Source organism: Streptomyces sp. NEAU-174, from assembly GCF_052665095.1.
This window is the reverse complement of sequence record NZ_JBQTCE010000002.1, coordinates 115,344-173,014: the sequence shown is the minus strand read 5'-3', so window position 1 is coordinate 173,014 and position 57,671 is coordinate 115,344. Positions and strand designations below refer to the sequence as shown.

The window sequence follows — 57,671 nt, the reverse complement described above, 5'->3', positions numbered from 1 at the left end:
GCCCCGTAGATGTTGAGCACGGAGCCGAGCCTGCCCCTGCGGGCCGCCTTCTCCGCGGCGGCGGTCTGCCCGCCACCGGGCCCGGTGGCGCCGGTCCAGGCGAACTGCTGGAGCTGGCCGAGCTTCTCGTCGACGGACATCCGCGCCATCAGCGCCCGGATCCTGGTCTCGTACGGACCGGGCTCCCGCCCCGGCCGGGCCTCGTCGGCGGAGGGGGCGGGCGGGGCCTGGGCACGGGCGGCCGCGGCCTTGCCCGCGACGGCCGTACCCCCGGCCGCGGCGAGCACCGTACGTCTGCGCACATCGTTCATGGTCTGCGTCCTGGCCTTCGGCGATCGGTTCTCCCCGAGCCCGGTTTCCTCAAGACCATGCCGGTCGCGACCCGCGCGGGATGTGGGCCGCCACCTGGGTCTTCTGCCAACGTACGACAGGATCGCCGTCCGGGCCCCCGGTAGGTCCGGGGCCGCGTGTGCTCATCGTGTCCGGACGGCTGCGCTCCGGCACCTACCCCGCCGAGCGGTACGTCAGGCCCGGCGCTCGTCCATGCCCGCCATCAGGGCCTGGTGGCTCATCCGCACATGCTCCCGCATCACCCGCTCCGCACCGTCGCCGTCCTTGGCCTGGATCAGATTGAGGACACGGTGGTGCTCGTCGTCGGACTCGTCCAGCCGGCCGGGCCGGGACAGCGAGGTGCGCACCAGCCGGGCGTAGGCCAGCTGGTTCATCAGGGTGCGGTAGTGCGCCTCCAGCTTGCTGTTGTCCGCGCCCACCACGATCAGATCGTGGAACTCGTGGACCAGCGCCGCGTACTGCTCGGCGTCGCCGTCCCGGACGGCCGCGTCGGCCGCCTTCATATTGGCCTCGAGCCGCTCCACTTCCGGTACGTTCCCGCGGAAGGCGAGCAGCCGGGCGGCGGCGCCCTCCAACAGCTCCTTCATCTGGAACAGCTCGGTGAGCTCGCGCCGGGACGGTACGGCGACGAACGTGCCGACCCGTGGCCGCACCTCGACCAAGCCCTCGATCTGGAGCTGTTTGAGGGCCTCGCGGATGGGAGTCCGGCTGACGCCGAAGGTCTCGGACAGCGCCATCTCGGAGAGGCTGGAGCGGGGCGGCAGCTCACCACTGATGATCATCTGCCGCAGCTCTTCGGCGACCCTCGCCTGCATGCTGGTCTGCTGAAGCCGCTTCCCGGTGGGTCGTTGCATGGCACGTGACCCTAGGTGTGGCCATTGCCTTCCGTCAACTGTGGGAACGCAGGTGTGTTGTGCCATACAACAACCCTTCCTCGGTCCAGGGAGCCCAGGGAGCCCAGGGAGCCCAGGGAGCTCAGGACCTCAGGATGAAGGGATCCCCGGCGGGCTCCTCGCTGGTGTTGATCCAGACGCTCTTCAGCCGGGTGTACTCCCGGATCACCTCCGTGCCGTGCTCGGTCCCCATCCCGCTGGTCTTGAACCCGGCCCGGGGCGACATCGGCGACATCGAGCGATAGGTGTTGGCCCACACCGTCCCGGCCTCCAGCCGGGCGGCCATCCGGTGCACCCGGTTCACATCCCGGGTCCACACGCCCGCCGCCAGGCCGTACGCGGAGTCGTTGGCGATCGCCAGGGCCTCCTCCTCGGAGCCGAAGGGCATGACGGTCGCGACCGGCCCGAAGATCTCCTCCTGGCAGATCCGCATCCCGTTGTCGGTGCCGGTGAAGACGGTGGGGGAGTAGAAGTACCCGTCGAGACCGGTCTCCGGCCGCCTGCCGCCGCAGACCACCTTTCCGCCCTCGGCCTGTCCCAGCTCGACGTACGACTCGACCTTCTCCAGCTGCTCGGCGATGGCGAGCGGGCCGAGCTCTGTGGTCTCCGCCAACGGATCGCCGATGCGGATCGTGGCCGCCCGCGCCGTCACCCGCTCCAGGATCTCGTCGTACACCTCCCGGTGCACCAGCACCCGGCTGCCCGCCACACAGGTCTGGCCCGCCGCCGCGAAGACGCCCGCGATCACGCCCATGGCGGCCGAGCCCAGGTTGGCGTCCGGGAAGATGATGTTGGGCGACTTCCCGCCCAGCTCCAGGGTGCAGCCGATCAGCCGGTCGGCGCAGGTGCGGGCGATCCGGCGGCCGGTCGCGCTGGAGCCGGTGAAGGTCACCTTGGACACGCCGTCGTGCTCGGTCAGCGGCCCGCCCGCCTCCGGGCCGTACCCGGTGACCACATTGACCACCCCCGGCGGGAACCCCGCCTCCTCGAAGAGCGGTGCGAGCGCCAGCAGCGAGGCCGAGGTGTGCTCCGAGGGCTTGACCACCACCGTGTTCCCCGCGGCCAGGGCCGGGGCGAGCTTGGTGGTGGTGAGCAGCAGCGGGGAGTTCCAGGGGGTGATGGCGCCGACCACGCCCACCGGTTCGCGCAGGGTGTAGTTGAGCAGCTCGCGGCTCGCCCCGGGGATCACCTCGCCCTGGATCTTGTCGGCGAGTCCCGCGTAGTAGTGGAAGTACTCGGGCAGCCCGGCGAGTTGGGCCCGCATCTCGCGCAGCAGCTTGCCGTTGTCGAGGCTCTCGGTGCGGGCCAGCCGCTCCGCGTGCTCACCGATCAGATCGCCCAGGTTGCGCAGCAGCCGACCGCGCCGGGTCTGGCTCAGATCGCGCCAGCGCGGATCCTCGAAGGCGGCGCGGGCGGCGCCCACCGCACGGTCCACATCGGCGGCGGTGCCGCGCGCCGCCTCGTACCAGGGCTCGGCGGTGGCCGGGTTGACGCTCGCGAAGTAGCCGCCCTCGGCGGGGGCGGTCCACTCGCCCGCGATGTAGTGGTCATGGCGCGGCAGGGGGTTCATGAGCGGTGGGACTCCTGTCCGGTGGGGGCTCCGGGGTGGGTTCCGGTATGGCTTCCGTGGCTTCGGGTGCGGCTTCCGGTCCGGTTTCCGGCGTCGGTTCCGGTGTCGGTGTCGGTGTCGGTGTCGGCGTCGGCGTCGGTCCCGGCATGGGCTCCGGTCCGGGTGAGGATCACGTCGGTGAGTTCCCGGGGGCATTCCAGCGGCAGCAGATGGCGGGCGCCGGGCACGATCACCGCCCGGGCGCCGGGGATCCGGTCGGCCAGCCGGTGCGACATGGCCGGGGTCGAGCCGGGGTCCCGCTCGCCGGTCACCGCCACGGTGGGCGCGGCGATCCGGGGCAGCCACCGCCACAGCCCGGTGTCGGCGGTCGCGAACACCCGGTAACACGCCAGGTAGGAGGCCCGGTCGTTGGCCAGCAGGGTATCGAGCACCTGCCGCGCCAGCTCGGGGTCCTGGGCCCGCCAGGCGGGCGAGAACCAGCGGTCGACCGCCGCCCACGCGGACGCCCCGAAGTCCTGGGCGGCCAGCTCCTGGCGGCGGGCCACCGCCGCCCGCTCCTCCTCCGACCGGCCCGCGACCGAGCTGACCAGGGTGAGCGAGGCGGTGAGCTCAGGCCGGTCGAGACCCAGCCGCTGGGCGACCAGGGCGCCGAGCGAGAAGCCGACCACATGCGTGGGGCCGGTCAGCAGCGCCCCGACATCGGCGGCCAGCTCGGCGAGCGACACCCCGGCCGCCGCGGCCGGGGAGGCGCCGTGGCCGCGCAGATCGACCAGCGTCACCCGGTGCCGGGCCGCGAGGGCCGGCAGGCACCGGTCCCACATACGGCGGTCGAGGCCGACGCCGTGCAGCAGCACCAGCTCCGGGCCGTCGCCGTGCGTTTCGTGGCTCAGCGCCACCGGGACACCGGCCGGGGAGGCCGGGACGCGTACCCGGGCACCCGCCTCGGACCTGCCCATGTCACTCACCGCCCGCTCACCGCTCCGTCGACAGCGGCGCCAGCCGGGCCTGGGGGCGGCCCTGGGCGGCCGCCGCCAGCCCGACGACGATCTCGTCGGCGCGCGGCCCGTCCGCCACCCGCACCTCGATGCTCTGGTGGTGCGAGCGGATGGTGGCGTCGGTGATGTGCTTGAGCGGGATGTCGAAGACCGTGCCCGCGGCGGCCCGCTTCTCCACGGCCGGGAGCAGCGTGGTGGCGTTCGCCGCGCGGCGGAAGTGGTCGCCGAACTTGAGGGTGTGGATCAGCGCGGAGCCGTGCTCGACCTCCCCGTCGAGCCCCACGATCGCGGCCTTCCCGTACGCCTCCACCGGCGCGCCCAGGGCCTCGACCACGCGTGGCGCCAGCAGCTCGCCCAGCTTCGGCGCCACCTCGTCGATCCCCGGCAGCAGATCCGCCACGAAGCCCTGTCCGGCCCAGGGGTTCTCGATGACGGCGAGCACCACGGCCGTACGGGCGGGCGGGTCCACCGGGCGGCCGCCCTCGCTGTGGACGTCCTCGGTGCAGGTGATGATCTTGCGGACGTTCATGTCACGGTCTCCAGGTCGTCGTCCAGATCGGCCAGGCGGATGAGCGGATCGGTGGCGCGGTCCCCGATCCGGGCGTTCGGGCGGGGGCCGGACGCCCCGGCCGCGATGACGACGATCTCGTCCGGGCGGGGCGCGTCGGGGATACGGATCTGGCAGGTCTGGTAGTGCGAGCGGGTCGCGGCCGCGGTCTTGTGCCACAGCGGCACGGTCAGCGGCTCACCGGCCGGCAGCCGGTCGTCGCTGAAGACGATGATCGAGGTGCCCTCGGTCAGCTCGCGGAAGACATTGCCGAAGAACGGGGTGTGGATCAGCGCGCCGCCGTGCTCGATCTCCCCGTCCAGGCCCACGATGGCGGCCTTGCCGAAGGACTCGATCCGGTCGACTCCGCCCAGCGCCTCGCTGATCCGGTCGGTGAGCAGCCGGGCCAGCCCCGGTGCGATCCGCTCGACCTCGGGCCCCAGGTCGGCGACGAAGCCGCCGCCGGCCCAGGGATTGCTGATCACCGCGGCCGCCGCCACCCGGCGCACCGGCGCCGCGACCGGGCGGCCGAGCTCCAGCAGCAGCTCGTCGGCGACGGTGACGACCTTGCGCAGCCGTGTCTCAGCCATGACCGCCACCGGTGGTGAACCGCGGCATGACCTTCTCGGCGAACAGCTCCAGGCTGCGCATCGCGTTGCGGTGCGGCAGACCGGGGTGGGTGGTCCACAGCAGCAGATGTTCCAGGCCCACCTCGTCGCGCAGCTCGGCGATCTTCTCCGAGACGTACTCCGGGGTGCCGACCAGGAGATTGCGCCCCTGGAGGAAGTCGAAGGACAGCTCATGGGCGTCGGTGAGCTCTTCGCCGGCCTCCATGAGGTTGGACAGCCCCCGCCAGTGCATGATCCACCGGTAGGTGGTCATCAGCGCCTCTTCGAACTCGGCGCGCGCCTGCTCCATGGTGTCGGCGACATACACATCGCGCACCAGGCCGATGCCCTCGCCCAGCGCGTACTCGCGCCCGGACGCCTGGCTCGCGGTGTCCCGGTAGAGCTCGAACCGCTCCTTGAGCGCCGAGACCGGCGGCAGCCAGAAGAGCCCCTGGACCCCGTCGGCCGCGGCGGACTTGATCGAGCGGGGGCTGTCGATGACCTGCCACAGCGGAGGGTGCGGCCGCTGCACCGGAAACGGCGTGACCTGCATCTTGGTGATGACACCGGCGTCGGTGTAGTCCGGGGTGGCGGGGGAGAGCGGGTGGTTCCACTTCACCCCGGGGGCGGGGAACTCGTAGAACCGGCCCCGGTGCGAGAAGAACTCTCCGCTCCACGCCTTGCGCAGGACCTCCACGGTCTCGTCGTACAGGGCGCGGTTCCGCTCCTGGTCGCGCGGATCGGCCAGGGCGTTGAGGTTGAGCGCCTCGCGGCCGTACAGCCCCCGGCCGAGACCGACCTCGACCCGGCCCCCCGAGAGCTGGTCGAGCATCGCGATGTCCTCGGCGAGCCGCAGCGGATGCCAGAAGGTGGCGATCGAGGCCGCCTGGCCGATCCGGATGCGTTCGGTACGGGCGGCGATGTCCGCCCCCATCAGCACCGGGTTCGGGGTGATCTCGATCGCCTCGTGCCCGAAGTGGTGTTCGGTGTACCAGGTGGACCAGAAGCCCGCCCGGTCCGCGGTGACCGCGAACTCCCGGGCCTCGTTCATGACTTCGGCGTACTCGCCGAGACGGCCCGGGGCACCGAGGTTGTGGAATATCGAAAAGCGCATGCAGCGTCCGTCCTGTTCTTCCGGCTCACGCTGTGCCATGGCAGGGAGGCTAGGAGTCCATGTCGGGCCCGTCAAGGGTCGACGTCAAGGAAACAACGTTGACCTGTGCCTTTGGTGAGCACCCGGAACTTTCTCGGCGCATCTGTCCCCAGGTGTTGACAGCTGTCGATGGCCTTTCTACGGTCCTCTGCCATACAAGAGCTGACTGAGGGAAGACGTCATGACGCACACTCTTGACCGCACCGCCCGCATCCGCTCCACCTGGCAGGCGGTCTGGGACCGGGGCGAGGTCGACGCGCTCGACCAGCTGCTCGGCCCCGGCTATGTACGCCGCCGCGGGCCCGCCGCGGCCCCCCAGGGCCGAGAGCAGTTCAAGGAGTCCATCCGCGCCATCCGCCGGGCGTTTCCCGATCTCCGTACCGAGATCGAGGAGATCGTCGAGGACGGCGCATCGCTGGCGATCCGCTGGCGCAGCACCGGCAGCCACACCGGCGACTTCCTCGGTGTCCCGGCCACCGGCAGGCCGGTCGAGGTCTCCGGCGCCACCTTCACCCGCTTCGACCACGGTGTGGTCAGCGAGGAGTGGGTGACCTGGGACCCGCGCCAGCTGCTGGAGGCGCTCGGGATCATCACCACCACTCAGCAGGCGGCCGTCGACGCCGATGTGGTCCGTGGTGTGCACCGCAAGTTCATCACCGGTGTCACCGTTGTGACCTGCGACGACGGCGGCAAGCCCCGAGGGCTCGCGGTGAACGCGTTCGCCAGCATCTCACTGGATCCACCGATGGTGCTGGTCTGCGTGCAGCGCTCCTCCACGACCCATCCCGCGCTGCACCGGGCGAGCCATCTGGGGATCAACATCCTCGCCGCCGGCCAGCTCGACGTGGCCAAGACCTTCGCCTCCAAGGCGGACGACAAGTTCGCCGGGCTGTCCTGGACCCCCGGTGAGTTCGGCGTCCCGCTGCTCGACCGGTCCTGCGCCCAGCTCGAGGTGGAGATCGGCGAGCGGCTGGAGGCCGGCAGCCACACCGTCTTCACCGGCCGGGTGGTGTCCGCCCGCCATGAGGAGCTGGCCCCGCTGGTCTACAGCGGCGGTGGCTTCTTCGACATCTCCCAGACCGCGCCGCTGCCGTGGTGAGACACCGCCACCCCGATCCGCGGCGCCACCGGCCCCCCGCCACCCCCTGACGCCCACTCCTCCCGTCCCAGGAGCACGCCCATGACCCACGATGACACGGCGCCGGTGTACGGCAGCGCGGTCACCAAGGTGGAGCCCTTCGGGGTCGACCACATCCCCGACAACGAGCGGCACGGCAAGCCCAGTTCGCAGTTCTTCGTCTGGTTCGCCGCCGGTCTCAACTTCCCCATCATCCTGCTCGGGTTCAGCGCGGTCGGGCTCGGCCTCAGCTTCGGCGCCGCCGTCGCCGCCATCGTGGTCGGCGCGGGGCTCGGCTCGCTGCTGATGGCCGTGATGTCCCGGATGGGCGTACGGCTGGGGGTGCCCCAGCAGATCCAGGCGCGGGGCCCGCTCGGCTTCTTCGGCAACTTCCTGCCGGTGGCGTACATCAATGTGTTCGCCGGGGTCGGCTGGGCCGCGGTGACCGTGATCCTCGGTGGCAAGGCCATCGCCGAGCTGACCCATCTGCCCTTCTGGCTCTGCGGGCTGGCGCTCACCCTGGTCGAGCTGGTGGTGTCCATCTACGGCTACAACATGATCAATTTCCTTCAGCGGGTGCTGACCTACGTCCTCACCCCGCTGTTCGTGATGATCACGGTGGTGGCCCTGGTGCGGGGCGCGGGCACCTTCGACGCCGATCCGAAGGCGGCGGACTACGTCGGTTCCACCGGCGGCTGGATCACCTTCGGCGGCTGGTTCCTCTCCTTCCTCGTCGCCTGGGCGCCGTTCGCCTCGGACTACTCGCGCTATCTGCCCGACTCGCCGAGCGTGGTGAAGCGCACCGCCTGGTACACCGGGCTCGGCAACTTCGTCACCATCTGCTGGCTCGGCATCCTCGGTGTGCTCCTCGGCTCCAACGCCACCAGCACCGACTCCATCACCGCCCTGCACCAGCTGACCGGGCCGTTCGCCATCCCCGCCCTGATCGCCATCGGGCTCTCCGCGCTCGCGCAGAACTTCCTCAATGTCTACGGCGGCGCGATCTCCGTCCAGACGCTGAAGGTGCCGGTCACCCGGACCCAGGCCGTCACCCTCATCTGCGCGCTGGCGTATGTGATCAGCCTGTGGGGACACTCCGGGACCGAGGACAAGTTCTCGGTGTTCCTCAACCTCACCGCGTACTTCATCGCGCCGTTCGCCACCGTGCTGCTGCTCGACTACCACCTGGGCGGCCGCTCCGACCCCAGCCGGATCGCCGAGCTGTACGACCGCGGACGGGTGCTCTCCTGGGGCTTCGCCGCCTGGGTCGGCGGGGTGCTGGCCTCGGTGCCGTTCTGGCAGTCCGACCTCTACACCGGGGCGTTCGCCTCCGCGTATCCGCACGCGGGCGATCTGAGCATGTTCGTCGCGGCCGGCGCCTCGGCGGTGCTCTATCTGCTGACCTACCGGCTGCGGCCGCTGTGGACGCGGGGCACCTCGGCCACGGACGAGCCCCGGCCGGAGAAGACGGCGGCGGTGGCGGGCTCCTGACGAAGCGTCACCCTCCGGGGCGGGCGGTTGTCGCCGCGAACGGCGATGCCGCCCGCCCTCCGGCGCGCCCCGGCCCTTTCCCGCTATCGCCTCCGGCGGGAGGGCGCGGGACGCTCGGCGGGGGCGGGGTCGATACAGCGCGACTGGGCGTGTTCGTACACCATCGTGCTCTGCACATCCGCCACCTCACGGCGCTCGGTGAGGCGGTCGATGACGAACGCGTACAGCCCATTGGTGTCCGGCACCGCCACATGGATGAGGAAGTCATGGGCGCCGGAGGTGACGAACAACCCGATGGTCTCCGGCAGCTGGGCGGCCCATTCCCGGAACCCCTCGATGACCGGCCGGGACGGCGGGCGGATCCGCACCGAGATCAGCGCCTGCACGGGGCGGCCGACCGCCTCCAGGTCGACGGCGGCGTGATAGCCGCTGATGATGCCGCGCTCCCGGAGCGCCCGGACCCGCTCCAGGGAGGTCGACGGCGAGACCCCCGTGCGCAGGGCCAGCTCGCGATTGGTCTGGCGTGCATCGTTCTGCAACTCCCGCAGAAGAGCACGGTCGAGTGCATCAAGTTCCACGAAAGCGCTCCCTTGCCTGAGGAAATTCGGCGAGCCGTGCCCCGGCTCGGATGGATGGGTACCGTCCACCACATTAGCCATCGACAAGGAGTAGCGCTCGTGTCCGTTCCCCAGCTGTCCGACGAGGATGTACGCACCGATCAGTCCACCCGGCAGGCCAAGCTCAAGTGGGTGATCGTCGTGGCCGAGGAGCTGCCCGCGGGCCGGGCGGTGAACGCCGCCGCCTGCATGGCCGCCGCCGTCGGCCGGGCGATGCCGGAGCTGCTGGGGCCGGACGGCAGGGACGGCTCCGGCTCCGGCCACCCGGGGCTGCCGTGGGCCGGCTGCTCGATCCTGGTGGCCGGCCCGGCGGCGCTGCGCGAGCTGCGGGCCAGGGCCGCCGAGAAGGACGATCTGTTCCTCGTCGACATGCCCGGGCAGGCCCAGACCTCACGGGTCTACGACGAGTACCTCGACAGCCTGGCCGGCACCAAGACCGAGGATCTCGATTACCTCGCGGTCAGCCTCGTCGGCCCGCGGAACAAGGTGAGCAGGCTCATCGGGAAGCTCCCCCTGCTGCGCTGAGCTACGCGCCGCCCGTCGCGGCCGGATCGCCCAGGGCGTAGGGGGCGAGGATGTCGGCGATGGCCCGGTTGCGCGGGGTGGCGACGGCCAGCTCGGCGCCGAGATCGGCCACGGCCCCGCTGAGCCAGCCCAGCTCCAGGCGGTTGCCGCGCAGGAGGTCGTTGTGCATCGAGGACGTCATCGTGGCGGGCAGCGTGTCGCAGAAGGCGAGCCGGTCGTCGGCGAAACCGGGGTCCAGGTCCACCCCCTTGGCCCGCCCCACGGCGACCACCTCGCGCATCACATCACGCAGCAGATCCCGTGACCCCGGATTCCCGCGGACCACCCCGATCGGCTGCCGCACCGCCGAGGTGGTCCCGGACAGGCCCACCAGGAAGACGAACTTTTCCCAGATGGTGCGCTCGATGTCCCCGCTGATCTCCGCGTCGACACCGGCCGCGAGACAGCGGTCGAGGAAGTGGCGGGCGCGCGGGGACTCCTTGCGGTCGTACTCCCCGAACACCAGCCGCTGAAGCGTGCCGTTGTGCACCACCACCCCCGGCTCCTCGATGTACGCCGAGATGTAGCCGACCCCGCCGAGGACCGACTCCGCGGGCAGATGGCGCCGCAGCTCGGTGTCCTTCTGCACTCCGTTCTGGAACGACACGACCGCGGCGCCGCTCTCGGCGAGGGGCGCGAGCTGCCGGGCGACGTCCTCGGTGTCCCACAGCTTCACCGCCACCATGACGAGGTCCGGAGCCTCGAGGTCGGAGACCGTCGGCACGACCGCCTCGGACGGCACCCGCAGATCCCCCAGCGGGCTGCGCACCGTCAGCCTCCGCTCCCGGATCGCCGCGAGATGGCGGCCCCGGGCCACGAAGGTGACCTCGTCCCCCGCCGCGGCGAGCCGCGCGCCGAAGTATCCGCCGACGCCACCCGCGCCGATGATCGCGATCCGCATGATGTCCCCTCGTTCTCAGCCGCTTGGTAACCCTTCAGGCGGTTACTATATTCGCATGGATCCCTCGACGGAGCAGGTCCCGCGGACGCGGGTCACCGCTGGGCTGCGGGCACTGCGCTTCGACGCCGGCAGCCTCGCCCTGAACCTCATCGCCTCCCTCGGGCGGCGCGGCAGCACCCCGATCGAGCGCCTCGGCACCCTCGACCGGCTGCGGGAGTGGTGCGACGGCGTCGGGTTGCGGCTCCATGACGAGGCCGTCACCGAGGAGCTCCACACCGAGCTGCGGACGCTGCGCGAGGCGGCGTACGACGTGGTGGCGGCGGTTGTCCACGACCGGGCCCCGGCCGCCGCGTCCATCGCGCTGCTCAACGACCGGGCGCGCCCCGCCCCGCCGCAGCCGCTGCTGAGGGCCACCGGCACCGGGGTCGAGGTGGACGGCGCCGATCGTCCGCTGACCGGGCGGGAGCTCCAGTCGACCGTCGTCCGCGACCTCATAGCGGTGCTCGGGGACCCGGAGCGGCGCGGGGCGCTGCGGGCGTGCGACTCCTCGCTGTGCACCATGATCTACCTCGACGCCACACCGGGCAGAAGGCGCCGGTGGTGCTCCATGCGGCTGTGCGGCAACAGCGCCAAGGCCGCGAAACACCGGCAGCGGCAGGCGTCCGCCGCACCGGCCGGGTCCTGACGCCCCGGCGCCCCCGGCCGGGTCCTGAAGCCCCGACGCCCCGTCCAGGTCGTGAAGCCCCCGGCGCTCCCCGGGCCGCTGTTTCCGGTGGGCCGCCCGGGGCACCCGAGGTGGCTGGAGGGTTGCCGATGGCCGAAGAGAGCGACACCGACCCCGCACCGAAAGCACGGCGCCCCGGCCGGGCCTGCGGCCCCGGGGGAGCGGTGGCCGCCGTCGCGCTGACCGTGGCGACCGGGGCGATGGACGCGATCAGCTTTCTGGCCCTGGGCGGCGTCTTCACCAGCGTCATGACCGCCAATCTCTCCCTGCTCGGCATGTCCACCGCGTCCATGGACGCGACGCTCGCCCGGGACTCCGCGGTCGCCATGAGCGGCTACATCGTGGGCGCGCTGGTCAGCGGCCGGATCGTCCGCGGCTCCCGGCCGGCCCTGCGGGCCCGGTGCGCGCTCACGGTGGAACTGCTCGTGCTCGGCGGGCTCTGGGCGGCGTGGGCGTCCGCCGGGGGCCATCCCACCGGTGACCTACAGCTCGTGCTGCTGGCGGTGGCCGCGCTCGCCATGGGAGGGCAGAGCGGTCTGGTGCGGGCCGTCGGGCCGCCCGGCTTCTCCACCACGTATCTCACTGGCACCCTGACCGGGGTGCTGGTCGACGCGGTGCGCAGCGGAACGGTGCGCGGGCTCAGCATCGCGCTGCTGGGTGGCCTGGTGGTGGGCGCCGCGGCCGGCGGGCTGCTGGTGGCCCATGCCGCGCGGGCCGCGCCCGCCCTGCCGACCGGGCTGGTCGGCCTCGTGCTGCTGGCGTCCCTGACCTCCCTGGCCCGGGATGCCCAGGGCCATCTCTGGCCCCACGCCGAGTAGCCCGCCCCAAGCCCGCACGCCCCGGGGCGGGTTGACCGGTGATTCACTCTTCCAGCGGAGCGTCATCCGATGTCAGACTCGGGCGGTGACCGACTTTGACATGCTTGTGATCGGGTCCGGGCCGGGCGGCCAGAAGGCTGCCATCGCCGCCGCGAAACTCGGTCGCCGGGTAGCCGTCGTCGACCGTAAGGAGATGGTGGGCGGGGTCTCCCTGCATACCGGAACCGTTCCGTCCAAGACCCTGCGCGAGGCGGTGCTCTATCTCACCGGACTGACCCAGCGGGATCTCTACGGCCAGAGCTACCGGCTCAAGGAGGAGATCACCGTCGCCGACCTGACGGCCCGCACCCAGCATGTGGTCGGCCGTGAGGTGGATGTCGTCCGCAACCAGCTGTCCCGCAACCGGGTCGCGATGTTCTCCGGCACCGGGCGGTTCGTGGACGACCACACCGTGGCCGTCACGGACGCCACCGGCCAGGAGCAGCTGCTCACCGCCCAGCACATCGTGATCGCCACCGGCACCCGCCCGGCCCGCCCCGCGAGCGTGGAGTTCGACGAGCGGACGATCATGGACTCCGACAGCGTCCTCAATATGGAGCGGGTGCCGCGCTCCATGGTCATCGTGGGCGCCGGGGTGATCGGCATCGAGTACGCCTCGATGTTCGCCGCCCTGGGCAGCAAGGTCACCGTGGTCGAGCAGCGCGAGGGGATGCTGGACTTCTGCGATGTCGAGATCGTCGAGGCGCTGAAGTACCGGCTGCGCGACCTGGCCGTCACCTTCCGCTTCGGCGAGACCGTGGCGGCCGTCGAGCGCCATCCGCGGGGCGCCCTGACCATCCTGGAGAGCGGTAAGAAGATTCCCGCCGACGCGGTGATGTACTCCGCGGGGCGCCAGGGGCTCACCGACGCGCTGGACCTGGCCAAGGCGGGGCTCACCGCCGACCGGCGGGGCCGGATCGCGGTGGACGAGCACTACCGCACCGCCGTGCCGCACATCTACGCGGTCGGCGATGTCATCGGCTTCCCGGCCCTGGCCGCGACCTCCATGGAGCAGGGGCGGAGCGCGGCGTACCACGCCTGCGAGGAACCGGTGAACCCGATCCACCACCTCCAGCCGATCGGGATCTACAGCATCCCCGAGATCAGCTTCATAGGCCGCACCGAGGACCAGCTCACGGACGAGAAGGTGCCCTTCGAGGTCGGGGTCTCGCGCTATCGCGAGCTGGCCAGGGGCCAGATCGTCGGCGACGGCCACGGCATGCTGAAGCTGCTGGTCTCCCCGGAGGACCGGACGCTCCTCGGCGTGCACTGCTTCGGCACCGGCGCCACCGAGCTGATCCACATCGGCCAGGCCGTGATGGGCTGCGGCGGTACCGTCGACTATCTGGTGGACGCGGTGTTCAACTATCCGACCTTCGCCGAGTCCTACAAGGTGGCCGCGCTCGACGCCACCAACAAGATGCGCGAGGTCGACCACCTGCGGGGCTGACCCCCGGCCTCCGGCCCTCCTCCGCACCGCGCCGTCCCGGATATCCCTTTTGGGATACTGGAGGCAGATCGGGAGGAGGGCTGAGATGACGCGCGCAGTCGGTATTGACCTGGGTACGACGAACTCGGTCGTATCGGTCCTGGAGGGCGGTGAGCCGACCGTCATCACCAACACCGAGGGCACCCGGACCACCCCCTCGGTGGTGGCCTTCGCCAAGAACGGCGAGGTGCTGGTGGGGGAGGTCGCCAAGCGCCAGGCGGTGACGAACGTGGAGCGCACCGCGCGATCGGTCAAGCGCCACATGGGCGAGGACCGGTGGCGGTTCCCGGCCACCGGCGATGTGGACGGCAAGCGCTACACCGCGCAGGAGATCTCCGCGCGGGTGCTCCAGAAGCTCAAGCGCGACGGCGAGGCGTACCTCGGTGAGGACGTCACCGACGCCGTGATCACCGTCCCCGCGTACTTCAACGACTCCCAGCGCACCGCCACCAAGGAGGCGGGCGAGATCGCCGGGCTGAAGGTGCTGCGGATCATCAACGAGCCGACGGCCGCCGCCCTGGCGTACGGGCTGGACAAGGAGAACGACCAGACCATCCTGGTCTTCGACCTCGGCGGCGGCACCTTCGACGTCTCGCTGCTGGAGATCGGCGAGGGGGTGGTGGAGGTCAAGGCCACCAACGGCGACACCCACCTCGGCGGCGACGACTGGGACCAGCGGATCGTGGACCATCTGGTCTCCCGCTTCGGACACGGCTACGGCGTGGATCTGGCCCAGGACAAGATGGCGGTCCAGCGGCTGCGCGAGGCATCCGAGAAGGCCAAGATCGAGCTCTCCGCGGCCAGCGAGACCACGATCAACCTGCCCTACATCACCGCCTCCGACCAGGGCCCGCTGCACCTGGACGAGAAGCTCACCCGCTCGCAGTTCCAGCAGCTGACCGAGGACCTCCTGGAGCGCTGCAAGGCCCCCTTCCACCAGGCGATCAAGGACGCCGGGATCAAGACAGCCGACATCGACCATGTGATCCTGGTCGGCGGCTCCACCCGGATGCCCGCCGTGACCGGTCTGGTCAAGGAGCTGACCGGCAAGGAGCCGCACAAGGGCGTCAACCCGGACGAGGTCGTGGCGATCGGCGCCTCCCTCCAGGCCGGTGTCCTCAAGGGCGAGGTCAAGGACGTGCTGCTGCTGGACGTCACCCCGCTGTCCCTCGGTATCGAGACCAAGGGCGGCATCATGACCAAGCTGATCGAGCGCAACACGACCATTCCGACCAAGCGCTCGGAGGTCTTCACCACGGCCGAGGACAACCAGCCGTCGGTGCAGATCCAGGTCTTCCAGGGTGAGCGCGAGATGGCCGCGTACAACAAGAAGCTCGGGATGTTCGAGCTGACCGGGCTGCCGCCCGCACCGCGCGGGGTCCCGCAGATCGAGGTGGCCTTCGACATCGACGCCAACGGGATCATGCATGTCTCCGCCAAGGACCTCGGCACCGGCCGGGAGCAGCGGATGACCGTCACCGGCGGCTCCGCGCTGCCGAAGGACGACATCGACCGCATGATGCGCGAGGCCGAGAGTTACGCGGAGGAGGACCACAGGCGCCGCGAGGCCGCCGAGACCCGCAACCAGGCCGAGTCGCTCGTCTACCAGACCGAGCGGCTGCTGCGGGACCAGGCCGACAAGGTGCCCGGGGACGTCCGGCAGGAGGCCGAGGCGGCGGTCGCGGATCTGAAGCGGACGCTCGAGGGCGAGGACACCAACGCGATCCGCGAGGCCACCGAGCGGACTGCCGCCGTCGGGCAGAAGATCGGCACCGCGATCTACGCCCAGGCCCAGCAGTCCGGCCCGTCCGACGGCGGCGGATCCAGCGGCTCCGCGGGCGGCCCCTCCGGCGACGGAGCGGGCCGGGCCCACGCGTCTGAGGAGGACGTCGTGGACGCGGAGATCGTCGACGACGAGAAGACCGGGGACGAGCCCAAGGGCGGCGCCGGCTGACGGTCACCGCCCTCCGGGGCGGCCGACCGTCCTTGCCTACCGGGGCGGCCCGACCGTCACTGCTTCCTGGCCGGCTCGCCCCGCCGCGCCGACACCTCCACGAGCTCCGAGCGCCCCTTCGCGTTGAGGTGCAGGATCGGAATGGCCTTGTTGCGCGGATTGCCGTTGTTCTGGAAGGAGATGAACCCACTCGCCCCCGGTACCTGCTGACGGCTGTTCATCTGGTGGAACATCCGCGCCACCGATTCCCCGGTCACCTCGCCCAGCGCCGCCATCTGGATGCCCTGAGCGGCGGTGAGCACCGCGTCATGCGCCATGATGGCCTGGCCGTCCTGGTGCTGGTCGTCGGGGAACCACTTGGCCATCAACCCGCCGGGCTGGAAGTACCGGGCCGACGGGCGGGAGACGGAGTCGGGGTCCTCCTGCCACATATCGGGGTGCGCCAGGCCCGTGTAGAGCACCCGCACCTTGCTCTCGGCGGCGTGGGCCAGGTCATCGGCGGTGAGGTTGGTGGTGTCGTCGCCGGTGATCACCATGAACTCCCGGTCCTGGCACGGCCGGTTGGCGATCGCGTCCAGGAACCGGGTGAGGTGCTTGCCGCGGCCCGCGAAGAAGACCGCCTCCGGCTTCTGGTCGCACAGCTGCCCCGGCATGTAGCGCAGCTCGTTCTCCCAGGCGCCGCGCACCGAGGAGTCATAGGTCATCCGGTCCGCCACCAATGTGTGGCCCTCGATGTCCTGGAAGACCTTGGTGAAGGCGTCACCCAGCGTCTTGGCGTAGTAGTTGTCCCGCGCGTCGTCCTGGACCACCACCGCCCGGCGGACCCGCTCCTTCTTGAGATACGCGGAAGCGGCGTACGCCTCGTCCACATTGGTCGGGGAGACCCGGACGAGCCCCTTGATGCCCTCTATGTTGGTGGCCGTCATGGTGCTGGCGACCAGGGCCAGACCGTTGTCGGACAGCCGCCGCAGCGCGTCGAGGTTCTGGGTGTCGCTGGGGCCGAGCCCGGTGACCGCGACCAGCTTGTCGTCGGAGGTCTTCCGGTCGATCAGCTCATCGACGGTGTGCTCCCAATGGGCCGCGCTGCTGCCCATGTTGGCGATCAACAGCTTGATCTTGGGGGAGGAGGAGAGATCGCCGCGGTTGTGCCGGTACTGCGCCAGATACGCGCCCTCGAGCTCATGCCGCACCGATTCCTCGGAGTTGCTGTCGTCCTCGGTCAGCGTGAACGAGGTCATGTAGGCGACGCTGACGTACTTGTCACCGTGCTTCTCCACCAGTTCGTTCTCCGCCTTGATCTTCTTCGCCACGGGCTCCAGATGGTCGGCGAAGGGGTACGAGCCGTCGGTGACGCCCACGCACTCGCGGTCGTCACCCATCTTGACGACGCCGTCACCGCACCGGGCCCGCCTCTCCTGGAACCAGTTCACGGTGAGCGGGATCGCCACCGCGAGCACGGCCAGGACGATCACGCCGATCACCACTCGGCGCACGATGTGCAGCGGCCATTCCAGTCTCGGCACCGGTCTCACCCCTCGCTCATGGACGTCAGCGGATGGCGCCAGTGGCGGTACCGCTCCGCCTCGTTGAACAGGGCCACGATGTCGTTCCTCCGCAGTCGTGAGAGCTGGTTGAAACCGTCGGCGATCATGTCGTTGAGCCGCATCCCGGGGTCGGCGAGCGGATCGCTCCACACCCAGCGCACCGTGATCAGCTCCCGGATCACCGAGGCCGTGGTGACCGCCTCCGGGGGCTCGTCAGGGGCGAGGCCGGCGAGCAGCTCCAGCGGTCCGCCGGCCCGGCCGAGCCGGTTGGGGGCGGCCGTGATGGTGTTGAACTCGCTGATCCACTGCGCCGCGGGCACCGCCGGGAAGCGCTCCACCAGATACCCGGTCACCTCGTCGATCCGCTCCGCCGCCAGCCGGTGGTACATCTCCTGGACCGGGCGGCCCTCGGACCTGAAGTGCTCGGCCAGCAGCTCCTGCACCGCGTCCCAGTCGTCCGGGCGCCCGGCCAGCCGCCACAGCAGCAGCCGCCGCAGCCAGGGGTGCAGGGCCGGGGTCACCGCGCCCGGGCTGTGCAGCAGCCAGCGGCCGCGGACCTCGCCGAACAGCGAGTCGCCCGAGCCCAGCAGCCGGGTGGCGATGGACAGGTCGCGGGCCGCGGCGCACTCCTCCAGCGCCACCCGCCGCGCGGGGTCGAAATCGCGCAGCAGATGGTCCAGGGCGGCCTCCGCCAGCGTCCGGGTGTCCTCGCCCTCCCGCGGTGTGCGGTCCGGCAGGGTGCGCAGCCAGCGGTCCTGCTCGGCGCCGTCCTCGACCGGCACGGACGAGTGCCGGAGCAGCTCCAGGACCAGGCTGACCGCCCGGGGGAGCCCCCCGGTCAGCCGGTGGACGAAGGGCGCGAGCCGGGTGAACGGCGCGAGGTCGGGGTGGTGGCGCAGCTCCAGCTCGATCCGGATGCGCACCTCGTCCAGATTGAGGTCGCGCAGCCGCAGCGGATACCACCAGGTGTCATCGCTGTCCCGGCCCGGCCGGTGCTCGCGCCAGTCCGCCAGGGACGCCCGGTCCGGGCCGCGCAGCCGCCACGGCCACTGGTCGCCGGTGGCCGGGCCCCAGCGGGGCAGCCACCGGTTGGAGCTCGCCACGACGGTGAGCGGATCGCAGTCGGCGCCCGCCACCACGGCGTCGTCATGGCGGGCCCGGATCAGCAGATCGAGGAAGCGACGGCCGTACTCCGTATGGGAGTTGTCGAGCAGCAGCAGATACGAGCGGGGCATGAACGAGTGGCGCACATTGCTGCGCATGTCCTCCAGCAGGGCCGAGAACAGCACCCGGTCCAGCCGCTCCTGATCGTCCTCGTCCCCGTCGTGGCGCCACAGGTTGAGCTCGACCAGCGCCTCCCACGGATCCCGGCTCCGGAGCAGCGGATGGCCGCCGTACCAGGCCGCGCTGCTGGTGAACTTGCGGCCAGGCAGCCGCCTCCGGCCGCGCCGCAGCGCGTCCCGCAGCAGCGCGAGCGCCGCCGTGGACGCGCCGTCGGGAGCGCCCACCGCGCCCCCGGCCACCTCGAAGAAGGCGGCGAGATAGTCGCCGTAGCGCGCCTCCGCCTGCTCCTGGAACGCGTCCAGCTCCCGCCGGATGTTGCGCCGCCCCTCCGCGAGGCTCGTCATCCGCAGCTGGTGGTCGGAGGCGAGCAGACCGAGCGTCAGCCGCGGGAAGTGCGAGCGGCGGTAGCGCGGCAGCTTGCGCTCCAACTGGCGCGCGAGCAGCGCCAGGGCGTACCGCGGCAGCAGGGCCTGCTCACCGCCGACATTGACATACGCGAACGGCGTCTCGGGGCCGAACTTCTCCATCAGCGCGCCATGGGCGTCGCTGGCCCCACTGCCGCGCGGCCCCAACAGCATGATCACCGGCCGCTCGTCCGTGGGCTCCAGCCGGAGACACTCCCCGACCAGACTGATGATCCCGCTGCGGCCTCTTAAGCCCACGCCCATTCCGGATTCCGCCACGTGCCCCCGTCCCCCCGTTCAGGCCCCCCGTCGGCCACTAGGGGTCCTTTACCCACATTCACCCCTTCGATAGCGGGCCGTTCCCAAACGTACTCCGGCAATGGGCGGCGCCGACATCCCTTTCCCCTCGGAGGTTCCTCCGGCCGCGAGGCACCGCCCCCCCGCACGGCGCCCGCGCACAGCGCCCCCCGCTCAGCGGCGGAAGATCTCCAGCCGGGTGGGCGCGGGCCGCCCCGGCGCGGGCAGGACGAGGCCGCGGCGCCCCGGGGTGATCGACCCCAGCACGCTGGCATGGCGGGCGCCGGTACAGCTGGGCACCGTACCGGCCAGCCCATGGGCGGTCAGGAAGGCGAGGACGGCGAAGGCGTACGCCTCCTTCGCCGCCGCCGGAAGGCCGAGGTCGTCGGAGGTCCGCAGCGCGATGGGGCCCAGCTCCCGGCGCAACGCCCCCATCAGGGTGGGGTTGCGGGTGCCGCCGCCCGAGGCGATCACCTCGGTGGCATGCACCGACCGCACCGCGTCGGCCACCGTCCGGGCCGTCAGCTCGGTGACGGTGGCGAGCACGTCATCGTCCGGCACCGGGCCCGTGGCGGCCAGGGCGGCGCGCAGATAGGACGCGTGGAACAGCTCCTTGCCGGTGGTCTTGGGCGCGGGCAGCGCGTAGTACGGCTCGGCCAGCAGCCGCTCCAGCAGCGGCTCGTGGACGGTGCCGCGCGCCGCCATGGCGCCGTCCGCGTCATGGTCCAGCCGGCCGCCCGTCAGCTCGCCGGCCGCCGCGTCGATGAGCGCGTTCGCCGGGCCGGTGTCGAAGGCCAGCGGATCCCCGGCGTCCGCGACCACCGTGATGTTGGCGATCCCGCCCAGGTTCAGGGCGGCGCGGACACCGGGCCGCCCGCGCAGCCACAGGGCGTCCACCAGGCTGACCAGCGGAGCGCCCTGGCCGCCCGCGGCCACATCGCGGGTGCGCAGATCGGAGACCACCGGGCGGCCGGTGGCCTCGGCGATCCAGGCGGGCCGGCCGAGCTGGAGCGTGCCGTGCACCCGCCCGCCCTCGGCCCAGTGGTACACCGTCTGGCCGTGGGAGCCGATGAGGTCCGTACGCCCCTCGCACAGCTCCCGGTCGGCGCGGGCCGCGAGCGCGGCGAACGCCTGGCCGATCCGGGTGTCGAGCGCGCACACCTCCCGCATGGTGGTGGCCGCCGGGGGCAGCGCTGCGCGCAGCGCCGACCGCAGCGCCTCCGGATACGCCTCGCTGACCAGCCCCAGCGGGGCCAGCACCACGGTGTCGCCGTCGAGCACCAGATCGGCCGCCGCGGCGTCCACCGCGTCATGGGACGTGCCCGACATCAGACCGATCACCCGCATGATGTCTCCTCCTCCCGCTGGGCCTCCTGTCCCGCCCGCGCCGCGTCGGGCAGCGCGCCGCGGTGGTTCTCCCCGCGCAGGGTGAACAAGGCGACCACGCTGATGGCGCAGGTCGCCGTCACGTAGTACGCCGGGATGTCGACCTCGCCGGTGTGCTTGATCACCTCGGTGATGATGAGCCCGGCGCATCCGGAGAACACCGCGTTGGACAGCGCGTACGCCAGCCCCAGGCCCGTGTAGCGGACCCGGGTCGGGAACATCTCGGCGAGCATGGCCGGACCGGGCCCCGCCATCAGGCCCACCACCACGCCCGCCACGAACACCGCCGCCCCCTGGACCCATGCCGAACTGCCCGGATCCTGGAGGACATTGAGCAGCGGGAAGGCCAGCACCGCCACCAGCGCGGCCCCGGTCAGCATCACCGGCCGCCGCCCGATCCGGTCGCTGAGCAGCCCCGCCGGGAGGATGGCGAGCGCGAAGCCCGCGTTCGCCACCACGGTGGCCACCAGCGCCTGCTGGAAGGTGGCGTTCAAGGTGGCCTGGAGATACGAGGGCATGACGACCAGGAAGGTGTAACCGGCCGCCGCCCAGCCCATGATGCGCGCGGCCCCCATGACGATGGCCCGGGCCACTTCACGGGGGTCCGCCACCCGCTCCGGCCCGGCACCTGACGCGGTGCCGGTGTCCCCGTCCGCCGTCGCGCGGAAGAACGGGGTCTCCTCCAGCCTCAGCCGCAGCCACAGGGCCACCAGCCCGATCGGCAGGGTCAGCAGGAACGGCAGCCGCCACCCCCAGTCGTTCAGCGACTCCTCGCTCATCACGGTGGCCAGCACCGCCGCCACCCCGGCCCCGGCCAGCAGCCCCAGCGCCACGGTGAACGACTGCCACGCCCCGTACAGCCCGCGGCGGCCCGGCGGGGCGAACTCCGTCATGATCGACACCGCACCGCCGAACTCCCCTCCCGCGGAGAGACCTTGGAGGATCCGCAACAGGGTGAGCAGCCAGGGCGCGGCCGCGCCGAGCGTGTCGTACGTGGGCAGCGCCCCGATGAGCGTCGTGGCGCCGGTCATCAGCAGGAGTACCAGGATCAGCGTGGGCCGGCGCCCGATCCGGTCGCCGACCCGGCCGAAGACGGCGGCGCCGATGGGGCGGAAGAAGAACGCGATCCCGAAGGAGGCGTAGGTCTTGACCAGGCCCTCGATCTCGCTGCCGCCGTCCGGGGTGAAGAAGTTCGCCGCGATGATCGTCGCGAAGAAGCCGTAGACACCGAACTCGTACCACTCGATGAAGTTGCCGACCGAACCGGCCACCAGCGCACGGCGCGGGGCCCGCCCGGCACCACGTTCGCTGGGATCCGCTGGGGACGTCGTCACATCCGGGCCCTTTCAGCCGTCACCGCCAAGGGGATGTGATGTCCGTACCCGTCAGGGAGCGCGGTTACCGGTGCGAGCGCGGCTCCAGCGGCGCTCGAGACCCGGGCAGATCCCGTACGGGCCCGCTCAGCCGCGCAGCACCGCGTTGCACTCCCGCTGGAGCGCGATGTCCTGCCACATCGGGTGCTGGGGCGCCGCGTTGGAGCACACCACCGCGCCCCACGCGCCCACCCGCGCCGACTCCTCGACCGCGCGACGGCAGAACGCGGCCCCCACCGGGCCCTCCTCGAAGGTCCCGTGCAGCGGGGTGTAGCCGATCCAGCCCTCGCCGAAGACCAGCGGGACCCCGCTCGCGGCCGCCCAGTCCGCGGCCGCCTCGATCCAGGTGACCAGCCGCTGGTCCATCGCCAGCCGGTGCACGGCGTAGCGGTCGTACAGCCAGGCGTCCCAGCGGTCGGGGTCGCACCAGTCGTGGACGTAGATCTCCCGGGGGCCGACCGTGGTGGCCTCCAGCCGCCAGCGGTCGCCGGGCGGCGGGGCCCAGTCGGCCAGATCGGGGGCGCCGGGGCGCAGCAGCTCCCGGCGGACCGCCTCCTGGGGGAAGGGGCGGGCCCGGTCGCGGACGGCGAAGGTGGTCAGCAGCTCGTCCAGCACCCCGTAGACATACGGGTGGAAGACCGCCACATCCACCTCGCGCGGGACCCCGCGCAGCGAACCGACCGGCACCTTGGCGTAGTTGACCGTGACCGGCCGGTTCGGGTGGCGCTCCTTGAACCGGGCGAGCCCCCGCTCCAGCCGCGGCCGCAGGGCGACGACCTTGTCCGCGCCGTCCAGCCCTTCGGTGAGCCGGCTGCCCTGGACCTCGTTGTGCAGCTCGGTGAAGGCGATCCGGTCGTCCAGACCGTGGATCACCAGGAAGTCGATCAGATCGGCCAGCGCGTCCGCGAGCGCTTCGGCGCGCCGCTCGGGGTCGACGGCCATCAGCGCGTCGAACCAGGCCCGGTCCTCGCCGAACGACGGGCTCTGCTGGTACTCCCAGCTGGAGAGGATGACGAAGCAGTCATGGCGCAGGGCCGCCTCGAACAGCTCGCGCAGCCACGCCCGTCCGTCGATCTCGCCCCCGCCGCCCAGGTCGTACCAGCGCATCCGCTGCCCGTACGCGCCGCCCAGCGCCGACGGCCGCAGCTTGGTCGTATCCAGCCGGGAGCCGAAGAGCAGGAACGGCATGGCGCAGATGCGCACCGTGTTGTAGCCGCGGGCCACGGCGTCCTCGAAGGCGCGGTCGAGATCGGCGAAGGGCTCATCCGGGCCGGTGCGGGTGTACCAGCTGAAGTCCCACAGCGAGATGGTCAGTTTGTCCGGCAGATGCGGCGACAGCGTCACAGGGGGCTCCCCGCGGTCGGCGGCTCGGCGATGACAGAGATGAGAGATCGGTTCATCGTCCGGGGGTGCCAACGGGCTGTCAAGATGTATTCATAAATAATGGCCAGGGCTGGGATGGTCGGGTTTTCACCCCGGTCATCCGGTACGGCGGGGACGGCCGTCGGCCGGCGCACGACCTCCCTCAGGCGATCCAGCCGTAACCGGGCCGTGGTCTGCGCGAGGCCGGGGGCGCGCCGACGCTCTCCAGGTCGTGCTCGGCGGCCTGTACCAGCTGCTGCCCCAGATCGCTGAGCGCCCGCCCGGCCGCGAGCTCATCGCCGATCACGGGCACGTCCTCGTCGTCCGGGTTGCACCGGGCCAGTCCCCGGCCGGTGAGCGCCGTGGCCCCGGTGTCCAGCTCCACCCGCGCCCTGGTCCGCCCCTCGTCCTCGGAGAGGTAGAGATGGACCTTCCACTCCACTGTGTGCGACATGGTCTGCTCCTCACCTTCTGAACCTTCTGACGGCCGCTTCTGGCGCCAGAAGCGGCCGGACACCCCGTGGTGGCGGCCGGAGCCCCGCTCAGCGGCGGTTCCTGCCGGACCACGCGGGTTCCACCACCTTCCACTCTGCCTCCCATCGGGCGTAACGCCTGCGGTCCAGGGCCCGCCGGACCCGGGCCCGTCCCGTGAACGCGAGCGCGGCCACCGTCGCCGCGGTGAGACAACCGGTGAACCAGCCCATGGTCCGCGCGGTCGACGGGGAGGAGGGCGGCTGCGCCAGGGCGCCCTCGCGGTTCACCCAGACCCGTACCTCGTCCCCGGAGTCGCCCTCGCCCGCCACCGTGGCGGTGCCCGTATGGCGCTCACCGTCGTCCGCGACCCAGCGCACCCGCGCCTGCCGCGGCTCCCGCACATCGCTGCGGGCCGGGCCGGGGGTGGCATCGGCGAGCCGTGCGGTGATCTGGTGCCGGGCCGAGGTCTCGGCGGCCACGACGCGCATCTGGGAGGCGTGGGCCGCGTACCCCGCGCTGATCGCGGCGGCCGGCAGTCCGACCACGAGGATCAGCGCGAACAGCACGGTGCACCAGGTCTGGATCCGGTCCGTCCGGCGGCGCAGCGGGTTGGGCCCCCTGGCCGGACGCTTGAGCAGGGGCGGACGCGGCCCGAATACGCGTCGCGGTCCGTGGGTGTTCATGGTCTGGCCTCCAGCGGGTGCTGACGCCGGTGCGCGGTCGCGCGGGCGTCGGGGTCAGGTGCGCGGGGCGGGCTGATAGGCGCCGGGCACCATCCGCGCGCTGATCGCCGTGCGGTTGTAGGCGTTGATCACGACGGCGGCCCAGATCACGGCCGCCACCTGCGGTTCGTCGAAGACCTCGCGGACGGCCGCGTAGACCTCGTCCGGCACATGGCCGTCCTGGATCGAGGTCACCGACTCGGTCAGCGCGAGCGCGGCCCGCTCCCGCTCGGTGAAGAACGGGGTCTCCCGCCAGGCGGCGAGGGTGTGGATCCGCTGTTCGGTCTCGCCCTGGGCGCGGGCGTCCTTGGTGTGCATGTCCAGGCAGAAGGCGCAGCCGTTGAGCTGCGAGGCACGGATCCTGACCAGCTCCAGCAGCTCTGGCTCGACCCCCGCCGCCCGGGCGGCCCGCACCGCCGCCCGGTGCAGCTCGCCCATCGCGGCGGACACCTCGGGGGCGAGGCCCTTCAGATCCAGCCGGGCGGTGGTGCGGGCCGGGGTGGTCGTCGTCATCGGTGAAACTCCGTTTCGTGGCGGTCGGTGGCGGTCAGTCGCGGTCGGTCGCGGTCGGTGGCGGTCGGTCGCTGTCAGGGGCGGTCAGTCGCGGTCAGGGGATCCGGGCGATCAGGGGGTCGGGCACGCCGTCGAGCCAGGTCTGCCAGGAGGCGGCGCGCAGCGCCGGGCCCGCCCGCAGCGGGCGGCCCAGCCACGCGGTCACCGGGCGGATCCCGTGCACCGCGTTGACCAGCCACACCTCACGGCCGTCCAGCTCCTGCACGGTGCGGCGGCGGTACTCGGTGCGGACGCCCAGCTCGGCCGCCCGGTCCTGGATCAGGGCCGAGGTCACACCCGCCAGCAGTGGAAGCTCCGGGGGCGGCAGACACAGCACGTCGTCCTCCCACCACAGAACGCTCGCCGCGGTGCCCTCGAGCACCAGCCCGGAGGGGGTGGTGAGCAGTAACTCCTGCGCGCCACGGGCGGCGGCCCGGTCCCGGAGGTGCGCCAGGAGGGCGAGGTCGGGGCCGGTGCGGCGGGGATGCGACCGCGGGTCGAACTCCTCGGTCAGGCATACGGTCACATTGACCGTCCGCGGCGGCGCGGGCCGGACCCGCAGGAACAGCCGGGCCGGTTCCGGACCGGCCAGCTCGACCCGGGGGAACCAGCGCTCGGTGCGGGGCAGGGCGGCGATCGCGTCGCGCCAGAAGCTCTCGATCCGGGCGGGGGAGTCGCCGCTCGCCTCGACGCACGCGGCGACGAACCGGCGGCGGTGGCGGTCGAGCCCGCGCACCCGCCCGTCGTCGACCAGCCAGGAGTCGGCGGCCAGCAGCGCGCTGTCCGGCACCGCCCGGGAGGGCATCAGCCCGCCGTCCTCGCGCCACATCAGCGTCCACTGCTTCTGGTCCGACGCGTCGGCGTGACCGATGTTCTGTGTGACGACCATGTCCGCTTCCACGTCTCCGTCCCGATGTGCTCGACGTTCTCGATCTGCTCGATGTGCCCGGCCGGGTTCCTAGCCGCGCTCGCTGGATTGCCGGTCAATAGCCGCGCGCCGGGCCGCCCCGGGGGCCGTAGGGCGCGCGTTCCAGCCACTCCCCGCAGCGCGGGACCACCGGGGACAGGGCGGCCGCCGCGCGCTGGGTCGCCCGCTTCCACGGCCGGGGCCGCAGATGGTCCAGGGCCGCACCGGCGGCCTCGCTGTTGTAGAGGGCCGCGCTCCGGCGGGCGGAGGCGTACCCGGCCACCGTCGCGGGTCCCCGCGATGGCTCGGAGCATGCCGCCGACACCGCATCCGCCGCCGCGACGGCGTCCGCGATCCCGCTGTTCATGCCGCGGGCCCCGAAGGGCGGGAAGAGATGCGCCGCCTCGCCCGCCAGCAGCACCCGGCCGGACGGATCCGCGAACGACGCCGCGACCTTGCGCAGGAAGTGGTACCGCGACACCCACAGCACCCGATGGGCGCAGTCCTCGCCCACCAGCCGGGGCAGCCAGCGGCGCAGCGCCTTCTCGGTGGCGAAGGACTCCGGCGGATCGTCGGCGCGGCACTGTAGATCGATCTGGAAGCCCCCGGTGAACGGCACCCGCAGCACGGTGCGGCCGCCGGTGCCGGGGTGCTCGTAGTGGAAGACCCGCTCCACCGGCAGGTCGCCGCCCGGCGGGTCCGCCACGTCCACGACCACGTGATAGCCGTCGGACCGGGTGCCCTCCAGCGGGATGCCCAGCGCCCCGCGCACCCCCGAACGGGCCCCGTCGGCGGCGATGACATGGCGGGCCGTCCAGCTCCCGCCGTTCTTCGCGGTCACCGTGACCCCGTCGCCGTCCGCGCGCACCTCGTCCACCTCGGCGTCGAAGCGGAACTCGACGCCCGCCTCCGCGCACGCCTCGTGCAGGAACCGCTCGGTGTCCACCTGGCGCAGGCTGGTGAACGCGGGCAGGGCCGCGGCCCCGCCGTCCCCGGAGGCCCGCGGAAAGGTCTGCGCGAACACCTCACGGCCGCGGTAGAGGGTGCGCCGGGTGCGCCAGGTGGTTCCGTACGCCGCGATCCGCGCGCCCAGCCCCGGACGGGCCCGCTCCAGCAGCCGCAGCGACCGCCGGTGCACGAACAGCGCGCGGCTCCCGGGGCGCACCCGGTCCCGCGCCCCGGCCTCCAGCACCAGGACCGGCAGCCCGGCGGCGCGCAGGGTGAGCGCCGCCGTCATCCCGACCGGCCCGGCGCCCACCACCAGCACCGGCCCGCCGTCCGCACCCGCCGCCATGTCAGCCACCGACCGGTGCGGTGGACAGGGTGGGCAGCTCACCCGCGGCGAGCTGCCGGGCGATCTCCAGCCGCTTGATCTTCCAGGTGGCGGTGCGCGGCAGATCCTCGAAGCGGCACTGCACCGGCTCGGCCAGCGCCGGGAGATCCTCGGTCGCCCGCCGCCAGCTGTCGGGGTCCAGCGGCTCGTTCCCCCGGGTGCACACCACCGGTACCGGCTCCCGCCCGGGACCGTGGACGATGATCACTTCGCGGAGGTCGGCGAACCGCGACAGCAGCTCGTCCTCCACCTCCAGGGTGCTGTCCACGGTGGAGATCTGGTCCACCTCGCGGTCCAGCAGATACAGCACGCCCCACCGGTCGCGGTAGCCCATGTCGCCCATCCGCCACCAGCCCCGGTCCACCTGCCGGGCGTAACTCTCCGGCGCGCCGAGATAGGTGAGGATCCGGCCGCGGGTGCGGGCCTCGATGGCCCCCGTCGCGCCCGGCGGGCACGTGCGGCCCCGCTTGTCCACCACCCGGATCCGGGTGAAGCCGGGGATGCCGGTGCCCACCCGCCGTGCCGCCACCCGGTCCGCGCCCCGCCGGGTGTACCAGCCGAAGGCGATGGGCCCGGTCTCGCTCTGCCCGTACAGCTGCATCAGCCGGGGGTCGCGGCGCCGGGACGCGGCGAGCAGCCGCCGCACCGTACGGGGGTGGATGGCGTCGAACGTGGAGCCGTACGCCCGGACGTTGGACAGCGGGCCGTTCGGCGCGTCGGCCAGGTCCTCCCACAGCACATAGGTGTTGGGATGCGTCTCGACGATGCCGGGGCGGTGCGCCGCCAGCAGCGGGCCGGCGTGGGCCGGGTCGGGGTCGACGAGCAGCAGCAGCGGGCTGCCGAAGTGCAGCAGCACGCCCAGCAGATGGTAGAAGCGGGAGTGGACGAACGACATGTGCAGCGCCGCCGCCTCCCCGCGGGTGGCCCGGCCCAGCGCCTGCTGGGGCACCAGCCGGTTCCACATGGTGTGCGGGCAGTGCACGGCCAGCTTCGGTATCCCGGTGGTCCCCGAGCTGTGGGTGATCAGCGAGGGCTCCCGGGGGTGGAGCCGGACGGCCGGGCGGCGCGTCACCCCGGCGAGCGCGGCCAGCGCGATGGTGTTCCCGGGCGCCTCGTCCACCGTCAGCACGCCCCGGGCCAGGGTGGTGTCCACCGTGCTCAGCGTGGACTCCAGGGTCGCCCGGTCGGTGATCAGCCAGGGGGCGTGCAGCCGGTCCAGCAGCACCGCGGCCACCTGTCCGTCCAGGGACGGCGACAGCAGCGCCGGGACCGCGCCGATCCTGGAGACGGCACAGGTCAGCAGCACGATGTCGACGTTGTCGCCCTTGAGGATCGCCACATGCTCACTCGGGCGCACCCCCGTCGACCACAGCCGGGCGGCCAGGTCGTCCACCAGATCGGCCAGTTCGGTGTAGCCGAGGTCGGTACCGGCGTCGGGGGCGACGTCCAGTGGCCGGTCCAGGGTCACCCTGACCCTGCCGTGCCGGGCCGCGGCCTCCTGGAACATCAGTCCCAGATAGAACCCGCGCTCGGGGAGAAGCCGCTGCAACATATCGAGGTCCTCATCGTTCGAAGTCGGTCAGGGGGCCGCGCGCCCGGGCGCGGTCGGCGAGCCGGTTCGACCGGTCACCAGCGGCCGGTGCGGACGACATGGCGCCGCAGCTTCCCCGTCGGGGTGCGCGGCAGCGCGGCCACCAGGCGCACGGTGCGCGGCGCCTTGTAGGCGGCGAGCCGCCCCCGGGCCAGCGCGATCAGATCGGCCGTCAGCGACTCCTCGTCCACCGCCGGGCCGTCCGGGCCTCGCGGGTTGCCGGGGCCGCCCGCGTCGGCCGCCGGTACGACATAGGCGCGCAGCCGGGTGGCGCCCCGCTCGTCGGGGACGGCCGCCACCGCCACCTCCCGCACCGACGGGTGCTGCCGCAGCACCTCCTCGACCTCCAGCGGCGACACGGTGATCCCGCCGACCATCTCCAGGTCGTCCACCCGGCCCAGATGGCGATAGGTCCCGTCGCGCTCGCGCCGGGCCCGGTCCCGGGTGGCGAGCCAGCCGCCGTCCTCCGGGCGGCCGGTGACCACCGTCGGGCCCCGCACCCACAGCTCGCCCTCGGCCGAGCCGTCGGCGCCGTCCGCCACCACCGCGCCCTCGCGGTCCCGCAGCTCCAGCGCGAAGCGGGGCACCGGACGGCCGAGGGTGCCGGGGGCGTTCTCCCACACCGTGTTGGCGCAGAAGGCGTGGCCCGCCTCGGTGGAGCCGATCTGCTCAAGCACCGGCGCGCCGAGCAGCTCACCGACCCGCTCACCGAGGGCGGGCGGCAGCCCCTCGCCCGCGCTGACCGCCGCGCGGACGGAGGCGAAGCAGGCTGTGTGGCCGGTGCCGAGCTCGTCCACCAGGGCGGCGTACGAGGACGGCACCGAGTACAGCAGGGTCACCCGGTGCCGGGCCACGAGGTCGTCGATGAAGGCGGGGCCGGGGCGGTCCGGTGTGAGCACCGCGGCCGACCCGGAGAAGAGGGGGAAGACGAAGGCGTTCCCGAAGCCGTAGGCGTAGAACAGCTTGGACACCGAGAACGCCACGTCCGCCGGGCCGATGTCCAGCATCTCCTGCCCGACCAGGTCGTGATAGGCGGCCACATCGCCATGGCTGTGGACCACCGCCTTGGGGCGGCCGGTGGTCCCGGAGGTGTACTGGAGGTACAGCGGGGTGGCGGCCGTCACCGGCTCGGCCGCCGGGGCCGGGGCCGCCGAGCCCAGCGTGGCGGGTGGGCCGGTCAGGGCCGACAGCTGGTCGGCGCCGAGCCAGGGCACGCCGTCGAAGTGGTCCTGGAGACCGGGCCCGGAGACGGCCAGCGCGGCGCGCGAGTCCTCGGCCATGAAGCGGTGGTCGTCGGCGGTGAGCCCGGGGTTGACCAGCACCGCCACGGCGCCCAGCCGGGCGGCGGCCAGAAACGCGGTCACCCACACGATGCCGTCGGGTAATGCCAGCAGCACCCGGTCACCGGACGCCACCCCCCGGTCCGCCAGCACGGTGGCCGCGCGCTCGGCTCGGTCGTGGACCTCGCCGTGGGTCCAGACCCGGTGGCCCTCGAGAAAGGCGGCCCGGCCGGACCAGCCGCGGCGGTCCGCGAGCGCCGCGAGATGCGCGGCCACATTGGCCGAGACCGTGGGCCCGACGGGCAGGGGCGGGGCGGACACCGATACGGCGGTCACCGGCCGAGCTCCTTCGCCGCGGGGGCGGGCGGCGCCGCGGCGGCGGCCACCAGCAGATCGTCGATCCCCCCGCCGGACGCGGGCTCCACGGCCTGGTAGGCACGCATGGTGGCGGCGGTCTTCAGCAGCATCTCCTCGTACTCCTCGGCCGGGTCGGAATCGAGAACGATGGCGCCGCCCGCGCCGATGTGCATCCGGCCGCCGGTGAACACGGCCGTGCGGATGACGATGTTGAGGTCGGCCGCGCCGTTGCAGCTGAGGTAGCCGAGCGCGCCGGAGTACACACCGCGGGCCTCGGTCTCCAGCGAGTCGATGATCTCCAGCGTGCGCAGCTTGGGCGCGCCGGTCATGGAGCCGCCCGGGAAGCAGGCCCGGACGCAGTCGACGGAGGTGGTCTCCGGGCGCAGCCGGCCGCGCACGGTGGAGACCAGCTGGTGGACGGTGGCGTAGGTCTCGGTGTTCATCAGCCGCGGCACATACACACTGCCCGACGCGCACACCCGCCCCAGGTCGTTGCGGAGCAGATCCACGATCATCAGGTTCTCGGCGCGGGCCTTGGCGCTGGAGGCGAGGGCGGCCAGCGCCCGCGCGTCCTTCTCCGGGTTCTGGCCGCGCGGGGCGGTGCCCTTGATCGGCTTGGTCTCGGCGGTGCCGTCGGGGGTGATGCGCAGAAAGCGCTCGGGGGAGGCGCAGGCCACATCGGTGCCGTCGAACCGCAGATAGGCGGCGTACGGCGCCGGGTTGAACCGCCGCAGGGCCCGGTAGAAGGCGTAGGAGTCGCCGGGGGCGGGCAGCCAGGCGGAGTTGGTCAGGCAGATCTCATAGCTGACCCCGGCGCGCAGCTCCCGCAGACACGCCTCGATCGAGGCCAGATAACGCTCCCGGTCCCGCACCAGCCAGGGCTCCACCGCGGCCGTGGTGGCGAGGGCGGGCGGTTGCGGGGCGGGTCCGGTGAGCGTCGGCACCCCGCTGAGCACGGTCACGGTGGTGTCCAGCCAGTCCTTCGCCTCCCGGTGGCCGTCGGGGGTGTCCTCGGCGAGGCAGCAGATGTAGGTGACGCCCTCCTGGTGGTCGACGGCGACGAACCGGTCGGCGAAGAGCCAGCAGGCGTCCGGGGTGGTGGCCCGGTGGCGGTTGGGGGAGCCGCAGTCGGCCTTGAGCTCGTAGCCGAAGTAGCCCACATAGCCGCCGGTGAAGTCGAAGGGCAGCTCGGGGGCCTTGACCCGGCGGCGGGTCAGCTCCCGCTTGAGGTAGTCGAAGACGCTGCCCTCGACCCGGACGGCGGGCCGTCCCGCCCGCTCGACCTCACATCCGCCGGTGCCGGTGTCGTAGCGGACGAACTCGGCGAGCGGGCCGGTGCCGTCCCCGAGGAAGGAGAAGCGGGCCTCACCGGACTCGGCGCGCGAGCTGTCGAGCCAGAACGCGTGCGGCGCCTTCGCGTACAGCCGGGTGAAGGCCGCCTCGGTGTCGGTGGCGTCGGCCAGCCACCGGGCGTGCAGCCGGTAGCCGGGGCCCTCCTGGGGTGGCTCCGCCGGAGCGTCGCTCCTGGGGGCGGGCCGGGCCAGTTCGGTTCGGGGGTCCGCCTCGGGGCTGGGCGGCGAGTCCGGCGCGGTGGCCGTCTTGGCCGCCTTGGCTCCCTTGGTCGTCTTGGCCGCTTTCGCCGCTTTGGAGGCCGTACGGGCGCGGCGCGGCTCCTTGGCGGAGGCGGGGGCCACGGCGGAGGCGGGTGTCACGGTGGAGGTCACCGACTCGCCGTTGGCGTGCTCGATGGTCAGATCGCGGAAGTTGCTGAGCATGCGGTGGCCGTATCCGGTCAGCACCGACTCCGGGTGGAACTGGACGCCCCACAGCGGACGGGCCCGGTGCCGCAACCCCATCAGCACACCGTCCTCGGACCAGGCGATGCCCTGGAGCCCCAGCGGCAGCGGCTCGGCCACGCACAGCGAGTGGTACCGCACGGCCGTGAAGTCCTGCGGAAGGCCGCGGAACAGCCCGCGCCCGCCGTGTTTGATCCGGGACAGATGCCCGTGCTTGGGCTCGGGCGCGGACACCACCCGCGCCTGCGCGCCGAGCGCGATCCCCTGGTGCCCCAGGCACACCCCCAGCACCGGGATGGACGACCGCTCGATCAGCCGGGCGGTGGCGCCGAAGTCCCGGGGATCCGCCGGATGGCCGGCGCCGGGGGAGAGCACGATGTTGTCGAACGCGGAGAGATCGATGTCCGCGCACTCCGGCGCGTCATGCAGAAGCACCTCCGGTTCCTCGCCGTTGACCTCGGTCAGCAGATGAAAGAGGTTGTACGTGTACGAGTCGTAATGATCGACGAGGAGTGTCCTCAGCGATTCCATCCGGATTTGCCTCCTTGCGATGAGAAAACCGACCGGGTATCACCCGCCCCGGTCCTCGGGCCGCGGCGCCCCGCTCACCTACCGGCGAGCGCGTGGGCCGTCGGCCGCCATCCGCCTGTGACGTCCTCGTATCGACTGAAGCGGCGGGTAGAGCCACTTCTTCAGAAGCCGCTGGAGCCGTGGCATGACCAGCCAGGTCACCATCGCGGTCACACCGAGACACAGGGCCAGGGTCCGCAGCAGGAAATTGGCGTCCTTGATGAACGGGATCACCAGCACATTGAAGATGAGAACCGGAGGGAAGACCGCGCTCAGATTCACCAGCCACAGCTTCCATTTGGGCGGTGGCGGCAGCGGCCGCACCGGCCCTTTGAACCAGTTCTCCAGTCCCGAGGTGCGCTGTGTTCCCTTTTCCTGGACGAAGGACCCGGTACGGGACGCCAATTGTGCGCGCTCCAGCGAGGAATCCCATGCCCGGGCCGGCCCTTCCGCCTCGAACCGGTAGAGGACGTGCCACTCCGAGGAGGTCGAACCGGATCCCATCACCCCGCCTCCGAGATATCCCGGAAGGCTTGCCGCGGCATTGAGCAGCTCGATCGCCCAGGCATAGAACTCGCTTTCGCGGCCGGGGTCCACCCGGTATGCGGCAGTCACCGTGACCGGTTCACTGTCCACTCCAGCCGCAACTCCTTTCCGCGCCGTTGCCTTCGCCTGCTGTGTCCGACGAGATGACACGAAGTGTTCCACACCGTGCGATCGGGAACAGTGGAATGCTCAACAACGTACATAAAAACGCGAAAAGGCCGCCGTGACCTGGGCGTTATCTACGGTTCAAGGTTCTCGCGGGACCGCGGCGGGGCCGCTCATAAAGAATCTCCGAGCGGGATTGAACATGAGGAAGCGCCGGGCCGTATGAAACGTAATGCGGCCCGGCGCTTCGTGGTTTCGATCAGCCCGATCGGCTGGGTTCGGTCAGCCGAGCACCTTCTCCAGCGCCGCCAGCGCCCCCTCCAGCTCCGCACGGGTGATGGTCAGCGGCGGCGCCAGGCGGATCGTCGAACCATGGGTGTCCTTGACCAGGATCCCCTCGGCCATCAGCCGCTCGCTCACCTCGCGGCCGGTGCCGAGCGCGGGGTCCACATCGACGCCCGCCCACAGCCCGCGGCAGCGGTAGCCCACGACGCCCTTGCCGGTCAGCGACGCCAGCCCGTCCCTCAACACCTCGCCCAACTCCCGTGCCCGGCGCTGGAATTCTCCGGTGCGCAGCAGCTCGACCACGGCCGAGCCGACCGCCGCGGCCAGCGGATTGCCGCCGAAGGTGGAGCCGTGCTCACCGGGGCGCAGCACCCCGAGCACCGCACGGTCGGCCACCACCGCCGACACCGGCACGATGCCGCCGCCCAGCGCCTTGCCGAGCAGCAGCACATCCGGCATCACCGACTCGTGCTCGACGGCCAGCGTGGTGCCGGTGCGGCCGAGTCCGGACTGGATCTCATCGGCGATGAACAGCGTCCCGGTGCGCCGGGTCAGCTCGCGCACCCCGCGCAGATAGCCGTCATCGGGGATGACCACGCCCGCCTCGCCCTGGATGGGCTCGATGAGGACCGCCGCCGTGGTCTCGTCCACGGCGGCCTCCAGCGCCGCGAGGTCGTTGTACGGCACGACGCGGAAGCCCGGGGCGAACGGTCCGAAGCCGTCGCGGGCCACGGGGTCGGTGGAGAAGCCGACGATCGTCGTCGTACGGCCGTGGAAGTTGTCGGCCGCCACCACGATGGTGGCCTGGTCCGGGGCGACGCCCTTCACCTCGTACGCCCACTTGCGGGCGACCTTGATGGCGCTCTCCACCGCCTCCGCGCCGGTGTTCATCGGCAGCACCATGGAGAGCCCGGTGAGCTCCGCCACCCCCTCGGCGAACCCGGCCAGCCGGTCGTTGTGGAAGGCCCGGGAGGTCAGCGTGAGCTGGTCGAGCTGGCGGTGGGCGGCCTCGATCAGCGCCGGGTGGCGGTGGCCGAAGTTGAGGGCGGAGTACCCGGCCAGCATGTCCAGATAGCGGCGCCCCTCGACGTCCCGGACCCAGCTGCCCTCGGCGTGGGCGACGACCACGGGCAGCGGGTGGTAGTTGTGCGCGAGGGAGGTCTCCTCGGCCCTGATCAGCTCCTGCGAGGAGCGGGCGACGCCGTTGGCCGCGGCCGGGCCGGAACCGGAGGCGGTGGCACCGGAGGCGGTGGAGTCGGAGGCGATGGGGGTGGTGGCGGTCATCAGCGGATCTCCTGTGTGCAGCACTTGATGCCCCCGCCGGCCTTGTGCAGTTCCGACAGATCGACGGGGACGGGGACGTAACCGCGGTCGGTGAGCTGGTCGATGAGCCCGGTGGCCTGGGGTGCGACGAAGACGTGCCGGCCGTCGGAGACCGAGTTGAGCCCGAAGGCCATGGCGTCGTCGCGGGTGGCGATCAGCGCGTCGGGGTAGAGCCGCCCCAGCACCTCACGGCTGCCGGGGGAGAACGCCTCCGGGTAGTACGCGATGTTCCGGTCGTCGAGGACGAACAGCGCGGTGTCCAGGTGGTAGAAGTACGGGTCCACCAGCAGCAGGCTGATGGTCGGCACCCCGAAGAACTCCTGCACCTCCTGGTGGGCCGCCCGGGTGGTGCGGAAGCCGGTGCCCGCCAGGACATAGGGCCCGGCCGGCACCAGGTCGCCCTCGCCCTCGCACACCGATTCCGGCGGATGGACGTCGAATCCGGCCGCCTTGAACCACCGTTCGTAGGCGAGCTGTTCCGGCCGGCGCTGCGGTGCGTGGAATCGCGAGCCGAAGACCCGGCCCTCCAGGACGAGGGCCGAGTTCGCCGCGAACACCATGTCCGGCAGTCCCGCCACCGGCTCGATGAATTCGACCCGATGGCCGTGGTCGCGGTAGGCACGGATCAGCGTCTCCCATTGCGCCTGGGCGAGGTCGGTGTCGACCTCGGTGTCCTCACGCATCCAGGGATTGATGGCATACCGCACATCGAAATATCTGGGGGCACAGGTCAGGAAGCGCCTGGGGCGCGGCACACGCGTAAGGGGCAACGGAGGATTCCTCTCGCTTCCGCGGGCGACCGGGGGGATGAATCAACGGTAGGAAGCGGAGGAGAGGGGAGACAAGAAAAGAAAACTGCGTGTCGGCGCACCGATGCTGCGTGCGTGGGCCGGTTCGCGGCGGTTCATTGCGCCGCGGTCGCGGGAGGGGCCGCGCCGGCCTCCGCACTGCCCGTGAGCAGGTGCGACAGCACCATGTAGCTGATCGTCTGGCGGACGAAGGGCTCGGCCCGGATGCGCTCCAGCACCTCCTCGAAATGCTCCACATCGGTGGCCATGACATGCAGCAGGGCGTCCGCGCCGCCGGTCACCGTCATGGCCGCGATGATCTCCGGATAGTTGCGCACGACCTCCGCGAGGCGCCGGGGCGGCGCGGCGCTGTCGCAGTACACCTCCACATACGCCTCGGTCCGCCAGCCGAGGGCGGCCGGACGCACGGTGGTGGTGAAGCCGGTGATCACATCGGTCTCCCGCATCCGGTCGACGCGGCGCTTGACCGCGGAGGCCGAGAGCCCGATCGCGGCGCCGATCTCCGTGAAGCTGGTCCTGGCGTTGGCGACCAGCGCCGCAACGATTTTGCGGTCCAGATCGTCGAACGGTACGGCCTGATGTGTCATCATCCATCATCCTTTGCGTCTTTCGCCCCATGCGCGAAGGGGCCTCTTCCCTGCACTCAAAACCGCCCCATACTCAGTGAGTGCCTGAGGCGTCTTTTTCTCTACGCTCTTTCAGAAAGATTCCACAAGAGGGGGCGTGAACCGGGGCACGAGCCCCCTTTTCTCCGGGGTCGCGCGGTATGGGCTCCGGGGGTACAAGGGCGGTGCGCCGGAACGGCCGAATCCACCGAGGTGATACGACACCACCTACCGGCCCTGTCCTTCCGGGCGTAGCGTCAACTAATCCACCTGTCCTTTCCGGACGATGAGCGGCTCTCCCGACGGAGACGACTCACCATCCAATGGGGAAAGGCCACGAGTACGTCCAACGCCGCGCCGCGCGCGTCGAATTCACCATGAAAACCGATTCCGGAACACCGGCGGTCCCACCGTGCATTCGGCGACTCGCCGTACCGGCGGCCCCCCTACTCCGGCGTGAGCGAAAGGGACCACCGTCATGACTCTCCTCAGATCCGGCAGGGCGTCGTGAGCCCGCGCCGGCACCCACCCCGGCCGGCCCCCGGGGGCCCCGGAAACCCCCGGGACACCGTCGTCACCGGCCTGGGTTTCTGCCTCCCGGGCGGCGCCGAACCCGTCTTCACCGCGGCCCAGGTGTGGGACATCGCCTCCCAGGGCCGCTCCGTCCTCGACCGGCACGACAGCCACTACGGCGCGGTCCGGCTGAGCGCCGAGCAGTTCCAGGAGCGCCTCCCCGACATCCCCGAATTCTTCTCCCGCCACTACACCAACGCCCACCGCTACGGCCTGGTCTCTCTCGTCGAGGCGTGTGCCGACGCCGAACTCGACCTGGCCACCGGCGATGTGTGCGAGGCGGCCGTGCTCGTCGGCCGCGGCAGTGTGGACGCCAATGTGGACAGCTATCTCGCCCTCCTGGGCATCGACCCCGACTCCGCCACCACCCTCGACGCCCTGGAGATGTTCGTCGCCGCCGAACAGGCCGTCTCCCCTTCCGACGTGGCCGTCGTCCAGGGCGCGCTGACCCGGACCGTCGGCCCCTGCTTCACCGTCTCCTGTGGCTGCTCCTCCGCCGCCGTGCAGATCGGCAACGCCCGCCGCCTCATCGCGGCAGGTGAGACCGACCTCGCGGTGGTGACCGGCGTCGATGTCTTCAACGTCGATCTGATCCAGAAGGGCCAGCGGCTGCTGCACGGCGCCCAGCACGCCTACGACGCGATGGACGCCGCCGGAATGCCCGATCTGCTGCCGTCCTTCGACTCCCTGATGCGCCCCTACGACCGGCGGGCGGACTGCATCAACCACGGCGAGGGATCCGCCACCGTGATCCTGGAGAGCAGGGAGCACGCCGCGCGCCGCGGCGCCCACCTCTACGGCCAGGTGCTCGCCGCCGCCATGACCCGCGACGGCCTGGCCAACCCGCTCGCCGCCGACGACTCCGGCGCCCAGCTCGCCAGGGCCGTACGCCTCTGCCTGGGCGACCGCTGGCGGATCGAACAGGTGCCCTACGTCAACGGCGCCAGCGACGGCGGCGCGGCCGTCACCGCCATGGAGGCCAACACCATCAGGGAGCTCTACGGCCCCGACCCCGCCGTGCTGATGTCCTCCCAGGAGGGATGCTTCGGCCACCACGGTTCACCCGCCGGCTGCCTCGGCCTCGCCCTGACCCTGATGATGATGGAGTTCGGCGAGGTGTGCCCCACCGCCAACTGCGAACAGCCCGCGGACGGACTCCCCTTCGACCCCGTCCCCGGCACCCGCACCCGTCCCCTCGACTTCGACCACGCGCTCAGCTTCAACTACCAGATCGGTGGTGTGAAGCACGCGATGCTGCTGGGCGGCCCGGACGCCACCTGAGTCCGTGACACCCGCGGCGATCTCCACCCCACGGCCCCTCACGGCCCCCACCCCGGGCCGAGCACCACCCACGGAGACCCCGATGCGTCAGCACACCTCTGCCCCCGGCCGTTCCCCCGGCCGCATCGCCATCGTCGGCATGGGCTGCCGGCTCCCCGGCGACACCGACTCGCCCGCCGCCCTGTGGCAACTGCTCGCCGACGGACGCGACGCCGTCGGCGAACCGCCCGCCGAGCGCGCCGCGCTCTGGGCGGCCGACCCCGCCACGACCGCCCGGCCCGCGTCCGCACCGCCCGTACGCGGCGGATATCTGCGCGAGGTGTCCGGTTTCGACGCCGACTTCTTCGGCGTCTCCGGACGCGAGGCCGACGTCCTCGACCCCCAGCACCGGCTGCTGCTGGAAGTGGCCTGGGAGGCCCTGGAACACGCCGGAATGCCACCCGACCGGCTCGGCTCCACCGCCACCGGCGTCTTCGCCGGGCTCAGCTACAACGACTACATGAACCGGCTCGACCGGCACCCCCGCGAACTGGAGGGCTCCGCCCTGGCCAACGGGCACTGCGTGGCCACCGGCCGGATCTCCTACCTCCTCGGCCTCCACGGCCCGTCGGTGGCGCTGGACACCGCGTGCTCGTCCTCCCTGGTCGCCGTTCACCTGGCCGTCCAGGCGCTGCGCGCGGGGGAGTGCGATCTGGCCCTGGCCGGCGGCGTCACCCTGATGTTCGAGCCACGGATCACCCGCTCGTTCGACCGGATGGGCATGCTCTCGCACACCGGCCACTGCCACGCCTTCGACGCCGCCGCCGATGGCTTCGTGCGCGGCGAGGGCTGCGGCATCGTCGTCCTCAAACGCCTCACCGACGCCCTGCGCGACGGGGACCGGATCCTGGCCGTACTGCGCGGCTCGGCCGTCAACCAGGACGGCCACTCCGACGGCCTCGCCGCACCCTCGGCCGCCGCCCAGCGCGCCCTGTACGAGGAGGCGCTCGGCCGCGCCGGAGTCGACCCCGCGGACGTCGGCATGGTCGAGACGCACGGCACCGGCACCCCGGTCGGCGACCCGGTCGAATTCACCAGCCTCGCCCAGGTCTACGGCACCGGCCGCGACCGCTGCGCCCTGGCCTCGGTCAAAACCAACCTGGGCCATCTGGAGCCCGCCGCCGGTGTCACCGGGCTGATCAAGGCCGTGCTGTGCCTGGGCCGTGGACACATCCCGCCCAATCTGCACTTCACCCGGTGGAACCCCGCCATCGCCGCCGGGGGAACGCGCTTCTTCATCCCGCGCGAGCTCACCCTCTGGCCCGTGCGGACCGGCCCCCGGCTGGCGGCGGTGTCCTCCTTCGGCTTCTCCGGGACCAACGCCCATGTGGTGCTGGAACAACCGCCCGCACCCGCGCCCCGCCCCGCCCCGCCACGCCCCCGGCCCGCCACTCGCGCCGTTCCGCAGGTGTTCCTCGTCCCCGCGGGCTCCCCGGCCGTGCTGCCCGGCGCCGCCCGCCGGATGGCGGACTGGCTGGAGGCCGACGGCGCGGACACCCCGCTGCGCGACATCGCCCACACCCTGGCGCTGCGCCGTGGCGCGGGCCGCGGACGGCTCGGCGTCACCGCCGCCTCGCGCGCCGAACTCGTGGGCTCCTTGCGGGCGTTCGCCGACGGGCAGGCCCACCCCGCCGTGGTGAGCGGCGCCGTGGGCGCCGCGGTCTCCCGCCGGCCGATCTTTGTGTTCTCCGGACAGGGCTCCCAGTGGCCCGGCATGGGACGGCGGTTGCTGGAGACCGAACCGGCCTTCGCCGAGGCGCTCGCCGAGGCCGACGCCCTCATCGCCGCCGAGTCCGGATTCTCGGTGCTCGACATCGTCCGCCGCGGTGCGCCGGTGACCGGCTGCGGCCGGGTGCAGCCCGTGCTGTTCGCCCTCCAGACCGCGCTCGCCGCCACCTGGCGCGCCCACGGCGTGGAGCCCGCCGGGGTCATCGGCCACTCCATGGGCGAGGTCGCCGCCGCCGTGGTGGCCGGGGCGCTCTCGCCCGCCGACGGGGCCAAGGTGATCTGCCGCCGGTCCGCGCTGCTCACCCGCGTCGCCGGAAACGGTGCCATGGCCACGGTCGGCCTCGGCGCCGACGAGGTGCAGGCCGAACTCGACAGCGGCGGCGCCGCCGAGGCCGTCACCGTGGCCGTCATGGCCGCGCCCGGCTCCACCGTGGTGGCCGGGGACACCGCCCACGTCGAACGGCTCGTCGCCGGCTGGCAGGCCCGCTCCGTCCCCGCCGCGCTGATCGCGGTGGACGTCGCCTCGCACTCACCCCAGGTGGACCCGCTCCTGCCCGATCTGCGCACCGCCCTCGCCGACCTCGAACCCCGCCGTCCGGACGTGCCCTTCTACACCACCGTCCTGGACGATCCGCACACCCCGCCCGCCTTCGACGCCGACTACTGGTGCGCCAATCTGCGCCACCCGGTCCGGTTCTCCGCGGCCGTCGCCGCCGCCGCGGCCGACCGCCACCTGGTGTACGTCGAGATCTCCCCCCACCCGGTCATCACCCATCCCCTCCTGGCCGGTCTCGCCGGTCTGGTGGAGGACCCCGTCGTCCTGCCCACACTCCGCCGCGAGGAGGACGAGCCGACCACCTTCCGTACCCAGCTGGCCGCGCTGCACTGCGCGGGCGTGCCCGTCGACTGGTCCGTGCTGTACGCGGACGGCGCACTCGCCGACGTACCGCCCATCACCTTCGACCGCACCCGCCACTGGGCCGACACCCCGCTCCCCGCACCCACCGACGCCACCTCGGCCGCCGGGCTGCCCGGCGCGCACCTCGAAGTGCCCGGCGAAGCCGTCCGCCACACCTGGCGCGCCCGCACCGGCACCGCGGCCCTGCCCTGGCTCGCCGACCACCGGGTGCACGGCGCCCCGGTCCTGCCCGGCGCGGCCTCCTACGCCCTCGCGCTCACCGCCGCCTGCGAGGTGTTCGGCGCCGGGCCCGAGGAGGTCGAGGTCACCGATCTGCGCTTCCGCGAACTGCTGCGGCTCGCCGACCACACCGACCTGTCCACCACGGTGACCATGGCCGCCACCGACCGCGCCGGCTGCGAGATCTTCGGACGCGACGAGGACGGCGCCTGGGTGCGGCAGGCCACCGCGGTGCTCCGCAGACTCGCCGTGCCCCCGCGCTCCCGCGCCGCCTCCGTCCGTACCCTCGCCCTGCGCCATCCCGCGCCCATCGAGGCCGAAGCGCTCTACGCCAATCTACGGGCCCGGGGCGTGGCACACGGCCCGGCGTTCCAGGGCATCAGCGAGGTGTCCGCCTCCCGCCACGGCAACAGCTTCTGGGCCCGGGTACGGATCCCCGAGGCCGCCCGCGAACCCGGACACGGGCTGCGCGTCCACCCTGTCCTGGTCGACCTGTGCGCCCAGCTGCTCATCGCCGGGCTGCTCGACGAGGGCGACCGGCGGCTGCTGCTGCCCGCGCGGATGCGCTGCGTACGCGTCCTCGGCGACCCCGAGACCGCCGTGTACTGCCACGCCCGGCTCGCCGAGACCACCCCCGGAGCCACCGTCGGCCACGTCCGCCTGCTCGACGCGGACGGCCGGCCGGTCCTGGCCGTCGACGGGCTGCGCATCGTCCACCGGGCCGCGGAGCGTGCGGCCGAGGCCGACCAGTGGTTCCTCGAGGTCGGCTGGCGGCGGGCCACCCGGCCCCCGGCGACCCGGCCCCCGGCGACCCGGCCCCCGGGGCGATGGCTGGTCGTCGGGGAGGGGGACGGCACCGCCCGCCCGGTGGCCGCCGCCCTGCGCGCCGCCGGAGCCACCGCCCGGGTGTGGGACGTGCCCCTGGCCGACCAGGGGCTCGACGCGTTCCGCGACGCCCTCACCAACCGGCTCACCCGCCCCGGGGAACGGCCGCGCGCCGTGGTGTTCGTCTGCGGTCCGCACCCCGCCGAGGGCGGCGCGGAGGACGGGCTGCGCCGCACCCGTCGGCTGCTCGCCGCCGCCCAGGCACTCACCGCCCGCTTCCCCGAACCGCCCCGTCTCTACGCCGCCACCTCGGGCGCCCGCACGGTGACCCCCGGCGACCTGGCCGACCCAGGACAGAGCGCGCTCCGCGGCCTCCTGCGGGTGCTCGCACTGGAACACCCCGAGCTGCGGGCCACCTTCGTGGACACCGACCCGGCCGCCCCGGACCGGCTCGCGGACACCCTCGCCGCCGAACTCCTCGCCGACGGCCCCGAGGACGAGATCGCACTGCGCGACGGAGCCCGCTACACCGCCGAACTGGACCACGCGCCGCTCACCGACACCGAGCGCACCACCGCCGCCGCCCGCACCGTGCGCTGCGGCACCGACGGCTTCCGGCTGCGCGCCGGACGCCTCGGCGACCTCGGCAGCCTGGAGCTCACCACCCACCCCCGCCGCCCGCCCGGACCCGGTGAGGTGGAACTGCGGGTGCTCGCCGCGGGCCTGAACTTCCGTGACGTCCTCACCGCCATGGGGCTGCTCCCCGGCGACGAGGACATCCGCTACCGGCTCGGCTTCGAATGCGCGGGCGAGGTGAGCGCGGTGGGACCCGGCGTCGACCACCTCCGCGCCGGTGACCGGGTGGTGGCCGCCGATGTGCACGGCGGCGCCTTCGGCTCCTTCACCGTCGTCCCCGCCGACCACACCGCGCCCCTCCCCGAGGGCCTCGACCCGCACACCGCCGCCGGGCTGCCGATCGCGTTCCTCACCGCCTGGTACGCGCTGCGCCACATCGGCCGGGTGGCCGCGGGTGAGCGGGTGCTGATCCACTCGGCCACCGGCGGCACCGGGCTGGCCGCCATCGCGGTGGCCCGGCTGCTGGGCGCCGAGGTGCTGGCCACGGCGGGCAGCGCGGAGAAGCGGCGCTTCCTGCGGGGGATGGGCATCGCCCGGGTGATGGACTCCCGGTCGCTGGACTTCCGTGACGAGGTCATGGAGGCCACCGGGGGCGAGGGCGTCGACGTGGTGCTCAACTCCCTCTCCGGGGCCGCCATCCGGGCCGGTCTCGAGTGTCTGCGCCCCTTCGGCCGCTTCGTCGAACTCGGCGTCCGCGACATCCTCTCCGACGCCCCGCTCGGGCTCTCCCCGCTGCGCCACAACATCACCTTCTCCACCGTGGACCTCAGGGAGCTCCAGCTGGACCGCCCGCGGGAGTACGCGGCGATGCTGCGCGAGGTGCTCACCGCGATCGGCGAGGGCCGTCTCAGGCCACTGCGCTGCACCACCTATCCGCTGGCCGAGGTCACCGACGCGTTCCGGCAGATGGCCGGCGCCCGCCACATCGGCAAGCTGGTGCTGACCATCCCGCAGGAGGGCGAGGCCGACGCGGTGCTGCCCGACGGACCGCTCACGGTGCGGGACGGCGGGACGTACATCGTCACCGGCGGTCTGCGCGGTCTCGGGCTCGCCACCGCCTGCTGGCTGGCCCGGCAGGGCGCGGGCCACCTGGTGCTCAACGGACGGACCGCACCGGTCGGCGCCGCCGCGCGGACGCTCGCCGAGCTCTCCGCCGCTGGCACCAGGATCACCGTCGTCACCGGCGACATCGCCCGCCCGGACACGGCCGAGCGGCTGGTGGCCGCCGCCACCGCCGACGAGGGGGAGTCCCCGCACGGCGTCGTCCACTGCGCGATGGTTCTCGACGACGCGGCCGTGGCCAACATCCGCGAGGACCAGCTGCGCCGCGTATGGGCGCCGAAGGCCACCGGGGCGTGGCGGCTGCACCAGGCCACCGAGGGGCACCGGCTCGACTGGTTCGTGGTGTACTCCTCCATGGCCTCCCTGCTGGGCAACGCCGGACAGGGCGCCTACGCGGCCGCCAACGCCTGGCTGGACGGCTTCGCCGCCTGGCGCTCGGCGCGCGGGCTGCCCACCCTCGCGGTCAACTGGGGCCCGTGGGGGGAGACCGGAGTGGCCACCGGCTTCGCCGAGCGCGGCTACCAGACGATCCCCACGGACGAGGGCCTGCGCGCGCTGGGCGCCCTGCTGGCGCATCGGCGGGTGCAGACCGGGGTGATCCCCGGCGAACCGGGCACCTGGATCCCCGCCACCGGCCGCCGGTCCTCCCTGTTCGCCCCGCTGCTCCCCGGCGACGACACCCCGGCGGCCACCCGGGAGGACACCGACGACATCCGCGCCCGGCTGGCCGCCCTTCCCGCCGGTCCGGCCCGCCGCACCGCGCTGGAGTCGTATCTGACCGATCACATCCGAGCCGTGCTGCGGCTCAGCAGCGCCACCCTCGATCCGCAGACCCCGCTCAAGTCGCTGGGCTTCGACTCGCTGCTCGCCATGGAGCTGCGGGTGCGGCTGGAGACGGGGCTGAACATCAAGCTCGCGGGCAACTTCGTCTGGCGGCATCCGACCGTGGAGGCCCTGGCCGCCGGGCTCGCCCAGCAGCTGGAGCCCGGCCCGGCCGACCGGCCGGAGGAGCGGCTGGGCACCCCCGGCTGACGGGACCGTGGGACCGTACGCCGGCTACGGACGGGCGCCCGGGCGCTCCGGGGAATCCGGCGCCGGGCGGGCCCAGGCGCTCACGCCCAGCTTGCCGGTGGTGCCCAGGTCGACATGGTCGGGCACGGTCTGCGCGTCCGTCCCGCCGCCGTTCGGCGCGATCTTCAGATAGCGGCCGTCGGCGGCGGGGCGCGTCACGTCCGTCACCAGATTCCGCCACGCCAGCCGCGCCACCGCCCGTTCACCGGGCTTCAGCCGCACCGGCCCGGTGGCCGTCTCGAAGCCGTCGAGGGTGGCGATCGCCGAGGCCCCGTGGCTGACCGTGACCTCCAGCGGCTCCAGGTCCTCGTCCAGCACCTGGACGGACGGATGGCCGCTCACCGTATAGGTGCGCGTGCCGCAGTTCACCAGCTCGATCCGCTGCACCCGCAGCCCCATCGCCGCGTCGGCCTCCGCGGCCCGCAGCAGCACCCCCGAGCCGGGGCAGGCCGCGGGAGCGGCGGGGGCGGTGGCGTCCGGAGAGACGGTGGGGCCCGCCGGGCGGGACGTGGCCTCGTCGGGCACCGCGGCCACGCCCGAGGAGGACTGCGTACCGCACGCGGTGAGCAGACCGGCCGCCGCGAGCGCGCCGAGCAGCCGTCTTCGGCGGTGCCGGGCGGCGCCCCGGAAGAGGGGCGCCGGGGGTGTGGTGATCGCATCCGTGTCCATGCGGCTCATCCTGCCCCAACGCCGGGCGGGATGAGCCGCGTTGGACCGGATGCCCCGGTTACGGCGTCACGACGTCCGCCGTGGCCACCGGCCTTCCGCTGACGAACGACTGGTTGGCCGCGAGCCCGGTGACCAGCGCGAGCGCCCCGTCCTCCTCGGTGGCGCGGCGGCGGGAGGCGTCCGAGGCGTCCGAGGTGTCCACGGCCGCCGCTTCGGTGGCCGCCGCGGCATCCACCGGGCCGTAGAGCACATCGAGCATCCGCTCGTCCCCACCGCCGTGCCCCGCGTGGTCGAACGCCGGCAGCTCCACCTCCCGCGGCGGCTCCCACAGCGGCCGCAGCACCAGCCGCGGACCGCCCGCGTTGGCCAGGGCCCGGTCGCCGTGGATGGTGCCGCGGCCGGAGGCGGTGCCCAGCAGCGGCGGCTGCCACGCGCTCTCCTCGACCTCCAGCTCCAGCCGGCCCCGGGTGCCGTTGAACATCACCCGGTAGCCCTCCCAGGGGGAGTAGGCGGTCAGGTGGTACGTCATGGTGGCGCCGGTGTCATAGCGGACCAGCAGCGCCATGTCGTCCTCGATGGTGATGTTGTCGCCGAACACATTGCGGTCGCGGTGGTAGCCGTCCGCGCCCTCGGCGTCCAGGTACAGCGAGCGCATCGCGTCGTTCTCGGCGAGCTCCAGCGCGAACGGGTCGTCCTTGGCGGCGGCGGCGCCGTGGGCCCGCTCGTACTCGCGCCGGTAGCCGCTGCGCTCGCCCGCCGCACGGCCGTAGAAGCCGAGCCTGCCATAGCCGAACACCTCCTCCGGCCGGGCCCCCAGCCACCAGTTGACCAGGTCGAAGTGGTGGCTGGACTTGTGCACCATCAGCCCGCCGCTGTGCTCCTTCTCGCGGTGCCAGCGGCGGAAGTAGTCGGCGCCGTGCCGGGTGTCCAGCAGCCACTCGAAGTGCACCGACAGCACCTCGCCGATGGCGCCGCCGGACAGCTGCCGGTGGACCTCCTCGTGCACCGGGTTGAAGCGGTAGTTGAAGGCGACCGCCAGATGGTTGCCGGTCTCCCGGACCGTCTCCAGGATGCGGCGGCACTTGGCCGCGTCGGTGGTCATCGGCTTCTCGGTGACCACCCGGCAGCCGGCCCGCAGCGCGGGCACGATGTACGCGTCGTGCAGCGCGTCCACGCAGGTCACCACGACCTCCTGGATATCGTCCGCGCGCAGCCGCCGCTCGAACTCCTCCGGGCTCCAGGCGGCGGCCTCCGGCTCGCCCGCCTCCTTCAGCAGCCGCTGGTGGTGGGCGATGCGCACGGGGTTCGGATCGCACAGCGCGGCGACCCTCAGCCGTGGGCGGCGGGCCAGCGCCTCGGTGAACATCTGGGCCCGGGAGCCGGTGCCCACCACCACGGCCCGGGACGGGGTGCTGCCGACGGTCATGCGTCCTCCAGCGGAAGCAAACGATTCAATCCGAAGTCGATCAACGCCTGCGCAGGATAGGACGATCGCCCGCCCGCCACCACGGGGAGTGCCGCGCGGCGCCGGGCGGCCGCGCGCGGGGGTGCACAGGCCGACCCTGTGCAAGGATGAAATGTGTGGACATGACCTCCAGGTCCCGGGAGGGCGACGGGCCATGACCGATATCCAGGAGTCGCTGCGCGAGATGATGGAGTGCGAGGGCGCGCTCGCGGCCTCGCTCGTCGACTATCTGAGCCGGATCACCCTGGGCGCTGTCCAGACCGCGCAGGGACCGGACCTGGAGAAGGTGGCCTACGGGGACACGGATGTGCTGCGGGCCAAGCTCTCCACTCTGGAGTTGCTCGGCTACACTCCGGAGCGCCTCGAGGACATCGTCGTCACACTGGACACCGAGTACCACGTGATCCGTCCGATCAGCCAGCGCGCCAGCCAGGGTGTCTTCCTCTTTCTGGTGGCTGACCGGGCGCGGGCGGATCTGGAGTCGGCGAGGGCCACGATGCGCGATGTGGCCCTCCGGCTCGATGTGTGAGCGTTGTGTGCGCGGGGCGCCACATATCGTGCCGATGTGTATCGCGGAGCGGAACGGGCACGGATCGTGCGGCACGAGGCTTCTCGATCGGAGGGGAGTAAATGGTAGGAAGGGTGCGTGGTCGGAGTTTTCGGTCGATCTAGGCTTGCCCCACACACCCCCTCCCGGACGCGTCTCCGCTCGCTCCTGAGCCTGCGCAGCTTGAGCGCGCGCAGTATCGCCGGGCAGGTTTTCGCTGTCCAAGTGCTGCTCGTATGCCTGCTCATCGTGGCCGCCACGACGGCGCTCATCCTCCAGGCCCGCATCGACAGCGAGCAGGAGGCACTCAACCGCGCCACCGCCGTCGCCCAGACCTTCGCCACCTCCCCGGGCACCGCGTCCGCGATGCGCACCGAGCATCCGACCACCCTGCTCCAGCCGCGGGCCGAGGAGACACGCAAGCGAGCCCATCTGGACTTCGTGGTCGTGGCGAACACCCACGGCATCCGCTACACCCACCCCAAGCCGCAGTACATCGGCAAGGAGGTCGTCGCCAACTGGCGGCCGGTGGTGAAGGGCAAGATCGTCACCGAGTCCGTACAGGGACCCCTCGGCCGGGAGGTCCAGGCCACCGTTCCGATCCCCAAGGGCGACGGCACCGTGGCCGGCGTGGTGTGCGCCGGGATGACCGCCGCCGATGTGAGCGGCCGGGTCGAGCGCCAGCTGCCGCTGGTCTTCGGCTCCGCCGCCGGTGCGCTCGCGCTCGCCACCGGTGGGACGGCGCTGGTGGGCGGGCGGCTGCGGCGGCAGACGCGAGGGCTCGGCCCCGCCCAGATGACCCGCATGTACGAGCACCACGACGCCGTTCTGCACTCCGTGAAGGAAGGCGTGCTCATCGTCGACGGCCACGGCCGCCTGGTCCTCGCCAACGACGAGGCCGTCCGGCTGCTCGACCTGCCCCCCAACGCCGAGGGCCGCCCCGTCACCGAACTCGGCATCGAGCCGCGCACGGCCGAGCTGCTCGCCTCGGGCCGGGTCGCCACCGACGAGGTGCACCTGGCCGGGGAGCGGCTGCTGGCCGTCAACCAGCGCTCCACCCGATGGGACGGCGGGATGTTCGGAAGCGTCGCCACGCTCCGCGACTCCACCGAACTGCGCGCGCTGTCCGGCAAGGCCGAAGTGGCGGAGCGGCGGCTGAGGCTGCTCTACGAGGCCGGTGCGAAGGTCGGCACCACCCTCGACGTCGTAAAGACCGCCGAGGAGCTGACCCGCTTCGCCGTCCCGTGGTTCGCCGACTTCGCCACCGTCGACCTCGTGGACCCCGTGCTGCGCGGCGACGAGCCCGTGGGCAGCGCCATGCGCCGCACCGCCACCTGTGGCATCCGGTCCGACCACCCGCTGTGGCGGGTCGGCAAGATGATCACCTACAGCGGCACCGTGCCCCAGGCGCTGGGCTTCGGCGCGGGCCGGCCGGTGCTCGAGGCGGATCTGCGGACCTACGAGGGATGGCAGGAGCAGGACCTCGAGCAGGCGACCAAGATCGTCAAGTATGGCATCCACTCCATGATCACCATCCCGCTGCGGGCGCGGGACGTCACCCTGGGCATCGCCACCTTCTGGCGCTCGGAGAAGTCCGAGCCGTTCGACGAGGACGACGTGGCGCTCACCGAGGAGCTGGTCGCGCGCGCCGCGGTCGCCATCGACAACGCCCGCCGCTACACCCGCGAACACGCGATGGCGGCCACCTTGCAGCGCAGCCTGCTGCCCCAGGGCCTGCCCGAACAGGACGCCATGGAGGTGGCCCACCGCTATCTGCCCGCCCGGGCCGGGGCCGGCGGCGACTGGTTCGACGTCATCCCGCTGCCCGGCTCCCGGGTCGCCCTCGCCGTCGGCGATGTCGTCGGCCACGGACTGCACGCCGCCGCCACCATGGGCCGGCTGCGCACCGCCGTGCACAACTTCTCCGCGCTCGACCTGCCGCCCGATGAGCTCCTGGCCCATCTCGACGAGCTGGTCAGCCGGTTCGACCAGGACCAGGCCGCCGCGGGCACCGACGCCCCGGGGATCAGCGGCGCCAGCTGTCTGTACGCCATCTACGACCCGGTCTCCGGCCGCTGCACGATGGCGGGCGCCGGCCACCCGGGCCCGGCGGTAGTGCTCCCCGACTCCACCGTGACCTTCCCCGACGTCCCCCTCGGCCCACCGCTGGGGCTGGGCGGTGAGCCCATCGAGACCGTCGATCTCGAGCTGCCCGAGGGCAGCCGGCTGGCGCTGTTCACCGACGGGCTGATCCGGGACCGCGGCCGGGACTTCGACGAGGGGCTCGGCGTGCTGCGCGCCACCCTCGCCGGACTGCCCGAACGCACTCCGGAGGAGACCTGCCAGGCCGTCTTCGACACCATGGCGTCCTCGCACCCCGGCGACGACATCGCCCTCCTCGTGGCCCGCACCCATCTGCTGGACCCCGGGCACGTCGCCGAGTGGGAGCTGCCCTCCGACCCCGCCGCGGTGGCCCGCATCCGCAACGAGGCCGCCGAGCAACTGAGCGCATGGGGGCTGGAGGAGGTCGGCTTCACCACCGAACTCATCCTCAGCGAGCTGATGACCAACGCCATCCGCTACGGATGCCGCCCCAGCCGGGTCCGGTTGCTGCGCGCCCGCACCCTCATCTGCGAGGTGGCGGACGGCTCCAGCACCTCGCCGCATCTGCGCCGCGCCGCCACCACCGACGAGGGCGGCCGAGGGCTCTTCCTGGTGGCCCAGTACGCCCAGCGCTGGGGGACCCGCTACACCCCCAACGGCAAGATCATCTGGGCCGAGCAGCCGCTGACCGCCCCGGTGGCACCGCTGGGCGAATGCACCGGCGACGACCTCCTCGACCAGTGGGCCGACATCCCCGGCTGACCCCGATTGGCGCCGAAGCCCCGTCAGACGACACCCTCATGGCGTAAAGCGCCGCTCACCACGGGCCGTTGGGCCCGGCGGCGCGATGGGCTACGGAGGAATGCGGCATGCGCAAGAGGCTGCGGGAGCGGCTGCGGTACTGGTTCGACGGGACGATGGACCGTGGCACCCCGGCCCTGATCGGCTGGCTGGGGCTGGCCTCACTGGCGCTGATCACCCTGGTCTCCGGGGCGGCGGTCGCCTTCGCCCACAAGGACACCGAGGAGAACGGCGGCTGGCCGGGCATCGTCTGGATGAGCCTGCTGCGCACCCTCGACCCGGGCACGATGGGCGGAGACAGCGGCCGGCCGCTGTTCCTCGTCCTCATGCTCACGGTGACCATCGGCGGCATCTTCATCGTCAGCGCGCTGATCGGTGTGCTGACCACCGGCCTGGAGGCCCGGATCCAGCAGCTGCGCAAGGGCACCTCACGGCTGATCGAGCACCACCACACCATTGTGCTGGGCTGGTCCGAGCAGGTCTTCACGGTGATAGCGGAGCTGGTGGAGGCCAACCAGAGCGAGCGGCGCTCATGTGTGGTGATCCTCGCCGACCGGGACAAGGTCGACATGGAGGACGAGATCCGGCGCCGCATCCCGGACACCGGCAAGACCCGGGTGGTCTGCCGCTCCGGCAATCCGCTCCAGCGCGGCGACCTGGAGCTGGTGAGCCCGGACAGCGCCAAGGCCATCATGGTGCTCTCGCCCGTCGGGGACGACAGCGACATCGACGTCATCAAGTCGCTGTTGCTGCTGAACAGCCGCACCTGGACCGGGCCCCGGCCCAATGTGGTGGCCGCCGTGCAGAGTTCGGCGAACCTGGCGGCCGCCCGGCTGGCCGCGGGGGACACCGCGCTGGTGATCGACGCCGATGACATCGCGGTCGGGCTGATCGTGCAGTCCCACCGCCAGTCCGGCCTCTCCACCGTCTTCAACGAACTGCTCAGCTTCGTCGGCAATGAGATCTACCCCTGGGACGAGCCCGCGCTGACCGGCGCCACCTACGGGGAGTCGCTGAACGCCTTCGAGCTCGGCGTGCCCATCGGCGTGCACCGCGCGGACGGCGAGGCGCTGGTCAACCCGCCCATGGACACCGTCATCGGGCCCGGGGACCGGCTGCTGATGGTCGCGGAGGACGATCTGCTCATCAAGGCCGCGGCCACCCGGCCCCGCGTCCTGCGCCCGGCGATGGCCGTGGCCGAGTTCCAGCCGCCGGTGCCGGACCGGACACTGCTCATCGGCTGGAACTCCCGCGCGGAGAAGATCATCGCGCAGCTCGACCTGCTGGTGAAACCCGGATCGGTGGTGGACATCGCCGCCGCCCGCCCGCCCCGGGAGGAGGCCGACCGGGACCTGAAGAACCTCACGGTCGGCTTCAAGTACTGCGAACCCACCCGCCGTCCGTCGCTGGAGGCGCTCGGGCTGGAGGGCTACCGCCACATCGTGGTGCTGACGGACGACGGAATCGACCCCGGCCGCGCCGACGACCGCACCCTGGTCACCCTGCTCCACCTGCGCGACATCGAGATCCAGCTGGGCGATCCGTACTCCATCGTCACCGAGATGCACGACGACGCCAACCGCGAGGTCGCGCAGGTCACCAAGGCCGACGACTTCATCGTCTCCACCAAGGTGATCAGCCTGCTGCTCACCCAGCTCACCGAGAACCGCCATCTGTACGCGGTCTTCGCCGACCTCTTCGACCCGGAGGGCTCCGAGATCTACCTCAAACCGGCGGCCAGCTATCTGATACCCGGCGCGGAGGCCAACTTCGCCACCGTCATCGAGGCCGCCCGCCAGCGCGGTGAGACGGCCATCGGCTACCGGCTGGCCCGGCACAGCGACGAGCCACCGCGCTACGGAGTCCACCTCAACCCGTCCAGGACCGCGCCGCTGACCCTGGAGGAGGGCGATACGGTCGTGGTCCTGGCCGAGGACTGAACGCGGGCGCGGGGCGTCAGCCGAGCGCGCGATGGGCGCCTGGGGTGTGGCCGAAGGCCCGGCGGAAGACATCGATGAAGGCGCTGCTGGACGCCCAGCCGCAGCGGTGGGCCACGGCCGTGACCGGGACGCCCTCGGCCAGCAGCCGCAGGGCGTGGTGCAGCCGCAGCTGGGTGCGCCACTGCGGGAAGGTCATCCCCAGCTCCGCCCCGCACAGCCGGGTCAGGGTGCGCTCGCCGACCCCGACCGCGGCGCCGAGCTGCCGCAGGGTCCGGCTGTCCGCCGGGTCGTCGTGGAGGAGGGCGCACACCGCCGCCAGGCGCGGATCCCTGGCGGCGGGCACATGCACCGGCTGCTCGGCACAGTGGCGGAGCTGATCGAGCAGTACGGCCCGCAGCCGGCGCCGTTCGGCACCGAGGTCCGCCGGCCGCGCGGTGTACTCGATGATCAGCTCGCGCAGCAGCGGGCCGACGCCGAGGACCGCGGGCTGCTCCAGCCGCAGCGGGTTGTCCGCCACCGCCAGCCCCACCAGATGGAGCTCGGTGGCGCCGTACGCGCGATGCTCATGGACGGTCCCGGCCGGGATCCACAGCGCCCGGTTGGCGGGCGCGATCCAGCTGCCCGCGTCGGTGGTGACCGCCAGTACCCCGCGCCCGGCGTAGGCGATCTGGTGCTCGTCATGCCGGTGCGCGTCGATGCCACCACCGGCGGGCAGCGGACGCTGGCCCGTCGTCGCCCGGGGAGTGTGGCGGATTCTCTCCATCGCGACCTCATGGTATCGGCCACCGGAGCCGGTGGCCGGGGCGTGGATTCCGCCACGGCCGTCAGCGGACGGTCAGCGCGCCGTCCACATTGACGCCGTCCACGTTCATGATGGTGCCGGTGGTCCACCCGGCTCGGGGGGAGGCGAGGAAGGCCGCCGCGGCGGCCACCTCATGGGGCTCGCCCGCCCGGCCCGGCGGACGGCCGTCCGGAGCGTGACCGGCTCCGTACCGCTCCCCGGCGGTCATCGCGACGAGCCGGTCCCGTTCACACGCCGGGGCGGGTACGGCGCCGGGGGCGATGCCGTTGACGCGGACCCCGGAGGGGCCAAGTTCATTGGCGAGCGCCCTGGTCATCGCGTTGATGGCGCCATGGGCGGCGGAGTAGGCCGCGGACGGGCGGTCGGCGGACGCCGTATGGGCCCAGTAGCTGCTGATGTTGATGATGCTGCCGCGCCCCTCGATGAGCGCGGGCAGCAGCGCCTGGGCGAGGAGGAAGGGCACCCGGACATTGTGGTGCAGCATGGCGTCGAAGGAGTCGGCCGAGGTCTGGGCGAGCGGGCTGAAATGCGCCGTGCCCGCGTTGTTGACCAGGGTGTCCACCCGCCCGGTGAGCGCGAGCACCTCACGCGCCGCGGTGGTCGCGGCGCCGGGGTCTGCCAGGTCCACGCGGAGTCCGCGTACGGTGGTGCCGTGTCCGGCCAGGGTGTGGCGGGCCCGCTCCAGCTTGTCCCCGTCATGGGCGAGCAGCACCAAGTCGGCGCCCTCCACCGCGAAGGCGTCCGCGATGGCGTAGCCGAGGCCCTCGCTGGCTCCTGTGATCACCGCGGTGGTGCCGGCGAGGTGGCTCATGCGCGGGCTCCCTTCGAGGTGTCGGTCCTGTAGCGGCGGCCTCCCTGAACGGACAGATCTTGTCCGATTGGATCTTCAGCGTATGTATCCGGACAGATTCTGTCCATTTGATCGTGCGTCGGCTCGCCGTACGACCGGCTCCGATGACACCTCCGTACCGCACACTGGGGTGTCATGGAGTTGCAGATCACCGCCACGTCGCCCGAGCATCCGGCGTCCCTGCTCGATCTGCCGTGGAACATCCCGCTGGAGGAGTGGCCGGAGGAGCATCTGGTCGCGCTGCCCCGGGGCATCTCCCGCCATGTCGTGCGGTTCGCGCAGGCGGGCGGCGAGATCGTGGCGGTCAAGGAGGTCGGCGAGTGGGCGGCGGTGCGCGAGTACGGGCTGCTGCGCGATCTGGACCGGCTCGCGGTCCCCGCGGTGGACGCGCTCGCGGTGGTGACCGGGCGCACCGACGAGCACGGCGAACCGCTGGAACCGGCGCTGATCACCCGCCATCTGGTGGGGTCGCAGCCGTATCGGTCGATGTTCCAGACGACCATGCGGCCCAGCACCATCAGCCGGCTGCTCGACGCGCTCGCCGTGCTGCTGGTGCGGTTGCATCTGGCCGGGTTCGCCTGGGGCGACTGCTCGCTGTCCAACACCCTCTTCCGGCGCGACGCGGGCGCGTACGCCGCCTATCTGGTGGACGCCGAGACCGGGCAGATCCAGCCGAGGCTCACCAGCGGACAGCGGGAGTACGACGTCGAGGTGGCGCGGGTGAACATCGCGGGCGAGCTGATGGACCTGGAGGCGAGCGGTTCGCTGCACCCCTCGGTCGACCCGGTGCTCTTCGGCCAGGCCATCGTCGAGCGCTACTGCGAGCTGTGGCATGAGCTGACCCGGCAGTCGGTCTATCCGCTCGCCCAGCGCCACGCCATCGACCAGCGGGTCCGGCGCCTGAACGACCTCGGGTTCGACGTCGCGGAGATGCAGATCGAGCGCTCACCCGACGGCGACACCGTCACCTTCGTGCCCAAGGTCGTGGACGCGGGCCACCACCAGCGGCAACTGCTGCGGCTGACCGGGCTCGACGCGGAGGAGAACCAGGCCCGCAGCCTCCTGAACGACCTCGAGACCTGGATGGCCACCCAGGACGACTACGCGCCCGGCGATCCGCTCGGCGCCCGCCCGGAGGTGCTCGCCCACCGGTGGGTCCGCGATGTCTTCCGGCCCACCGTGCGGACCGTGCCGAAGGAGCTGCGCGGTGCCACCGACACCGCGCAGATCTACTACGAACTGCTCGAACACCGCTGGCTGTTGTCCGAGCGTGCCGGCCGGGACGTGGGCCTGGACGCCACCGTCGAGGACTACATACGGACCGTCCTGACCCACCGGCCCAACGGCTGAACGCCCCGCGGGCGGGCGGGGGTTCAGGACTTCGCGGTCAGCACGTCCCGGATCGACGCGATCACCCGCGGCGCCTGGTCGTTGAGGTAGAAGTGGCCGCCGGAGTAGACCTGGAGGTCGAAGCCGCCGGTGGTGTGCTCGCCCCAGGCGCGGGCCTCCTCGACGGTGGCCTTGGGGTCGTCGTCCCCCACATGCGCGTGGATGGGCGTCGCCAGCCGCGGGCCGGGGGTGTAGCGGTAGGTCTCGGCCGCCTTGTAGTCGCTGCGGATCGCGGGCAGCACCATCCGGAGGATCTCGTCGTCGCCGAGGAGCGAGGTGTCGGTGCCGCTCAGGGCCTTCATCTCGGCGATCAGCCCGTCGTCGTCGCGGAGGTGGACGGACTCGTCGCGGTGGCAGGACGGGGCGCGCCGCCCCGACGCGAACAGCGCCACCGGCTGTACGCCCTTCTGCTCCAGGCGCAGGGCGACCTCGAAGCTCAGCGTGGCGCCCATGCTGTGGCCGAAAAACGCCACCGGCTTGTCCGTATAGGGCAGCAATTCAGGCACCAGCGCGTCGGCCAGTTCGGCGATGTTGTCTATGCACTTCTCGTTGCGCCGGTCCTGGCGCCCCGGGTACTGCACGGCGAGCACATCGATCGTGGGCGAGAGGGCCTTGGAGACGGGGAAGTAGTAGGAGGCGGACCCGCCGGCGTGGGGCAGGCAGACGAGTCGCGTCGCCGCGGTCGGCGCGGGGTGGAACTGCCTGATCCACAGGCTTGTGCCGGTGGGGTTTGCGGTCACGTGATGTCCTTTCCTGCCGCTCGCTCCGCGGCGGCTGTCGGGGTGGCTGTCACGCGCGTGCCTCGGTTCGCGCGCAGACCAGTAGACCACCCTGCCGGTCCCATCCGAGCTGCGGCCACCCCTATTTCGGCCTGGAGTCCCCTAGTATTTCCCTCGTGTCGGTCATGTGCGGGAGGCGGTGAGTCCGCCCCGTTCGGCCGTCCGCAGCGCCAGGGCCGCCAGCGCCTCGGGAGCCCCGGCCTGACCGCGGATTCCGGGAAAGGCGTTGATGTCCACGATCAGCGGCGCGCCACCGCCCGAGTCGATCAGATCCACGCCGTAGACGTCCAGCGAGAACGCCGGACCGACCCGGAGCACCGGATCCAGCCAGCCCGGTGGCAGCGCGTCCAGGGCCAGCGGCAGGTTCGGACCGCGGTCACCGGCCGCCAGCTCCGACCGGCGCAGCGCGGCGAACACCCGGCCCGCGACCACCCACAGCTTGTGGTCCCAGCCGTCGTTCGGGACGAAGTCCTGCACCACCACGGGCTCATCCGCCCAGTCCGCGGTCAGGGCACGCAGTTGTGCGGCGTCGTCCACGCGGGCCACCAGGTCATGGCGGCGGCTGTGACGGCTCTTGACGACGACGGGACGAGGCGGTGGCTCGGCCGCCAGTCCGGCGAGGGAGGCCACGGTACGGGTGGGGGCGAACGGCAGACCGGCGCGGAGCGCCCGTTCGGCCATCGCCGTCCGGTCCTGGCACCGCGCGGTGGCGGCGGCGGAGTTCACCACCGGGGCGCCACGCCGCTCCAGGGACCGGGCGAGCGCCAGCGCGGGCGGCGTCCGGGCCTTCAGCAGATAGACATCGGCGAGCTCGCCGGGAGAGGCGAGCTCCCCGGGGGAGGCGGGGTTGTCGGGGGAGGCGGGGCTGTCGGTGGAGGCCGGGCTGTCGTCGCCGCGCGGGTCGAGGGCCACCACCTCATGGCGGGAGGCCAGCAGAGCGCTGGCGTCGGCGAGGAGCTGATGGCCGGGGTCGGCGGTGATCAGGCCGATCCTCATCGGCCGCCGCTCACCGTGGCGGTCATCCGGCTCGTGGCCGTGGGCGGCTCCGGAGTGCGCACCGGCGGCTCGGCTCCGGTGAGGGCGCCGACGAGCGCGGACCCGGACCGGCCACCGCCCCCGCGCGCCAACTCCAGTACCGCGCGTCCCACCCGGGCCGCCGCGTCCGGCACCTCCTTGAAGCTGGGGAAGTCGTTCACATCGACGACCACCGGCCCGTCCGGGCCCAGCAGCACATCCA

The 57,671-nt window shown here is 72.4% G+C and carries 46 protein-coding genes (2 of these 46 cut by a window edge); 13 read left to right on the top strand and 33 right to left on the bottom strand.

Annotation, left to right across the window (positions count from 1 at the left end; genetic code table 11):
* The 7 genes from ACT2CW_RS05700 to ACT2CW_RS05670 all read right to left on the bottom strand — a co-directional run.
* Window positions 1–311: the 5' portion of a glycoside hydrolase family 3 N-terminal domain-containing protein gene (locus tag ACT2CW_RS05700; RefSeq protein ID WP_445515760.1), read on the bottom strand. It extends 1,975 nt beyond the left edge of the window; only the first 311 of its 2,286 coding nucleotides appear in the window; its start codon is at window positions 309–311; its stop codon lies off the left edge, out of view.
* Window positions 312–524: 213 nt separating this feature from the next.
* Window positions 525–1,205 (bottom strand): GntR family transcriptional regulator, encoded by a 681-nt coding sequence (locus ACT2CW_RS05695; protein ID WP_164430685.1) that lies wholly within the window; start codon window positions 1,203–1,205, stop codon window positions 525–527.
* Between the two features lie 121 nt (window positions 1,206–1,326).
* Complete coding sequence (locus ACT2CW_RS05690) at window positions 1,327–2,814, bottom strand: aldehyde dehydrogenase (RefSeq protein ID WP_445515759.1); 1,488 nt, start codon at window positions 2,812–2,814, stop codon at window positions 1,327–1,329.
* Entirely contained in the window at window positions 2,811–3,770 is a 960-nt protein-coding gene (locus ACT2CW_RS05685; protein WP_445515758.1) for an alpha/beta fold hydrolase, read from the bottom strand. Before ACT2CW_RS05685 ends, ACT2CW_RS05690 begins: the two co-directional genes overlap by 4 nt.
* A 16-nt stretch (window positions 3,771–3,786) precedes the next feature.
* On the bottom strand, window positions 3,787–4,338 hold the full coding sequence (locus tag ACT2CW_RS05680) for an amino acid synthesis family protein (RefSeq protein WP_164430679.1): 552 nt from the start codon (window positions 4,336–4,338) through the stop codon (window positions 3,787–3,789).
* Window positions 4,335–4,946 (bottom strand): amino acid synthesis family protein, encoded by a 612-nt coding sequence (locus ACT2CW_RS05675; RefSeq protein WP_445515757.1) that lies wholly within the window; start codon window positions 4,944–4,946, stop codon window positions 4,335–4,337. Before ACT2CW_RS05675 ends, ACT2CW_RS05680 begins: the two co-directional genes overlap by 4 nt.
* The gene (locus tag ACT2CW_RS05670; protein WP_445515756.1) at window positions 4,939–6,078 is read right to left on the bottom strand and encodes an LLM class flavin-dependent oxidoreductase; all 1,140 of its coding nucleotides are present in this window, start codon (window positions 6,076–6,078) and stop codon (window positions 4,939–4,941) included. The genes ACT2CW_RS05675 and ACT2CW_RS05670 overlap by 8 nt, the downstream gene beginning before the upstream one ends.
* Before the next feature lie 220 nt (window positions 6,079–6,298).
* On the opposite strand from ACT2CW_RS05670, the gene ACT2CW_RS05665 reads away from it, so the two are divergent.
* Both ACT2CW_RS05665 and ACT2CW_RS05660 read left to right on the top strand, forming a co-directional pair.
* Window positions 6,299–7,216 carry a flavin reductase gene (locus ACT2CW_RS05665; RefSeq protein WP_445515755.1) on the top strand — a complete coding sequence of 306 codons (918 nt, stop codon included), beginning with the start codon at window positions 6,299–6,301 and terminating at the stop codon, window positions 7,214–7,216.
* An 81-nt stretch (window positions 7,217–7,297) separates the two neighbouring features.
* Window positions 7,298–8,725, top strand: a complete 1,428-nt coding sequence (locus ACT2CW_RS05660; RefSeq protein ID WP_414081875.1) for a purine-cytosine permease family protein — start codon at window positions 7,298–7,300, stop codon at window positions 8,723–8,725.
* Between the two features lie 83 nt (window positions 8,726–8,808).
* Here ACT2CW_RS05660 and ACT2CW_RS05655 read toward each other — a convergent pair whose 3' ends face one another.
* Window positions 8,809–9,303: an Lrp/AsnC family transcriptional regulator gene (locus ACT2CW_RS05655; protein ID WP_059144620.1), complete on the bottom strand. Its 495-nt coding sequence runs from the start codon at window positions 9,301–9,303 to the stop codon at window positions 8,809–8,811.
* Between the two features lie 99 nt (window positions 9,304–9,402).
* Between ACT2CW_RS05655 and ACT2CW_RS05650 the strand changes: the two genes are divergently transcribed.
* Window positions 9,403–9,867 carry a DUF2000 domain-containing protein gene (locus ACT2CW_RS05650; protein ID WP_445515754.1) on the top strand — a complete coding sequence of 155 codons (465 nt, stop codon included), beginning with the start codon at window positions 9,403–9,405 and terminating at the stop codon, window positions 9,865–9,867.
* Window position 9,868: 1 nt separating this feature from the next.
* Here ACT2CW_RS05650 and ACT2CW_RS05645 read toward each other — a convergent pair whose 3' ends face one another.
* Window positions 9,869–10,807, bottom strand: a complete 939-nt coding sequence (locus tag ACT2CW_RS05645) for a ketopantoate reductase family protein (RefSeq protein WP_445515753.1) — start codon at window positions 10,805–10,807, stop codon at window positions 9,869–9,871.
* Window positions 10,808–10,862: 55 nt separating this feature from the next.
* Between ACT2CW_RS05645 and ACT2CW_RS05640 the strand changes: the two genes are divergently transcribed.
* From ACT2CW_RS05640 to dnaK, 4 genes are all read left to right on the top strand, one after another.
* Window positions 10,863–11,492: a CGNR zinc finger domain-containing protein gene (locus tag ACT2CW_RS05640; protein ID WP_445515752.1), complete on the top strand. Its 630-nt coding sequence runs from the start codon at window positions 10,863–10,865 to the stop codon at window positions 11,490–11,492.
* 128 nt (window positions 11,493–11,620) lie between these two features.
* The gene (locus ACT2CW_RS05635; protein ID WP_445515751.1) at window positions 11,621–12,349 is read left to right on the top strand and encodes a YoaK family protein; all 729 of its coding nucleotides are present in this window, start codon (window positions 11,621–11,623) and stop codon (window positions 12,347–12,349) included.
* An 85-nt stretch (window positions 12,350–12,434) separates the two neighbouring features.
* Window positions 12,435–13,838 (top strand): Si-specific NAD(P)(+) transhydrogenase, encoded by a 1,404-nt coding sequence (gene sthA / locus ACT2CW_RS05630; RefSeq protein ID WP_445515750.1) that lies wholly within the window; start codon window positions 12,435–12,437, stop codon window positions 13,836–13,838.
* 85 nt (window positions 13,839–13,923) lie between these two features.
* Window positions 13,924–15,831: a molecular chaperone DnaK gene (gene dnaK / locus ACT2CW_RS05625; protein WP_445515749.1), complete on the top strand. Its 1,908-nt coding sequence runs from the start codon at window positions 13,924–13,926 to the stop codon at window positions 15,829–15,831.
* Between the two features lie 56 nt (window positions 15,832–15,887).
* Here the strand turns inward: dnaK and ACT2CW_RS05620 are convergent, their stop codons facing one another.
* The 17 genes from ACT2CW_RS05620 to ACT2CW_RS05540 form a co-directional block, all read right to left on the bottom strand.
* The gene (locus ACT2CW_RS05620; RefSeq protein ID WP_445515748.1) at window positions 15,888–17,354 is read right to left on the bottom strand and encodes an ABC transporter substrate-binding protein; all 1,467 of its coding nucleotides are present in this window, start codon (window positions 17,352–17,354) and stop codon (window positions 15,888–15,890) included.
* A gap of 5 nt (window positions 17,355–17,359) precedes the next feature.
* Complete coding sequence (locus ACT2CW_RS05615; protein ID WP_445515747.1) at window positions 17,360–19,342, bottom strand: hypothetical protein; 1,983 nt, start codon at window positions 19,340–19,342, stop codon at window positions 17,360–17,362.
* A 192-nt stretch (window positions 19,343–19,534) separates the two neighbouring features.
* The gene (locus ACT2CW_RS05610; protein ID WP_164430655.1) at window positions 19,535–20,707 is read right to left on the bottom strand and encodes an anhydro-N-acetylmuramic acid kinase; all 1,173 of its coding nucleotides are present in this window, start codon (window positions 20,705–20,707) and stop codon (window positions 19,535–19,537) included.
* The gene (locus ACT2CW_RS05605; RefSeq protein WP_445515746.1) at window positions 20,698–22,080 is read right to left on the bottom strand and encodes an MFS transporter; all 1,383 of its coding nucleotides are present in this window, start codon (window positions 22,078–22,080) and stop codon (window positions 20,698–20,700) included. Before ACT2CW_RS05605 ends, ACT2CW_RS05610 begins: the two co-directional genes overlap by 10 nt.
* A gap of 126 nt (window positions 22,081–22,206) precedes the next feature.
* Window positions 22,207–23,463: a cellulase-like family protein gene (locus ACT2CW_RS05600; protein ID WP_164430653.1), complete on the bottom strand. Its 1,257-nt coding sequence runs from the start codon at window positions 23,461–23,463 to the stop codon at window positions 22,207–22,209.
* A gap of 181 nt (window positions 23,464–23,644) precedes the next feature.
* On the bottom strand, window positions 23,645–23,935 hold the full coding sequence (locus tag ACT2CW_RS05595; RefSeq protein ID WP_138910709.1) for a DUF1876 domain-containing protein: 291 nt from the start codon (window positions 23,933–23,935) through the stop codon (window positions 23,645–23,647).
* Window positions 23,936–24,023: 88 nt separating this feature from the next.
* The gene (locus tag ACT2CW_RS05590; RefSeq protein WP_182474040.1) at window positions 24,024–24,638 is read right to left on the bottom strand and encodes an Rv1733c family protein; all 615 of its coding nucleotides are present in this window, start codon (window positions 24,636–24,638) and stop codon (window positions 24,024–24,026) included.
* A gap of 54 nt (window positions 24,639–24,692) precedes the next feature.
* Window positions 24,693–25,190, bottom strand: a complete 498-nt coding sequence (locus ACT2CW_RS05585; protein ID WP_445515745.1) for a carboxymuconolactone decarboxylase family protein — start codon at window positions 25,188–25,190, stop codon at window positions 24,693–24,695.
* Window positions 25,191–25,284: 94 nt separating this feature from the next.
* Entirely contained in the window at window positions 25,285–26,118 is an 834-nt protein-coding gene (locus tag ACT2CW_RS05580) for an aminotransferase class IV (RefSeq protein ID WP_445515744.1), read from the bottom strand.
* A 94-nt stretch (window positions 26,119–26,212) separates the two neighbouring features.
* Window positions 26,213–27,430, bottom strand: a complete 1,218-nt coding sequence (locus tag ACT2CW_RS05575) for an FAD-dependent oxidoreductase (RefSeq protein ID WP_445516219.1) — start codon at window positions 27,428–27,430, stop codon at window positions 26,213–26,215.
* A gap of 1 nt (window position 27,431) precedes the next feature.
* Window positions 27,432–29,021 (bottom strand): class I adenylate-forming enzyme family protein, encoded by a 1,590-nt coding sequence (locus ACT2CW_RS05570; RefSeq protein ID WP_445515743.1) that lies wholly within the window; start codon window positions 29,019–29,021, stop codon window positions 27,432–27,434.
* Between the two features lie 74 nt (window positions 29,022–29,095).
* Window positions 29,096–30,676 carry an AMP-binding protein gene (locus ACT2CW_RS05565; protein ID WP_445515742.1) on the bottom strand — a complete coding sequence of 527 codons (1,581 nt, stop codon included), beginning with the start codon at window positions 30,674–30,676 and terminating at the stop codon, window positions 29,096–29,098.
* Window positions 30,673–33,015, bottom strand: coding sequence for an aminodeoxychorismate synthase component I (pabB, locus tag ACT2CW_RS05560; RefSeq protein WP_445516218.1), 2,343 nt, complete (start codon window positions 33,013–33,015; stop codon window positions 30,673–30,675). The genes ACT2CW_RS05565 and pabB overlap by 4 nt, the downstream gene beginning before the upstream one ends.
* Before the next feature lie 87 nt (window positions 33,016–33,102).
* On the bottom strand, window positions 33,103–33,699 hold the full coding sequence (locus ACT2CW_RS05555) for a hypothetical protein (RefSeq protein ID WP_445515741.1): 597 nt from the start codon (window positions 33,697–33,699) through the stop codon (window positions 33,103–33,105).
* Window positions 33,700–33,996: 297 nt separating this feature from the next.
* A complete protein-coding gene (rocD, locus tag ACT2CW_RS05550) occupies window positions 33,997–35,283 on the bottom strand; it encodes an ornithine--oxo-acid transaminase (RefSeq protein WP_445515740.1) in 1,287 nt (428 codons plus the stop codon).
* Window positions 35,283–36,092 carry a dimethylargininase gene (gene ddaH / locus ACT2CW_RS05545; protein WP_037950441.1) on the bottom strand — a complete coding sequence of 270 codons (810 nt, stop codon included), beginning with the start codon at window positions 36,090–36,092 and terminating at the stop codon, window positions 35,283–35,285. Before ddaH ends, rocD begins: the two co-directional genes overlap by 1 nt.
* Before the next feature lie 134 nt (window positions 36,093–36,226).
* The gene (locus ACT2CW_RS05540; RefSeq protein ID WP_138913428.1) at window positions 36,227–36,718 is read right to left on the bottom strand and encodes an Lrp/AsnC family transcriptional regulator; all 492 of its coding nucleotides are present in this window, start codon (window positions 36,716–36,718) and stop codon (window positions 36,227–36,229) included.
* Between the two features lie 525 nt (window positions 36,719–37,243).
* On the opposite strand from ACT2CW_RS05540, the gene ACT2CW_RS05535 reads away from it, so the two are divergent.
* Together ACT2CW_RS05535 and ACT2CW_RS05530 are read left to right on the top strand one after the other, a co-directional pair.
* Window positions 37,244–38,590 carry a beta-ketoacyl synthase N-terminal-like domain-containing protein gene (locus ACT2CW_RS05535; RefSeq protein WP_311766881.1) on the top strand — a complete coding sequence of 449 codons (1,347 nt, stop codon included), beginning with the start codon at window positions 37,244–37,246 and terminating at the stop codon, window positions 38,588–38,590.
* An 82-nt stretch (window positions 38,591–38,672) separates the two neighbouring features.
* Window positions 38,673–45,050 carry an SDR family NAD(P)-dependent oxidoreductase gene (locus ACT2CW_RS05530; protein WP_445515739.1) on the top strand — a complete coding sequence of 2,126 codons (6,378 nt, stop codon included), beginning with the start codon at window positions 38,673–38,675 and terminating at the stop codon, window positions 45,048–45,050.
* A gap of 24 nt (window positions 45,051–45,074) precedes the next feature.
* Here the strand turns inward: ACT2CW_RS05530 and ACT2CW_RS05525 are convergent, their stop codons facing one another.
* Complete coding sequence (locus tag ACT2CW_RS05525) at window positions 45,075–45,758, bottom strand: DUF4232 domain-containing protein (RefSeq protein WP_445515738.1); 684 nt, start codon at window positions 45,756–45,758, stop codon at window positions 45,075–45,077.
* A gap of 58 nt (window positions 45,759–45,816) precedes the next feature.
* Window positions 45,817–47,184 carry a Gfo/Idh/MocA family protein gene (locus tag ACT2CW_RS05520; RefSeq protein ID WP_445515737.1) on the bottom strand — a complete coding sequence of 456 codons (1,368 nt, stop codon included), beginning with the start codon at window positions 47,182–47,184 and terminating at the stop codon, window positions 45,817–45,819.
* A gap of 193 nt (window positions 47,185–47,377) precedes the next feature.
* Here ACT2CW_RS05520 and ACT2CW_RS05515 point away from each other — a divergent pair, with 193 nt between their 5' ends.
* The 3 genes from ACT2CW_RS05515 (at window position 47,378) to ACT2CW_RS05505 (ending at window position 52,614) form a co-directional block, all read left to right on the top strand.
* Window positions 47,378–47,752 carry a hypothetical protein gene (locus ACT2CW_RS05515; protein WP_445515736.1) on the top strand — a complete coding sequence of 125 codons (375 nt, stop codon included), beginning with the start codon at window positions 47,378–47,380 and terminating at the stop codon, window positions 47,750–47,752.
* A 192-nt stretch (window positions 47,753–47,944) separates the two neighbouring features.
* Entirely contained in the window at window positions 47,945–50,635 is a 2,691-nt protein-coding gene (locus ACT2CW_RS05510; protein ID WP_445516217.1) for a SpoIIE family protein phosphatase, read from the top strand.
* 107 nt (window positions 50,636–50,742) lie between these two features.
* Window positions 50,743–52,614 carry a CASTOR/POLLUX-related putative ion channel gene (locus ACT2CW_RS05505; RefSeq protein ID WP_445515735.1) on the top strand — a complete coding sequence of 624 codons (1,872 nt, stop codon included), beginning with the start codon at window positions 50,743–50,745 and terminating at the stop codon, window positions 52,612–52,614.
* Window positions 52,615–52,630: 16 nt separating this feature from the next.
* On the opposite strand, the gene ACT2CW_RS05500 is transcribed toward ACT2CW_RS05505, so the two are convergent.
* Window positions 52,631–53,377, bottom strand: a complete 747-nt coding sequence (locus ACT2CW_RS05500; RefSeq protein WP_445515734.1) for an AraC family transcriptional regulator — start codon at window positions 53,375–53,377, stop codon at window positions 52,631–52,633.
* A 61-nt stretch (window positions 53,378–53,438) separates the two neighbouring features.
* Window positions 53,439–54,227 (bottom strand): SDR family NAD(P)-dependent oxidoreductase, encoded by a 789-nt coding sequence (locus ACT2CW_RS05495; RefSeq protein WP_445515733.1) that lies wholly within the window; start codon window positions 54,225–54,227, stop codon window positions 53,439–53,441.
* Between the two features lie 174 nt (window positions 54,228–54,401).
* Between ACT2CW_RS05495 and ACT2CW_RS05490 the strand changes: the two genes are divergently transcribed.
* On the top strand, window positions 54,402–55,616 hold the full coding sequence (locus ACT2CW_RS05490; protein ID WP_445515732.1) for a DUF4032 domain-containing protein: 1,215 nt from the start codon (window positions 54,402–54,404) through the stop codon (window positions 55,614–55,616).
* A gap of 23 nt (window positions 55,617–55,639) precedes the next feature.
* On the opposite strand, the gene ACT2CW_RS05485 is transcribed toward ACT2CW_RS05490, so the two are convergent.
* The 3 genes from ACT2CW_RS05485 to ACT2CW_RS05475 form a co-directional block, all read right to left on the bottom strand.
* A complete protein-coding gene (locus ACT2CW_RS05485) occupies window positions 55,640–56,395 on the bottom strand; it encodes a thioesterase II family protein (RefSeq protein ID WP_182474027.1) in 756 nt (251 codons plus the stop codon).
* A 162-nt stretch (window positions 56,396–56,557) separates the two neighbouring features.
* On the bottom strand, window positions 56,558–57,430 hold the full coding sequence (locus ACT2CW_RS05480; RefSeq protein WP_445515731.1) for an ATP-grasp domain-containing protein: 873 nt from the start codon (window positions 57,428–57,430) through the stop codon (window positions 56,558–56,560).
* A protein-coding gene (locus tag ACT2CW_RS05475) for an ATP-grasp domain-containing protein (RefSeq protein WP_445515730.1) crosses the window boundary here: on the bottom strand, window positions 57,427–57,671 show its 3' end. The gene runs 685 nt beyond the window's last position; only the last 245 of its 930 coding nucleotides appear in the window; the start codon falls outside the window, past its right edge — the gene reads right to left on this strand; it ends in the stop codon at window positions 57,427–57,429. The genes ACT2CW_RS05480 and ACT2CW_RS05475 overlap by 4 nt, the downstream gene beginning before the upstream one ends.

Excerpts from the sequence above, each read along its gene's own strand:
- ACT2CW_RS05695 (WP_164430685.1), bottom strand. The coding sequence starts at position 1,205 with ATGCAACGACCCACCGGGAAGCGGCTTCAGCAGACCAGCATGCAGGCG.
- ACT2CW_RS05690 (WP_445515759.1), bottom strand. The coding sequence starts at position 2,814 with ATGAACCCCCTGCCGCGCCATGACCACTACATCGCGGGCGAGTGGACC.
- ACT2CW_RS05685 (WP_445515758.1), bottom strand. The coding sequence starts at position 3,770 with ATGGGCAGGTCCGAGGCGGGTGCCCGGGTACGCGTCCCGGCCTCCCCG.
- ACT2CW_RS05680 (WP_164430679.1), bottom strand. The coding sequence starts at position 4,338 with ATGAACGTCCGCAAGATCATCACCTGCACCGAGGACGTCCACAGCGAG.
- ACT2CW_RS05675 (WP_445515757.1), bottom strand. The coding sequence starts at position 4,946 with ATGGCTGAGACACGGCTGCGCAAGGTCGTCACCGTCGCCGACGAGCTG.
- ACT2CW_RS05670 (WP_445515756.1), bottom strand. The coding sequence starts at position 6,078 with ATGCGCTTTTCGATATTCCACAACCTCGGTGCCCCGGGCCGTCTCGGC.
- ACT2CW_RS05665 (WP_445515755.1), top strand. The coding sequence starts at position 6,299 with ATGACGCACACTCTTGACCGCACCGCCCGCATCCGCTCCACCTGGCAG.
- ACT2CW_RS05660 (WP_414081875.1), top strand. The coding sequence starts at position 7,298 with ATGACCCACGATGACACGGCGCCGGTGTACGGCAGCGCGGTCACCAAG.
- ACT2CW_RS05645 (WP_445515753.1), bottom strand. The coding sequence starts at position 10,807 with ATGCGGATCGCGATCATCGGCGCGGGTGGCGTCGGCGGATACTTCGGC.
- ACT2CW_RS05640 (WP_445515752.1), top strand. The coding sequence starts at position 10,863 with ATGGATCCCTCGACGGAGCAGGTCCCGCGGACGCGGGTCACCGCTGGG.
- ACT2CW_RS05635 (WP_445515751.1), top strand. The coding sequence starts at position 11,621 with ATGGCCGAAGAGAGCGACACCGACCCCGCACCGAAAGCACGGCGCCCC.
- dnaK (WP_445515749.1), top strand. The coding sequence starts at position 13,924 with ATGACGCGCGCAGTCGGTATTGACCTGGGTACGACGAACTCGGTCGTA.
- ACT2CW_RS05610 (WP_164430655.1), bottom strand. The coding sequence starts at position 20,707 with ATGCGGGTGATCGGTCTGATGTCGGGCACGTCCCATGACGCGGTGGAC.
- ACT2CW_RS05595 (WP_138910709.1), bottom strand. The coding sequence starts at position 23,935 with ATGTCGCACACAGTGGAGTGGAAGGTCCATCTCTACCTCTCCGAGGAC.
- ACT2CW_RS05590 (WP_182474040.1), bottom strand. The coding sequence starts at position 24,638 with ATGAACACCCACGGACCGCGACGCGTATTCGGGCCGCGTCCGCCCCTG.
- ACT2CW_RS05585 (WP_445515745.1), bottom strand. The coding sequence starts at position 25,190 with ATGACGACGACCACCCCGGCCCGCACCACCGCCCGGCTGGATCTGAAG.
- ACT2CW_RS05580 (WP_445515744.1), bottom strand. The coding sequence starts at position 26,118 with ATGGTCGTCACACAGAACATCGGTCACGCCGACGCGTCGGACCAGAAG.
- ACT2CW_RS05575 (WP_445516219.1), bottom strand. The coding sequence starts at position 27,430 with ATGGCGGCGGGTGCGGACGGCGGGCCGGTGCTGGTGGTGGGCGCCGGG.
- ACT2CW_RS05570 (WP_445515743.1), bottom strand. The coding sequence starts at position 29,021 with ATGTTGCAGCGGCTTCTCCCCGAGCGCGGGTTCTATCTGGGACTGATG.
- rocD (WP_445515740.1), bottom strand. The coding sequence starts at position 35,283 with ATGACCGCCACCACCCCCATCGCCTCCGACTCCACCGCCTCCGGTGCC.
- ACT2CW_RS05540 (WP_138913428.1), bottom strand. The coding sequence starts at position 36,718 with ATGACACATCAGGCCGTACCGTTCGACGATCTGGACCGCAAAATCGTT.
- ACT2CW_RS05530 (WP_445515739.1), top strand. The coding sequence starts at position 38,673 with ATGCGTCAGCACACCTCTGCCCCCGGCCGTTCCCCCGGCCGCATCGCC.
- ACT2CW_RS05525 (WP_445515738.1), bottom strand. The coding sequence starts at position 45,758 with ATGGACACGGATGCGATCACCACACCCCCGGCGCCCCTCTTCCGGGGC.
- ACT2CW_RS05520 (WP_445515737.1), bottom strand. The coding sequence starts at position 47,184 with ATGACCGTCGGCAGCACCCCGTCCCGGGCCGTGGTGGTGGGCACCGGC.
- ACT2CW_RS05515 (WP_445515736.1), top strand. The coding sequence starts at position 47,378 with ATGACCGATATCCAGGAGTCGCTGCGCGAGATGATGGAGTGCGAGGGC.
- ACT2CW_RS05505 (WP_445515735.1), top strand. The coding sequence starts at position 50,743 with ATGCGCAAGAGGCTGCGGGAGCGGCTGCGGTACTGGTTCGACGGGACG.
- ACT2CW_RS05500 (WP_445515734.1), bottom strand. The coding sequence starts at position 53,377 with ATGGAGAGAATCCGCCACACTCCCCGGGCGACGACGGGCCAGCGTCCG.
- ACT2CW_RS05495 (WP_445515733.1), bottom strand. The coding sequence starts at position 54,227 with ATGAGCCACCTCGCCGGCACCACCGCGGTGATCACAGGAGCCAGCGAG.
- ACT2CW_RS05490 (WP_445515732.1), top strand. The coding sequence starts at position 54,402 with ATGGAGTTGCAGATCACCGCCACGTCGCCCGAGCATCCGGCGTCCCTG.
- ACT2CW_RS05480 (WP_445515731.1), bottom strand. The coding sequence starts at position 57,430 with ATGAGGATCGGCCTGATCACCGCCGACCCCGGCCATCAGCTCCTCGCC.